The organism is Staphylococcus sp. GDY8P67P, assembly GCF_017892545.1.
GTDB classification, from domain to species: domain Bacteria; phylum Bacillota; class Bacilli; order Staphylococcales; family Staphylococcaceae; genus Staphylococcus; species Staphylococcus ureilyticus.
Genome location: NZ_JAESLH010000006.1, coordinates 57,423 through 114,410, shown reverse-complemented (window position 1 = coordinate 114,410; position 56,988 = coordinate 57,423). Strand labels below are relative to the sequence as shown.

Genomic DNA, 56,988 nt, shown 5'->3' with positions numbered 1-56,988 from the left:
ACTGCTGCTGATAAGATACACGACCAGATGTGGACATTAAAAGAAGATTACATGGACGCAAAACCATTAGAATTTGAAGACGTAAAAATTATAGATAGGGGTTATTGAGATGGTCAAAACAATTAGAGTACATGACGTAATATATGAAATCAAAGGCGAAAATTACGAGTTAGCAGAGAATTTGGATATATCAGATGGTTTATTAAGAGGTAGACTGTTGAAAGGTTGGTCGTTAGCAGAAGCTTGCCAAGTACCTAAAGGCATTGACCCTAAAGATTTAGTTTATATCAACTATGCCAAACAGTACGAGGCAGATAACACACAGGCGAAGATTAATTACAGAGAAGAAAAGCACAAGGAAGAACGTCCTTGGTTATACGATGGTACGCCACAAAACCATGACAGAGGTAAGTGGTGCCAGTATTTAATGAATACGAGTATCTTTCCTAAGGCGGTGCATTAGATGAAAATCAGCGATTTAAAAATAGGTAACTACGTTGTTGTGAATGACTTAGGTGCAGGTAAGTATAGCAGTGGCATGCGTGTGATAGGTAGAGTGGTTGAGATTGACGATAAAGGAAACTATGCAATTATCGAATCGCTACCTAAACACAGATATGAAATCACAGACTTCAACGACTTTGAGGTGTGGAGTAAGCAGATAGAAGATAAGACGGAGAGTATGGGATTGAAAAATCAATCCAACGACTTACAACAACGTAAGCGTAAGGATGAAGAAATAGGATTATTTAAAATTAAAGACTTAAAAGTCGGTTATAAAGTCAAAGTGTTGGGTGACAACATGACAGGTGAAGTTACTGAAATAGCTGATAACGGTAAATCTGCTGAAATACAAGTGGATGATGGTGTGTATAGAGTTATCAATGATAACTATGATTTCACAATAACAGAGTGGAACGCAACGCCACAGTACGCAGAAGATATGGTCAACAGTCCCTCACATTATAACTACGGTGAGATAGAAACAATTGATTTCATAGAACAGGTAACACAACACTACAATCCTAACGTAGCTTATCACATTGGCAATGCTATTAAATACCTTGCACGTTCCCCTCATAAGAATGGTAAAGAAGATATTGAAAAAGCTAGATGGTATATCGAGCGAGCATTCGAAGTATGGGATGTGAATTAGATGAACGTACATTATAGTAGTAAATCAAATGAATGGTCTACACCTCGATATTTATTTGATGAATTAGACAAAGAATTCAATTTCACATTAGACCCGTGTGCAACAGATAAAAATGCTAAATGTAATAAATACCACACAATTGAAGATGATGGATTAAAACAAGACTGGTCACACGATGTGGTGTTTATGAACCCACCTTATGGTCGTGGTATTAAACATTGGATAAAGAAAGCATATGAAGAATATATGAAAGGCGCTACAGTTGTTTGCTTAATTCCTGCTAGAACAGACACAACTTATTGGCATGACTATATTTTTGGAAAAGCAAGTGACATTCGTTTTTTAAGAGGGCGTTTGAAGTTTGGAGATAGTAAGAATAGCGCACCGTTTCCTAGTGCAGTTATTGTATACGAAAGTGAGACACGTTAATGCAGCTATCTGACACTATCAAAGTTAAGTACAAAATTGATACGAAAGGCAGAAACACTGTCGAAATGGCAAAGATACTAAGAGATTATGGAGTTAAGGGATTCTTATACTCTCTCAATCCACGTAGCATTGTCATGGCAGTGTTACCAGAGGACAAGAAACATAACAGGAAAGTAATGGAGGGGTTAAGGAATGGTAAAGATTAAGCAAAAGAAAACGATGAACTTACCACAGTTGATTGAGTATATTTGGGCTAATAATTTAAGGCACAAGTGGAAAGATTCTGATAATACAAGTGCTTATGTTCAGGTTTATGATGATGGTCAATTAGTAGTTGATAAATGTACTAAAGATTCTGTTTTCACAGTCGAAGTCGAGGAAGAAATTACGGAAGATACAAAAATATCTAAACTAGCACACTATTCAGTTTACGGTTTTAAAGGAACTAAAAATTGTACATCTATAAATGATGTGAAAGATGGTGATTCTATAGCTTTTTACATTATGAATGATGATAGAACAATGACACTTATCTGGACGATTGAGAAAGGGCTGGTGGAGTAGATGATACCGAAGTTTAGATGTTTCATCGATGGTATAGGAATAGTTGGAGTTAAAGCGATTTATTTTGACAGCGAGCAAATTATATTAGAACCGTTTAACGGTGTTGAAAATCAATACATTGCACTTGAAGAAGTCGAACTCCTCCAATCCACAGGGCTTAAAGATGTTAATGGAACGGAAATATTTGAGGGGGATGTAGTTAAACATAACCCTGTACCTAATCCGTTTTTTGAGAATACTAATTTTGAAATTGTTCAAGCTAGAACAGGAGAATGGCGTATAGACAGTATAAGAGGTGGTGCGGTATTAGCGTTCCATAACCACCAAATTAAAGTTATAGGAAGTAAATTTCAGCACCCACATTTACTAGAGGAGTGATGACAAGTGGATTTAATTAAACCCTGTCCCTTTTGTGGTGGTCGAGCGGATATGAGATACAACTTTGACAAAGCGTTTATTGAGTGTACAAACACCAAGTGTAAAATACAACCTTCTACATGGTTACACGTTAAAACAGATAGTGTAGATAAATTAGTTAAGATATGGAATACACGAAATTATAAGGAGTGTTAAATATGAATTCAGAAACGAAATTTCATGTCAGTGTTATGGACGCAAGATTGAAGAAAGTGAAAAAGCAATGTGACCAATACAAACAAGCGTATCAACACTGCGTAGATGACTTAATCGTCTTGCGTGCGAATAATAAACGGTTGGAACGACAAAACGCAGAACAACTCGCATTACTGAAACAGTTTAGAAAGCTTATAGATTATAAATTAACACTGCATCAAGGCAGTTCAATGTATAGAGAATATCGAAGTAAGTTAGATCAGTTGGGGGTTAAGTAGGATGAAAAAATTATCAGGAACATCTTTGTCAGGAACATCAAAAACTAGACAAAGAATAGAAAACGATTATTATGCAACGCCGGTTGAAAGTACACAAGCATTGTTAGCAAACGAAAACTTCTACGGGAATATATTCGAACCATGTTGTGGTGAAGGACACATATCAGAAGTATTAAAAAACGAAGGTTTCAAAGTTTATTCTAACGATTTGATTGACAGAGGTTACGGAGAAACTTTCAAAGATTTTTTGAATGATGATTTTGCAACTTATGACAATGTGATTACAAACCCACCATATAAATACGCTAAAGAATTCATTGAGAAGTCTTTAGAAATAACAACAGGTAAAGTAGCGATGTTTTGCAAAATACAATTGCTTGAAGGAGTACAAAGAAAAGACTTATTCGAAAATACTCCGTTAAAAACAGTTCATGTATTTACACGCAGACAAAGCCCACTACGGAATGGTTCGGAATTTGATGAAAACGGCAAAAAATGGGCTAGCACAATGTGTTTCGCATGGTTTGTTTGGGAACACGGCTACGAAGGTCAACCTAATATAAATTGGATTTAAAGAAGAGTGTAGACGATGAACGAAGTTAAAAACAATAGAAATGAGGATAAGGGAATGACTAACACAATTACAGTAGATCAGTTGAAAGAATTATTACAAATACAAAAGGATTTTGACAGTAGAATACCAACACTCAATTTACAGGATAGCAAAGTAGCATATGTGGTTGAGTTCTTTGAATGGTTCAATACATTAGAAACGTTTAAGAATTGGAAAAAGAAACCCGGTAAGCCATTAGATGTGCAGTTAGATGAATTGGCAGATTTGTTGGCATTTGGTTTGAGTATTGCTAATCAATTAGATATTTCCAATAAAGAAAGTGAAAATATAATTGGAATGATTGAAAATAGTTTTAATTCTTCAAAGAGTGCTAGATCATACATGGAGGATATTTGTTCTGACGTATATCATGATTGGTTGATGTTAGAGGATTATGTTTCTTTGCCAATAGGTTTAGGAAAACAATTTTACACTATTGACCAACTAATCACAGCATATAAACAGAAAATGGAAAGGAATCATGCAAGACAAGATGGAACAGCAGACACAGAAAAAGGATACATCTGATAAAGACATCGTTGAACGTGTACGAATAACCTTAGGCAAGGAGTGACGATATGCCGAGAAAAACAATAACGGTAGATGTAGATGAAAATCTATTAATAACTGCTAATAGAGAAATAACAAATTTATTATATGATTTTAATGATGAACTGTCCTCTGTTGATGACGATACTGATGAGAGCGATATTGAAGAACAAAGAGATGCGATGGAACATGCAGCAAAAATTATTAACAAATTGATATGGGAGTGACGCAATGCAATTTCTAGTACGCAAAACACACCACACAACAGGTGAAGTGTTCTTTGATGTAACCAGAGCTAAGGAGAATGAAGAATTTGTTGTAGTGGATGCAGAGAATAAGGAAGATGCGAAAGAGAAAGTTAAGAAACCTAAAGGATTATTGGAAGTAGTGCCATCTAGTTTTAATAACGGTCCTATTAGTAGAGCGTTAAAAGCTGGTATGTATAGAAAGGACAGTGACCAATGAAACAAATACTCAAATTATTATTAACACTTGCACTCTATGAACTAAGTAAAGAGATCACTTACGAAATTATTTGCCGTATGCAAGCGAAAGATATGGTCCCTAAAGATTATGAGGAGGATAAACGATGTGGATAATAACAATCGTGTTAGGTTGTATTGCGATACTCACGCTTATATACAATGCCATCAAAGACGCAAAGATAAAAGCGTTAGAGTATGAGGTCGGTTATCTGTTATACACAATATTTGAAAAGGATTTGCCTAAGAGAGAGTTGGACGATGAAGATATACGCAAGATTAAAGATGAGTTAGATAAACGTATGAAGTAGGTGTGTAAGTATGAGTGAAACTAAATCAGTAAAAAATAATGATTTTTCTGAAGTTGCAGGGGTTCTTTTAAAACTTCGTAGATACGAAGCGTTACAGTGGGTTTGTCCCAATTGTGATAAAACACTATCTAGTCTTGACTTAGATTTACCTAAAGTTAAATATCCTGTTGAACACAAAGACAATAAACTTGTAATTGAAGGGTACTATCTTAAATGTCATAACTGCCATTATAGGATAGATTATGAAAAACCTATTGCAATAGGCACAGATGGATACAATGAATTGCCAACAATTATTAAGGGGTTTCGAACAGAAAGAAAACTGACTGACGAAGAAAAGGTGAAAGCATACAATAACGTAATCAATTCAATAATGTAACTGGGAGGTATCGCATGTATACACGTGAAGATATAAGAGAAATGATAGACAATTATAAGTGGATGAACAATATTGTAACGTCGCAAGTTTATGATGCAGATAGTACTTCGGTTGCACAATACGGTATTGAATCTACTATGCCTAAAGCTAAAGGACAAACAGGTGACAAAGTATTACTTAAGGTCATGAACAGAAACAAAGCGTGGAGAAGAAACATTAAACTGATAGAGAAGATAGAATTCATTGATAAGTATGAGGAACATATAACTAATGAAATGAACTACCACATTCTACAAATGATTAAATTAGGCACACAACATAAAACTGTCATGGACCTTATGGAGATTAAAAGCAAGTCAACATTTTATGGATGTCTGAATGAGATAGTGAATGTATACATGGACGCACAACAAGGTCATTTCGATTAGTGTACGAAACGAACACATCGAACCAATCGAACACATCGAACGATGATAGGCGTTTGATATTAATACGTTATATAATATATGCATAGGAAATCTGGATGGTAGCTTTAGAGGTGAAGTTATTATTCAGTAGGTATGTAAACTTAATACTATATTATATGAGGCACGTTACTTTTGTAGCGTGTCTTTTTGTATGCACCTAATCTTAATGACCCACACAATAAGGACACACATATTAAAGGACACTACTTATTAAGGTGGGGATTAAAGGTCATACTAATTAAGGTCACATACTTTAAGGTCATTACTTATCCGTTGAGTGTGTGACAGACAGAACAATGAACATTCATTTATATATATTAAAAGGTTTCATTAGTTCAAAAGATTAATTGAAACATTAAATCATAATTAGAATATAAAGTTTGTTTGTTGTTTAACAATTGAATATTAAAAGAATTGTTTTATTGATCATAAACTTTATTAGATTAATTTGCATTTGATTGATGAAACAATTTCTAAAGTTAAAGACAAAATGATTTGAGATTATTATTTCTTATTTCGTTTTGTCTTTTATTATTTCTAAAACTAAATTACAAAATGAAATTAATAAAACAAAATTAAATAAATAAAATTCAAATGAAAGAAGTTGATTCATTTGTTTGTTCAACCAAAGGTTCGACTTGGTAATAAGTCATATACTCAAACCGAGTTGCAAAGGTATAGGAAAGCCAATACCAAAAGGTATAACCAAGAGGTTAGGCAGAATAGACGTAATAAGGAGTATACAGCGTTCTATAACAGTACACAGTGGCGTAAGCTACGTCAACAGGTGTTAATACGTGATAACTACTTATGTCAACACTGTTTAGCTGATGGCGTTGTGAATGACAAAGATTTAATTGTCCATCACAAGATTGAATTGAAACGGGATTGGTCGAAAAGACTGGATATGGAAAATTTAGAGGCGGTGTGTGTTTCATGCCACAACAAAATTCATGGGAAATAATTTGTTGAGATTTTATTTTTTGAAAATAATTTTTGGTAGGCTTTGAAAAACCCGGTGCCGGTCTGACGGCGTTCGAAAACGAGCACAACATTCGATTTAATGAAATTCTAAATAAAAAGTTAAATTTTCGTAAAGTAAAAATGCTTTACATATAAATATTAGAGAGGAGGGGTGGAACATGCCACCAAAAAAATTGTTATCACAACAAAAAGGTAATCTAACAGTTGAACAACAAGAAAATATGCAGTCAGCAGAGGAAAACATGGCTAAATTAACTGATATAGATGAAACTCCTCCTGAATGGCTGGATAAAGATGCAGTAGAAGAATGGAATCGTATACTTCCGTTAATCAAAGAGTTACCAATTGCTGCTTTAGATATGGGGTTGCTCGCTACCTATTGCCAAACATTGAGTAATTACAAAAATGCAACACTGAAAATTAAAGATGAAGGTCTAATTGTTGAAACTGAACGTGGTACTAAGCTCTCAAGTTACTACACCGTACAGCGTGACAGTGTAAACACTATGAATTCCATTTGTCCTAAATTAGGATTAACTGTTGAATCACGTTTAAAAATACTAGCACCTAGCAATGATAAGGAAAAAATAGACCCGTTCGAGGAACTTATGGATGACAAGTAAAGATTATGTTACAGAGTATGCGCAAAAAGTAGTTAACGGTGAAATTTTAGCTAGTAATAAAAACGTGAAAGTGTGTCAAAGACATTTAGATGATTTGAATAATAAAGATTTGCCTTACGATTTTTACGTAGATAAAGCAAATCATGTTATTAAATTCCTTGAAATGTTACCTGACCCAAAAACAAGTAAAAAAATGGAACTTGCAGGATTTCAAAAGTTCATTGTAGGTAGTTTATATGGTTGGCAAGATGAACAAGGTTATAAAAGATTTACTAAAGCGTATATAAGCATGAGCAGAAAAAATGGTAAGACGATTGCTGTATCAGGTTTAGCATTATATGAAATGTTAATGGGTGATGATCCAGTGAACGAACGTCTTGTTGGACTTAGCGCTAACAGTCGTGACCAAGCAGGTATTGCATACGACATGACATACGCACAATTAAGCGCAATAAGACGAATATCTCCTAAGATGAAGCAATTAACTAAGATAACGCCAAGTGCTAAAGAAATATTGAACACAAATGACCGAAGTAAGATTAAAGCTGTTTCAAATGAAGCTGCTAACCTTGAAGGTCACCAGTTCAGTTACGCAATCATTGACGAATATCACGAAGCTAAGGATAAAAAGATATATGAAACGTTAAGACGTGGGCAAGTGCTACTGCACAACCCTAGCTTAATCATCATATCGACTGCTGGTACAAATATGAATGGTCCGATGTACGAAGAATATCAGTATATAGATAAAGTGCTAGATGGTATTTCACCTAACGAGAATTATTTCATCTATTGTGCTGAACAAGATAGTGAAGATGAAGTATATGACCCAGAAACATGGATTAAATCTAATCCGTTGATGGAATTACCAGAACTCAAAAAGTTATTAACTAAAAACATTCAACCAGAAGTCAGAACTGCATTAGATAGTGGAAGCGGACTGAACGGTATATTGATAAAGAACTTTAATATGTGGCGTGCTGCTTCAGAAGAAAGTTATTTAGAATTTTCAGACTGGAAAAAGAACGAAACTGATTTTGACATTAACTATTCCAAAGTGTATATCGGATTAGACTTATCACGCGCTGATGATTTAACGGCAATTTCATTCATACACCTAGATGAAACGAATAAACAATACTATATAACGTCACATTCGTTTGTAGGCACAAAGGGTGGCTTACAAGGCAAGATAGAGCGTGACCTTATTGACTATCGTCAATTGTCAGAAGATGGTTTCTGCACCATCACAGACTTGTCTAGCGGGATTATTAATACTAACCAAGTGCTAGATTACATTGAAACGTATGTAAACAGACACAACCTAGATGTTCAAGCTATATGCTATGACCCGTATATTATAAGCAGTGTTCTTGCCGACATGGAAAAAAGAGAATGGTATTACGATTTATATGAAATACGACAAGGACCTGCAACTTTATCTAGTCCTATTTTGGATTTTAAATTAAAAACAATAAACGGTGAAATCAAACATGAAAAAAATCCATTGTTAGATATAGCAGTGAAGAATGCAATGGCTAAAAATACTAATGATTCAATCATGATAGAGAAGAAAAAGAATCGAGAGAAGATAGATCCGCTCATGAGTTCAATATTTGCTTATGTTATAGCTTGTGAACACGACTGGGATGCCAACACTATCATGCCATTGTTCATATAGGGAGTGATTGTTCGATGGAAGAAGAAAAATGGAAATGGATTGAAGGATATGAAGGGTTGTATCAAATTAGTAGTTTGGGAAGAGTGAAAAGTTTTTACAGAGGAGAGAATGTTTTAAGTGAAAGACTTGGAGCTAGTGGTTATTATCATATGGAGCTTTACAAAAATGGGAAGTGCAAGATACGTGGAACTCATAGGTTAGTAGCTGAAGCATTTATAGATAATCCTTTAAATTATCCTCAAGTTAATCATATAGATGAAGATCCTAGTAACAACAAACTAGAAAATTTAGAGTGGGTGTCTCGTAAACAAAATATGCAACACGGAACTTGTATCAAAAGAATGAAAGAGACTAAACGAAAAAGACAAGGGCATCCTATTTATATTATAGATAAAGATGGTTCAGATTATTTCTTTGGTTCAATAGCTGAAGCGTGTGAAGAATTTGGTTTAGAATATGGGAATGTCAAGCTTTGCTTACGAGGTAATCGCAAAAGACATCATGGTTATACATTTGAATCTTGCAAATAAAGGGAGGTGCAACATGAAAAAAATATTATACGCATTAGTAGTTTTTCTACTATTCGTTGTGGGCTTAATAGGGCTGTTCTACGGCTTGTTTATACTTTGGGAACCATTAGCTTATATTATTGGTGGACTGCTGCTCATAGGCCTCTCAGGTGTTTTAAATCAAGCGTATGACAATACCTCGATAAGTCAGAAAGGGGGTGACAGTTAAAGATGCCATTACTTGATTTAGGATTTACAAATAAACAAGAAAAAATGAACAGAGATTTAGAACGATTGTTGTATTGGCAAGAACACGGTACACACGCAAGTTATATTGGTATTAATGCTTTGAAGAATAGTGATGTGTTCACTGCGACACGTATTATATCTGCAGACATAGCAAGTACTAAGTTAAAGGTTAAAGGTCATGAAACAAATACGGTTATGAATGATGTGTTAGATCTGTTCAATAATAATCCACATTCTGACTTACCAGGTTGGCATTTCAAATTCATAATCATTGCGAATATGTTACTTAATGGACAATCTTTTGTTGAAATCATACGTGATAAAAACAATTTCCCAGTTGGTTTCCACTTCTTACATAACGATTTAGTAGGAATAGAGGAGAAAGACGGAGAGATTGTTTATAACGTTAGTGAAGATGTGGAAGGTAATGCTGCAAAGATAACCAGTGAAGATGTATTGCACTTTAGATATATTACGTTAGATGGATATGTTGGCTATAGTCCTTTATATGCACTAGCACATGAGATTGGTATATCACAAGGCTCAAAGAGTTTCTTACGCAACTTCTTTGATAACGGTGGTACATCAACATCTGTGTTGCAATACAAAAAAGGTCAAATTAACGCAGAACAATTGAGGGATTTGAAACAAAACTTTGCAGAAAGCCAGTTAAAAAATAATGGTGGATTAGTTGCTATTGACGACACAATGGACTTTAAACGATTGCAAATTCCTACTGAAGTTTTAAACTTCTTAAACAGTTATAAGTTCAGTACTTCACAAGTTGCTAAAGCGTTTGGATTGCCTGTCTCAAAGTTAGGTATTGAAACAGTCAATACATCTATCACACAAGCAAACCTTGAGTATTTGCAAAGTACATTAGATCCAATATTTAAGATGATGATTTCAGAATTAGAAACCAAGATATTTAAGTTTATCGATTCTGGTTATGAATTAGAGTTTGATTCATCACGTCTGATAGACATTGACCCAGAGCTACAATTGCAACGTATCACAGAATTGCATGGTAAAGGTATTATATCTACAGATGAGGCGAGAAGTGTATTTGGTTACCAACCTATCGAACACGGTGAGCAACCACTTGTGGACCTTAACAGAGCACCACTTTCTACTTTACGGAACTATCAAGAATCTAAGATAGACAAAGAAGTCGAAAAGAACTCCATTAAAGGGGGTGATGAGTATGACGAACAGTAACGTTGACACTGGACAACAAGACATGGTTGTTGAAGGTTACGCAATTATCTTTAATTCAACGAGCGATGACTTGGGTGGGTTCAGAGAAATAGTAGCACCAAATGCCTTAGACGGTGTAGATGTAAGCGATGTGAAATGTTTAATTAACCACGATTTCAGTTATGTTATAGGCCGAACACAAGCAGGAACGCTTGAGTTGCAAGTGGATGAAAAAGGATTGTATTTCAAATGCCACTTACCTAACACATCTTACGCTAGAGATATTTATGAAAATATTAAAGCAGGCAATGTAAACCAGTGTAGTTTCTTCTACACATTACCACCTAATGACTCAACAGCTCGCACATGGCAAAACATTGATAATGAGTATGTTCAAACCATAAATAAAATCGATGAACTTATTGAAGTCAGTATTGTTACAATACCTGCCTACAAAGACACATCGGTTGAAGTCGGTCAACGTGCAAAAGATTTAAAGAAATTCAAACAGTTGGAACAAATGAAAATCGCGCTAGACATAGAAAGCCTTCGTTTTGAAACGTGAGGCTATTTTTTATGCACAAATTTAATAAGGAGTGATATTGCATGGCCAATTTAGATGAGCGCAAAAAAGAAATCGCTAGTTTGATTTCTAAAGCGCAAGAAGCAGTCGAAAAGGGCGACCTTGAAACTGCGCGTAATTTGAAAGCTGATATTGATGCACAGAAAAAAGAATTTGAAGAACTTGAACAGCTTTCACAAGAAATTGAAGCATCGGCACCTAAGTTAGAAGAAACGCCGCCTCAAAGTGAAGGTGCAGAAGTCGAAGATAACAAAGGTGATGACACTGGAGAAGGGTCAGAAAGTAAACCATCTGACGACAAAGAGGAGAAACCGTCAGATGAAGAAAAATCTGATGATAAACCAAAACCAGATGGCCCACCTGAATCTGAAGAAAAACCAGAAGGACCTGCTATCGAGAAAGTAGAAGAACCTACTGAAGAAGAATTAGAAGAAGAAAAAGACAAAAAGAAAAAAGAAGGAGCGAAACGTTCTATGGCGAAATTAAATCAAAATCCAGAAGAAAGCTTAGAAGTACAAGGCTTTGAACAATACATGAAATCAAAAGGGGCTAAACGTGACAACGTTAAATCAGACGATGTTGGCGTAACTATCCCAGAGGATATTAAATATATTCCTGAAAAAGAAGTAAACACAGTACAAGACTTATCAGAATTGGTACAAAAAACATCAGTATCAACTGCAAGTGGTAAATACCCAATCTTAAAACGTGCTAACGCTAAATTCAACACTGTTGCTGAATTAGAGAAAAACCCAGAGTTAGCTCGTCCAGAATTCGAAACGATTGCTTGGGAAGTAGACACTTATCGTGGATCTATTCCAATTTCACAAGAAGCATTAGACGATTCAGTTGCTAACTTAACTGCTATTGTGTCTGAAAACATTAATGAACAAAAAATCAATACTTTAAACGAACGTATTGGTGAAGTGTTGAAATCGTTTAATCCATCTTCAATCTCTGATGTGGACGACTTAAAAGCAATCATTAACGTTAAATTAGATCCTGGTTATGACCGTCAAATCATCTGTACACAAAGTTTCTACCAAAAACTAGATACTTTGAAAGATGGTAACGGACGTTATTTATTACAAGATAGCATTATTAACACTGCAGGTAACACTGTATTAGGTATGAACGTAACGGTAGTTCGTGACGACCTATTAGGTGCTAACGGTGATGCTAAAGCCTTCATTGGTGATGTAAAACGTGGCGTTCTATTTGCAGACCGTACAGACGTGTCAGTGCAATGGATTGAAAACGAAATCTACGGTAAATACTTGATGGGTGCTTTCCGTTTCGATGTAAAACAAGCTGATAAAAATGCTGGTTTCTTCGTAACATTTGAAGATGCAGCAGAACCTAGTGATGGTTTAGGAGCATAAGTAAAGTAGGTGACTTCAATGTTTAAAATAGACAACGTTGAATCAATTAAGAAGTCTATTAGAGTGGACTATGACATAGATGACGATGAAATTATGCACGTCTTTCTACCAAACGCTATAGACAGCGTAAAAACAGCCGTTTCTTTAAATGAAAGTGATGAACCTTTTTTCAAAGACAATCCCACTTTCAATAGATTGGTGTTAATTACTATTGCTCATATGCAGGATAATCGTTCTCTAACTTCAAATGAGCAAATCTTTGATAACCCATCATACCTATCTGGAATACAAACATTAAGAGCTAAATTAGCTAAATGGCGTAGAGATAACATCGAGGTGATAGCCGATGAATCTTAACCAATTAGATTACAGAGTTACGTTTTACGAAAATACTAATGACGGTCCAGAAGCTGGTATGAACGAACGAAACGAATTATACAGTTGTTTTGCTGGAATGTATGAGCCTACACAAAAAGACGTTCAGTTAGGAAACTTAGAACTTAGCAAAAGGTCAGTCACATTAAATATTAGAGATGGACAACCTCAATTTATACCTAATGTAAATCAAGTATTTGAGATACAGAACGGTATGTATGCAGGGTTGTTTTTTAATGTCAAAAATGTGGCACCTGCTAAGTCACCTAACTACGTCAAAGTCGTAGGTGAAGAACAATGACGGTAACAGTTAAAGGTGATAAAGAAATAATCGCTTATTTAGAAAAGAAATACGGTAAATCTGCTACAAAGCGCATAACAGACTTTGCACTAACTAAAGGTGGACAGAAGGTTGCTCAAATAATCAAAAACAACATGAAGTCATTCAAAGATACCGGCGAATCCGTCGAAGAAACGACAGTATCAAAACCTATGACGATAAATGGCGTACGCACAGTGAAAATCCATTGGCGTGGACCTAAACAACGTTATAGGATTATCCACTTAAATGAATATGGTCACTTTGACCGTGCTGGCAAGTGGGTTAATACAGCTGGTAAAGGTGTTATCGAAAACGCTATGCGTGAAGGCAGAGAAACGTATTTTAGAACAGTTAAAGAAGAAATAAGAAGGAGGGTGTAACTTATTGGACGACATCACAATGAAGATATACCAAGCGATTATAGATAACAAAGAAATTATGGAACATGTTCCTAAGAACAATATAAAATTCTTCGATTATCCCAACGCACAAGAAATCAAAGATGTAGTGATTGTCATAGATCCATTGGATACACCTAAACCTTCTGACTATGGCGATAACGATAATTTAACTTATGAATACTTTTATCAAATAGATGTATTTGTAAAACAAAAGCAAGGCGTAAACGGACGAGTTCTATCAGATAGGCTCGTTTTTTTATTGCAAAGAATGATGTGGGAAGTATTGGGATTTGGCGAAGCATCTTCCATGAAACCCGAATATATCAAGGAGTTCAATATCTACCGACAAGCTAAACGGTTTGAAGGTAAACAATATTTTAATTTATAGGAGTGTTTTAATATGGCAGAGAAAAACTACCGTTCATTTACAGGTTTAACTGAATTTTATTACAAAGTACATGGTGAAGATGTACAACAAGTTACAGACCCAGAACGTATTAAATATTTACAAGAAATTTCAGTATCAAAAGACCAAGACATTGAAAAAGCATACGGTGATAACCAAGTAGCAGAAATGGCTGTTGCTAACGGTACTATCGAAGTAGAAGCTGGTTTCCACAAACTACCTTTAGAGGACAGAGTGGCTTTATTTGGCTTAGAAAAATCAGAAGAAGGTATTGTATCAGTTGGTAACGATACGCCTCCATATGTAGCTGTTATGTTCGCTAAAACTATGGAAGATGGTTCTCGTGAATATGTAGGATTACCTAAAGGTTTATTCACATTCCCTGAAGTTGAAGGTAATACGAAAGAAGATGGCGTTGAATTCAGTTCAGACTCTACTACTGCAGAATTCATGCAAGCTAAAGTTAAAGGCTTCGAAGAAGAAAAAGCGATGTTGTTAGGTCATGATGCTAAAGGCACAACGGTTATGAAAGATGCTATCTGGGAAGCTATCTTTGGTGAATCTGCAGAAAGCAGTAATCCAAGTGATGGCACAGCAGAATCAGAATTAGGCGCATAACTTACAGGAGGTTTGATTATGGCTAAGAAAAAATATGAAGTCTTACACAAGTTCATAGACTTAGAGGATAAGAACAAAGTATATAACGCTGGGGATACTTATCCTAAACCAGCAAACAAAAAAGTGTCTCACGATCGCATATTAGACCTTTCTACAAGCGATAACAAACGTGGTAAGGTATTAATCAAAGAAATAGAAGAATAACTAATACGAGGGCTTTATGCCCTCTTTTTATTTGCAAATAAAAACCAAAATTAAAGGAGAAATTAAATATGACAAAACGTAATTTTATTAAATTAATTCAAATAGATAAAAAAGGTAACGCAGTAACAGATTCAGAAGGCAATGCTAAATACGACACATTCATTACTCCTACACATATTCCATTTAGAAAAATTTATGACGCAGCTGATTTAATGGATGAATCTTCCAATGAAGAAAATTCAGCTCAAGAAAATATCGACCAAATGTTAGATATGGTTGTCGATATCTACAATAACCAATTTACAAAAGACAGTTTGCTTGACCGTCTTAACGCACCCGATGCAGTAGAAGAATTACAACAACAAATTCAATTTATAGCGCAAGGAGAGATGGATGAACAACGACAAAAAAAGTTAGCTCAAATGATATAAATCCACTAACATGGGCTGAACACAAAAAGAATATGAAAAAAATCATGCTAGAAATGATGAAAGAAGGTGGAAAGGATATCAATGAAGTTTTGGATATGCCTTTCGCTTTCTTCATGGAGTTAGTTGACGAAAGTAATAAGAAAAACGTCAAGAAAACGGACAGCATGCTAGATGCATTCATGTAATACATCTCACAAGTAAGGAGGTGGAGTAATGGCAGAAAGAATAAAAGGGTTACAGATTGACCTATCCATGCGTGACATGGGAGTTAGTAAAACACTAGCTGGTATTAAGCGTGAGTTTAGGTCTTTGAACTCTAGTTTGAAATTATCTAGTAACAACTTTAAATATGGTGAAAAGAGCGCATCTTCATATAAAGCAAGAATGAATGATCTCGACAAATCTATTAAAGTTGGCACATCAAATTTAGGTGAACTAGAAAAGCAATATAATCAAGTAGCACAATCGCAAGGTGCAAACAGTGCTAAAGCGGTAAGATTGCAAACAGAGTATAACAAGCAAGCTAACGCTATAAATGCTATGCAAGACGAATACGGTCGTCTAAATCAGTATTATAGAGAAAACTTTTCTATGGCTGGACGATTAAGTAATTCATTTAAAAGTATAGGCTCTAGCATGCAAAATGTAGGTGGCCAAGCTCAAAATATGGGCCGTTCACTAACAAGCAGTATTACTAAACCTGCATTAGTCGCTGGTACTGCTATGGCAGGTATCACAGCTAAATTAGGTTTTGACAGATTAGTTGGTTTAGACAGTGCAAAGGCTAAACTCGAAGGACTAGGCTATTCAACGAAAGAAGTTGGCTCAATTACTGGTCAGGTAACTAAAGCTATTGAAGGTGGTATGACCACAATGGCGGAAGGTACCGATATTGCAGCAGGTGCATTGGCAGCAGGTGTAAAAGAAGGTAAAGATTTAGAAAAATACATCAAGCTTGTTGGTGATGCCGCTGTGGCATCCGAAAGACCAGTCGGAGATATGGCTATGATATTCAACCGTGTACAAGGTCAAGGTAAGCTTATGACCCAAGAACTCAACATGATTGAGGAAGGTATGCCTGGATTTGCAGAAAAAATGGCTAAACAATTAGGCGTATCTCAAGAAGAATTTAGGAAAATGGTAACAAACGGTGAAGTGTCATCCGAAGAATTCTTGAAAGCAGTTGAAGGTCATGCTGGCGGTATGGCAGAAGCTTATGCTAAATCTTGGAAAGGTATGGCCCAAAACAGCAAAGCCTATATAGCTATACTTGGTGAAAGTATGCTTAAAGGTGTATTTCCTAAAGCTAAAGAATCACTCTATGAGTTTACACAACTTATGAAATCTGATAAAGCTAAAAAATGGGCAGAAGATGTAGGTAAAAGCTTATCGGGTGCTTTCGATATTATAGCAAACGCTATTAGCGGCGCAATAAAATGGTGGCAAAGTTTAGACGGTTCCACTCAAAAGACATTAGGTGGAATGGCCAAATGGCTAGGTATTATTTTAGTTACTATGGGTCCAGTACTGACAATAAGTGGAAAAATGATTTCAACAATTGGTGGCATGTTTAAAGGGTTTTCTGATTTGACAAAAGGTATTATGAAAACAACCGAATGGATGAAAAAACACGAGGTAATAACTAAAGCGTCAAAAGCAGCTCAATCTGTATGGAATGGTGTTACTACTGCAGCAAAGGGTATAGCAGAAGGTTATAGATTTGCGGTAGCAAAATTAACCACTTCTCAAACAATACAAGCGATTAAATCTAAAATTGCAGCAACTGCCATGACTATTTGGACTGGCGTTACTAAAGCGGCCACGTTAGCAACTAAAGGATTAGGCTTAGCAATAAGATTTATGACTGGACCAATTGGAATTGTTATCACTGTAATTACTGCGCTAGTAGGTGCTATCATTTACCTTTGGAAAACGAATAGCACATTCAGAAATGCTGTAATAACTGCGTGGAATGCAATTAAAAACGCAGCAATATCTATCTTTGGATTTATCAAACCTTACATCATTAATATTTGGAATGCCATTAAAAATTCCACAATTGCTATATGGAATGGCATTAAAACAAGCGCTGTAACAATATGGAATGGCATTAAAACAAGCGCTGTAACAATATGGAATGGCATTAAATTTGCTGTTCAACATCCTATACAAGCACTAAAAAACGTATTATCTACTTTATGGAATGGAATGAAAGCTGCAGCTATTAAAATATGGACTTTACTTAAAAACGGCGTTTTAGCAATAATTAGAGCTTATGTAGCACAAGTTAGAACTAATTTTAACTTAGTGAAAAGAATTGTGCTGACTATATTCAATGCTATTAAGTCATTCTCCATAAGAGTTTGGAACGCAATTAAAAATGGCATATTAAATATTGTTAGAATTTTAAGAAATGGTATTGCTAATATATTTAAAGGAATAAAAAATACCGTAACAACTATATTTAATGCTGTTAAGAATTTCTCTATTAAAGTTTGGAACGCTATTAAAAACAGTGTTATAAATCGAGCTAAAGGACTTTGGAATGGTGTTCGAAACACATTTAACACTCTTAAAAATGGTACAATCTCGATATTCAATGCAGTTAAAAACTTTGCACTAAAAGTATGGACTAGCATTAAAAATAGCGTTGTTTCAAGAGCTAAGGCATTATGGTCTGGTGTAAGAAATACCTGGAACAATCTTAAAAAAGGTACAACCAATTTATTCAACTCAGTTGGTAGTTTCATGAGTTCTAAATGGAATAGCATCAAATCTGGAACAGTTAATAAAGCTAAGTCACTTTGGTCTGGTGTCAAAGGTGCTTGGGGTTCTTTATCTAAAGGAACACGTAACACAATGAATTCCGTTGGCGGTTTCATGTCTAAAAAATGGAAGGACATCAAGAGTGGAACAGTTGATCTAGTTACTGGAATGAAAGATAAAATCACTGGTGTCATGAACAAAATGGGTGACGTCATCAAGTCGGTAACTGGTGATATTAAAGGTTTCTTCTCTGGAATGATAGACAAAGTTAAAGGCGGATTAAACAAGCTTATCGATGGTGTGAACTGGGTTGGCGGAAAACTTGGTATGGATAAACTACCTAAAATCAAGCTACACACTGGAACAGAACACACTAATACGACTACAAATGTAGTTAAGAACGGTAAGATTGCACGTGACACATTTGCCACTGTGGGAGATAAAGGACGTGGAAATGGTCCTAATGGTTTCAGACACGAAGCTATTCGTTATCCAAACGGTAAAATGGCACTTACACCTAACAGAGATACAACAGCGTTCCTACCTAAAGGCTCATCTGTTATGAATGGTGTGCAGACGCATTCTATGTTAAGTGGATTGCCTAAGTTTTCTAATGGTTCATTATCTAATAAAAAACCTAAGAAAAAGAAAAAAGGCGATAACTTCTTTGGCGACGTTTGGGAAGGCACAAAAGCTGGAACAAAAGCAGCGACAGGTAAAGTTGTAGACAGTGGTAAAGCAGTGGTTAATAAAACACTGGAAACTGCAGCTAAAGGCAAGAAATGGCTTGGGGAAAAAATTGGCGATGTTATGGATTGGATAGACAAGCCTAAAAAGTTATTGGATAAAGTTCTTGAAGGGTTTGGTGTAAATCTAGACGGATTTGGTATTTCTAAAGCTGCAGAGTTACCTTACGATATGATGAAAGGAATGTTTGGTAAACTCAAAAAGGCGGCTGTTGATACATTCACATCTTGGTTTGAAGAACAAGGTGGTGGCGATGGCGGATATATCGACCTTTCTAAAGGTATTAACTTCCCATTTAGTCCGCATGGTAGAGCGCCAGGCTATCCATTCCCTTATCCACACATGGGAATTGATCTTGGATATGTATATGACAAATTGTATTCAGTTGCATCGGGTACAGCAACCGCTAAAACTACAGCAGGCGGTTTTGGTAAACATATGTGGATTAAAAGTGGTAATATGGACTACATTTATGGACATATGAGTAAACACGCTTTTAGTGGTAGCAAGAAAGTAAAACCAGGTGATTATTTAGGTGTTTCTGGTAATACCGGAATGTCATCTGGACCACATTTACATTTTGAAGTAAGAAAAAATGGCAAGGCTATTGACCCATTAAAATGGTTAAAAGCTAATGATGGCGGTGGCAAAGCCGGCGGTAAATATGGCAGTACAATTAAAAAAGCTTTAGGTATGGCTGGATTGCCACAAACTAGCAAATACATTAAAGCATGGCAAAGTCAAGCTAAGACAGAGTCTACATTTAATCCAAAAGCTAAAAACCCTAGTGGTGCGTCTGGATTGGTGCAAGTTAAGCCAGGAACGTTCAATCAATATAAATTACCTGGTCACGGTAATATTTGGAATCCTTTAGACAACTTGATTGCAGGTATGAGATATGCTAAAGCAACTTACGGACCTAAGAAAATGCTTAATAGAATCGGTCATGGTCTACCATACGCTACAGGAGGCTTAATTAATTCATCCGGATTATATAACTTGGCAGAAGAAGGTCATCCGGAGTTTGTAATACCTACAGACCCAAGTAGACAATCAGACGCAATGAAGTTACTCGCTATTGCCACTCAAAAAATAGAAGGTAATAAGAAAAACAAACGCCCTAATCAAATGCGTACGCCTTCTACTACCAACACTAACGACAATGAAATGATGAATGTTATGGCTAGACAGTTAGAAGCTACGCAAAGACAAGTTGAATTGCTAACGCAACTTGTATCTAGTAGCCAACGTTTAGAGCAGAAGCCTACAGGTGTGAGTGAGAAACAACTTAGTCAACAACAAGCTAAAAGGTTAGGTTTAGAATCTTATAGTTTAGGAGGGAGTTTTTAATTGAAAAAAAGAGTGCGAATATTTGATGACGATAAAAGTTTTTATCTAGATGAAGTTATCCCACACATTAGGTTTTTAGAGGCTAGAGAAGAAGATGTGGAAACAATTGTAAATTCCCAAGAAATCAGGGGGACAGATGGTGTAATGATTGGACCGAGTAACTTCGGTCCTTTTAAATTGATTTTGCGATTTTCTTATTTAGCAGAAGATATAACGGATTATAAGTTAATGAAGTCAAAATTAAGAAGTGTATTATATCAACGAAAACCATATTACGTCCTTCATTCAGATATGCCAGGTAAGAAATATGCAGTATATTGTGAATCTAATGCTATAGAAGATTTAACAAGTAAATTCGGAACATTTGAAGTAACTTTCCAAGTTTATAAAGGATATTCTGAATCGCTGTATAAGACGGATCAATTCTCTTTGTTGTCTGATAAATGGCAGTTTGAAAGTGGAATAATGCCAGATAGAGAAATAAGTTATACACACACCAGACAAAAGTTTTCTATTTACAACGGAAGTAGTGACACAATCAACCCACGCATGCGACATGATTTGCAAATATGGATTAGGTTAAACACTACCACTGGTTTTAGGTTAGTGAATAAAACAACTGGTGATATTTTTGAATACAAGGGTAAGTTGCAAACCAATCAAAGTTTTTTAATTGATGGTGCATACCCTTACATTGAAAACAAAAGGTGTGGGAGATTAACCAACAAGGCAATCGTCACATTAGCTCCTGGTTATAACGATTTTGAAATTTGGGGAAGTGTAAGTCGTGTTAATTTACAATTCATCTTCCCTTTTATTTATAGGTAGGTGATGAAGTTGAGTTCAGATATTATAGTTACCGATATTAAAGAGAGTATGTCCGAATTATTGTTAGATTTTGCATATGACACTTTCAAATATGAATATGAACGTAATAACACTCGTCAAATTTCATTCATCGCTTATAAAACAAGTAAAAATGAAGATGTGTATAATTTACTTCAAAACGAATCGTTTATTGACTATCAAGGACAAAGGTATGTAATTAAAAGTGCTTCTCCATCATTCGATGGTGTTATCCATACTAAAGAAGTGACTGCTACTCATATTATGTTTGAATTTCAAAATCATTATGTGAGTAAAGATGTAGACAGCGAAACGATAAACGAAGATTCAAACGAAGAAAAAAAGGTTTCAATGACGCTCAAACAATATTTAGATTATGGTTTCAAAGGTAATAAACAAGGCTATTCTTATGAAATTAAAGGTACGTTCAATTCGAAAGTATCGTTAGAAGAATTGGGGTCTAAGAACGGACTTGAATATCTTGTTGAAGGCGCTGAATTGTTTGGCTATATTTATTATGCTGATAACAAAAAAATATATATTTATGATGATAAAGCGTTTTATATTCAAACAGAAAAAATAATTAGATACAAATATAACAATAGCGAAGTTAAAGCAAGCATTGATACTAAAGATTTAAAAACTGTTATTCGTGGTTATGGTAAGAAACTAACCACATCTGATACAAAGAACTATTCACCAGCTAAACCTGGTGATCTAACATATAGTGGAAAATTTATAAAAGAAGGAACGTGGCGCACCGAAGAAGTCGGAGCGTCTTTTTCATATACTTTAAATTGCAAATACGGTAATGAAACTGTGGTATTCAATCTTAAACGTATGAGCAAAGGCGGATTATTAGACCTTTATTATGATAACAAAAAAATCGGTGAATATAGTTGTTATAGCAAATCGGCTAATACACAAAAAATCACATTAGACAAAGAAGCGAGCAAAGGCAAGCATATAATCAAAGCAATATTCAAAGGAAAGAAATCAGGTGTCGATTACAAAAAATCTAATCCATGTATGTATGTAGGAACATCTAAAGCGATTGTGATTAACACTACAGCAAAATTAAAAGGAAAAGATTTGTACAGTTCATATGTTGAGTATAAATCGCCAAATTATTCAATTTTCGGTCATAGAGAAGCACCTGATTATTTTGACGAACAAGAAACAGAGTATAACAAAATTAAAAAAAAAATAAAAACCGAATTAAAAGATGAACCAGACATTGAACTGGATATTAATTACATTGGCAACGAAGATATAGGAGAACGTGATGCAATTTGGTTCATACATGAAATTATGGGCTATAACACAGATTTAAAGGTTGTATCACTTAATAAAACACATCCATTAAATCCAGAACCGGATGAAATCGGATTTAGTAACAACAAAAAAGACATCGTCCAAATTAGTAATGTGTTAAATAACAAAATAAAAAATGTAAATGCTGCACTAAGTAAATCGAAACTTAACAACATTTATTCTGGATCAAGTGGTATCAACGGTTCAATAGTAGGGAGCGTGTTAATAGATGAATAAAGAAATACCAATTGTACGTTTTGAGTTTGGCGGTGAAGATGCTTTTCCACAGACACATACCGAAGGTGTTATAGGTTTAGAAGATTTAATCGAATCTATTGTTGCGCAATATTTAAGAGGCGACACAACAATCATTGCACCGACTGGTCAAAGATTCAAACTAACTGTCGATGACAAAGGCGTGTTAGGTACAGAAAGGGTGGATGGATAAAATGTTAAGACTACAAACGAACATGAGCGGTCAGTTAGACCAACGTTGGCGTAATGAAACAATAAGTAATTTCAAAAAGACACAAAAGTTTTCTAACGATTATGAAAGCTATATGATTTACCATCAATACGATCAGTTGAAAGCGCATGATAGTAAACAAATTACTCATGCAAATACTACACTAGATAAGATGATTGTTTATTTGGTGAATGAAGTTAAAAATCTAGTTGTAGGTGTGGATGGTGATGGTGTCAAAGAAGTGACGGATGCACGTGTCGGTCAAGATGGTACACAACATGGCATCTTATCTCAAAGACTGTTTACAGATTTTGCAGATGTGTATACAGACATCAATCGTGTGGAAGAAAAAATCAGTTCTATAAATATTGATGAGTATCACCCAGATAAAACTGGTAAGACAGATGTATCTGATTATATTCAAGATGCTTTGGACAGAATTCATAATAATGGTTCAGGTACGCTTTATATCCCTGCTGGTAAATATTTAATAGGTAAAAGACTTATTATTTATGAGAATACAACAGTGAAAATGGATAACAATGCAATTCTTCTTCGTGGTTGGGGTGGCGGTTTCTTCATGAATGGACCAAGTGAAGATGCGTTTTACGGTTATGAAGGTCGAGGGAATATTCATTTTGAAGGTGGTACGTTAGATTCAAACTATGAACAAATCGACAAGTTTAAAACGACCGCTATTGATATGGTGATATTAAAACATGCAGAGAACATCACCTTTAATAACGTGAAATTCAGAAACTTAATTAGTTACCACTGTGTAGATGCAAACGGTATTAGAAATTTAACGTTTGATAACTGTACATTTGAAGGATTTATAAATCTAACAGGTAGCAATTATAAAGAAGCTATACAAATAGGTGAATATACTGCTGAAGGTATCGGTGGTGCAGGTTATTTTGATGGGACACCATGTAAAGAAGTTTCAGTAAAAAATTGTACATTTAGAAAGTCAGATATATTAGGTAGTTTTGATGTTGCAATTGGTAATCACTATAGTGTGCATAATATCTATCAAGAAGACATTAAAATTGTAGGAAATACATTCGAGGACATCAAACAAGCAGCAGTTCGACCATATAAGTGGGTGAATACGAAAATAACAGAGAATTCATTCAGACGTTGCTATGAAGGTGTACGCATTTCATCCGTTGGTGGTGAAGATAAGAGTGCTAGCGATGTAAATGGAATTCCTTCTGGAACGCCACAAGCAGGGCGATTATTTGCTATCAATAACAATTCATTTGAAGAATACAAGAAAACAGGTGTTTCAGTATTTGGACAACAATACAATGGTATAAACGCACCCGTGCAAAACATCAAAGTTACCAATAATTTCTTTGTATCTGATAACAACGATGTAGGTGAAGCAATTGTTATGACCATGTGTGATGACATGCACATTAAAGACAATACAATATCATATGCTTATCGTGGCGTTAGATATAAAGGATGTGTCAATGTGTTTATTGAGAAGAACTATATTAATAACATCAAAACAGAAGGTGTGTATAATGAAGTATCACCATACACAGGATATTACGCACAAAATAAATACATTAACATTTTGAACAACCTAGTTAATACTACAGGTAAAAATGGGATGTATGTTCAACATGCATCGTACTCCTTTGTTAGATCTAATACAGTATCAAATCCCAATACCGATAACATTGATGGTAACGAACGTGGTGGTATTTACTTAAATAACTTTGACACTGGTGAAGTCGCACATAATCACGCCTATGGTTCAGATAAGTCATTTGCTATACGTGGTGTTAATATGAAAAACACTACTATATTCAATAACGGTGGTTCTGGTGGCATATTTATAGATGGTGACGCTAATACGAAAATTGGTTATTGGAACGTATCGGACTATAACAACATTATAAAAACGAATACGAAAGGTGTGTATTGATAATGACTATGGATAAACAGACAAATATCCCTTTAGAAACAACTGCAAAATACCAACCGTTGTCTAATTTAGACGTTAATTTTTACACGAGAGATATTCAAACATCTATATTAAATTTTATTGTAACTAGAAATCACAAACCGTTGTTATTGGGTGAAAGTAATGTGGTTACAAATATAAGTTTAGAATTTGAGGATGGATCTATAGTGAGAGATGATTTAACGATAAAGGATGGTATAAATGGTATTTTATCGTATACATTATCAGATGAAATGTTACGCCACACAGGTAAAGTAACAGGACAAGTTGATATAGCAATTAAAGGGAAAGAGGACACTGTTGTTGAGCGGTTGTTCTCTTTTAATATATCTAAAACTTTAATTGATAGTATAGATGCTGAAACAAAATTAATACACATCAAACGCTTTTCAGATTTAGAGAAGAACATCACTGAAAGATACGAACGAATGGAAGAAACTTTTGCTAACGGTGAGAGTTTAGCACAAGCTGTATTAGATGCATCAACAAAAGGATTAGACGAACTTACTTCGGCGAAAACTAAAAGTCTGAATGAGATTAAAACGTCTAAAGATAGTACCTTAAAAGAAATCACAAATACAGGTAGTGACTATACGAACCAATTAAACACTGTTTATAACACAATAGATGAGAAGATTAATAAATTTAACACAGATGTTCAAGCTGGGGGCTATGTTAAATCCTCAATTACGGATAATTGGCAAAAATATAAATTAACAAACAATGACGGTTCATCGAAAGAATTAATGAAAGCGGATTTGTTAAATAATGAATATCTAAATGGATTAGAGCCTGGAAGTTACTTTGCGTCTGAATCAGTTAGTACTCCTTCTGGTACTGATGGCTTTGTAAATGTTCAAAAAAGAAATGTTATTAAGATTGTATACTTTCAACCTCAAAATTCAGATAAATTATATATCAATCGCTTTAATAATGTTTGGTCTAACTGGTATGATCCTTTAAACGATAAAGAATCCATATCAGGATCACAAGCTAAAGCGGATAAGGCTTTGTCAGACGCGAAAGTATATGTAGATAAAAATATTTCTGATACAGGTTGGCAAGAACTACCGTTAATGAGTGGCGTTGAAGCCGATACAGATTTAGGTCCTTCGGTTTATAGAGTGAAAAACGGAGTTTGCAATATCATATTTAACGTTAGAATGACAGCCGCTAAAGCTGAAACATCATTCTTAACTTTACCGTCAAATGTGTTACCTAAATATGCATTTAGTTTTTTAGCAAGAACGGACGGTAATTCGGGTAAAAATCCAGTTAAATGCAGTTATGATGTAATAAACAAAGTGTTTAAGATATGGCAAAATAATGATAATACAATTAATACAGGTGATTTTGTCTACGGACAATTAACTTATATTGTGGGGTGATTGAATGTATAAGCAAGTATTTGATTATAACGGAAATCCTTATTTAGTATTAACTAATGAAGATGGAAGTTTATCAGAAAAAGATTTAAAAGAACAAGGTGTGTATCAGTATACAGAAATCATGCCACCTAGCAATCTTTATCCACCACGTAAATTTGATGGGGAAAAGTGGTATGGTGCTACAGCAAATGACGACAATGTCAACTTGCTTAAACCCGACCCTTTAGAACTCATAGTTTCACAATTACAAATGCAAATTGCTAAAGGAAATGTACAATTAAGAGAAACTCAAGAAGAACTAGCAAACGCTATGCTTGAGATTTCTAAACTTAAAGGAAGTGTTGAATAATGTGGCCAACATTTGAAAGTATTAAATATTTTTACGACATTAATTGTTATACAAATGAAGATATACAAACCTACGTCGAATTAGGATGTTTAACTAAAGAGGATTACACAAGAATCACTAATGAAGAATATCAAGATGATAAAGAAGATGGAATACCAGAAGGTCACTATTAATTTAGTGACCTTTTATTTTATAGAAAGTGGGTGAATGCATGAACGAAAATTTTACAATACGTGATAAACTAGCCACATTATCTTTATTTGGATTAGGCACGTTTGTAGATGCACGCGGTCTCTACTGGTTCGTAAGTCCCGAAAATGTAACTAAAGAGAGTGCTTTTTATCAAGCGTTAAATGACGTTATGCCTATTTGGATTTGGGGTTTGTTACTACTTATATTCGGTACTTGTCTGATTTTATCAAGTTTGTTTTTCGGCAAACGATCTGTAAAAAATACTTCGAATTACTTTATGTTAATAGGTGGGTTAGGAAGTGCCATCATACACTTCTTAATGTCATCGGCAGCTGTGTATAATGCGCTTAATTGGCTAACGCCGGCGCAAATGCTTATCATGACGGCATGGTTAGGATTTGTCGGATTTTTAGGTGGTTTGGGTATTTATGGACGAAGATAAATATGTATTGAGACACGAATGGGAGAAATCAAGGGGCAAGATACACGAACGCATAAACGAAGTAGATAACAAACACACAGACAATTTTAACAGTTTGTTGAATAAAGTAGATAGACAGACATTATTGCAAGAGAAAGCATTTGAATCACAATCTAGGTCAGAGAAACACTTAGAAAAAATGAGTGAATCATTATCAACAGTAGGGACTAGGGTAACTGATTTAGAATATGAAACAAAAAGTCATGAGAAAGAAATTAAAACTTTGCAAGGAACTGTAGAGGCAGAAGCAAAAGGTAACAGAGAAGTAATTGGCTACTGGTTGGGATTTGCAGGGGTTGTATTGGTCCCGCTTATCTCTTTGGTAGCAAACATCTTCTTTAAATAAGTCGGCGCTCATGTGTCGGCTTTTTATTATACAAGGGAGTGTTTAAATGGCTATATTTAAAAATAAAGATGTACAAGCTAACATTAATGAAAGAACTGTAGAATTAGGTAATATCAACGCTAATTTCTACACAGAAGATGAACAAACAGCATCCATACGAATTTTTGTTAAATGGAATAACCACCCTATTAATTTGAATAAAATAAATATGGATCCCGTTTTAAGTTTGTTTATGCAAGACGGTTCGATATTCGAAGGTGAAAAAGTAGAGGTAGTTATACCAGAAAGTGGTGTAATTCAGTACAAGATACCAAGTAATGTAATTAAGCACGTAGGTAAAGTTAAAGCAAAATTTCTTTTAGAAAATGAAACAGAATCTATACATGTAGCTAATTTTAATTTCACAATTGTTGATAGCGGAACAGAAGAACCAATAAGAAAAGAATTGAGTTTTAATTTAGTTGATGAGTCCATTCGTAGAATAGTACAAGTAAGTGCAATTGAATTATTGGGTGATGATTTTGAAAACCGATTAAATGAAAATGTTATTAACCATTTAGATAGCAAGCCAGAATTATACAAAGGACCTAAAGGTGATACAGGCGAGCAAGGTGTTCAAGGTGAACGCGGACTTAAAGGAAACACTGGGGAACAAGGACCACAAGGTGTGCAAGGACCCAAAGGAGAAAAAGGTGAACAAGGGATTCAAGGACCTAAAGGTGATAAAGGTGAAAAAGGGACCACCGGAAAAGGCGTGGACGATATAGCCTTACAAAATGTTTTATATAATAGACTTTATGGTTCATTAAGCGAGTATAAAGTTCCCGAAATACTGAATATTAAACCGCCATTCAATATTATGACTGCTTTAAATGGTACCGCCAAAGTAGATTACAACGTTACAAATAGAAAAAATAAAGTTGTTAGTCGTTATTATGTTGATGTTATAAATGGCGATAATATGAATGATGGTTCTGAAAATAAACCGCTTAAAACACTAAATAGAGCATTTAGACTTGACCCTGTTGATGAAATCGTAATAAAAAGTGGTGTTTACGGTTGGAGTAATGGAGAAGGTGGAACATCTGTAAGGTGGGAAAATGCTTCTTTCAACCTTATAGGTGACGGAGAAGTTTATTTAGGCGCACATAGAGAAGGTCAACAATGGACTCCTGTGCCTGACAAGAACAATGTATACTCTACAGTAGCTTCTGCTGTAATAGAAATAATAGATTTAAATGATGGTTACGAATCACCAATATTTTACAAAAAAATGAATAGTATTGAAGACGTTGAAAAAAATAAATCTTCTTATTTTATTGGTAGCGGAAACACTATATATGTTAATCCTAAACATACTGGAACTCCAAATGAAAAAATATTATTAAATATGTGGAACAATGCATTGAAATTAAACGATAAAAACAAAGTATATTTAGAAAATATAAATTTCACCAACACTTTGTTATTTGAAAACTCAATTCCCGGAGAACTTTATGCGAAAGATTGTAATTTTGCTTATGGTACTAGCGATAATGCCGTTAGTATTAAAGGCGATGTTTACTTTGAACTACAAAATTGTAATTCAATGTGGGCAACAAGGGACGGGTTTAATTATCACAGCCATGATGGTAAGTTGCCTAAAGGAATAGAATTGAATTGTAAGTCATTTAATAATGGTAGAGATGGTGAAGATCAAAACAATGGTTCTACAATGCACGATGGTGGAAAGATTTTAAGAATAGGTGGAGAATATTGGAATAATGTAGGTCCTAATGTAATAGATGTTAATGAAGGTGCAGTGTCAGTGAATATAGGCGTTTACGCACACAATTCAAAAGCTACAAAACAAACTGTATCAAACTCAAATTTTAAAAACGGAAATTTAGGATCTTCTAAAATGTTTTTAGTGAATTGCATATCTAGTGGCAGTGATTATTCAGTTGTCACAGCTACAAGTCAAAATGCTGTTTCAACAATTGATAACTGCTTACTGATAGAGCCACAAGAAACAGTATAAATTAAGAAATAAAATATTAAATTATCAAGTCACTCCTAACGGGGTGGCTTTTTATTATGGAGGTAAACTATGAATTTTATATTAAGACTAAAAAATAAAGCAACACTTACAGCTATTGTGGGTGCGATTTTACTATTCATTAAGCAAATAACGGAAGCGTTTGGCATTGATTTATCTGCACAGATTGAACAAATTAGTGGCTTAGTGGGTGCAGTAATTACATTGTTAGTCGGTTTAGGTGTTGTTGTAGATCCTACAAGTAAGGGCGTAAAAGACAGCGGCATTGCAAAAACTTACGCTAAACCACGCGATGAAAATGAAAATCCAGTGGAGTATCAGAAAGTGGCTAGTGATGAAAAAGTCACACCAGAACGAAAAGAATTAACACCTACAGAATTTGATACATCTGAACCATTTACCGATGATACCGACGAAGTAGAATTTGATGTTGCAGATTATGAATATGATGAAGAATTGCCACGTGGCGCTAGTCGTTACCACGATGATGAAGTATTAAAGGAGAGTGAAGAAGATGGTCGCTAAATTAACAAAAAAAGAAGCTGTTGCTTATGTTAAATCACAAGAAGGAAAAGGGTACGATTTTGATAATTATGCAGGATGGCAATGTTTCGACAGTGTCAACTACTATTGGTATCAACTATTCGGTCACGGCTTAAAAGGTGCAGGTGCTGCAGACATACCGAATGTAAACGACTTTACCAATGAAGCTAAAGTTTATCAAAACACGCCATCGTTTTTAGCCAAACCTGGTGACGTTGTCGTTTGGAACCGTAACTATGGTGGAGGATACGGACATGTAGCAGTTGTTATTTCTGCCACATTAAACAGTTTTGTTGTAATCGAGCAGAATTGGCTAGGGGGTGGATTGAATAAAACTGAAGTAGCTACTAAAAGAACTAAAAGTTACGACAATCCTATGTGGTTTATCAGACCGTATTATAAATCAGAGAGCGCGAAAAAAGTTTCTGCACAATCTGCTACTAAAAATACTACTAAGAAGAAAACAACGGCTAAAAAGAAAATGAAGAAATTAACTTATATTCGAGATGAAGTGAAAGGTTATCGTTTACCTAATCGTGGATATAAACCAACTTCAATAACGTTACACAATGATGCAGGTAGCGTAGGAGCTACTGCAGAGGCATATCATCGTGGATTAGTTAATGCCCCTCTATCTCGTTTAGAGGCTGGTGTAGCGCATTCTTATATTAGTGGAAATACAGTATACCAAGCATTACCAGAAGGGCGTATAGCGTGGCATACAGCTAATCAGAACGGTAATAAAAATTCATATGGTATTGAAATATGTCAATCTATTGGTGCAAGTGATAAAGTATTTCTTGCCAATGAGCAGGCAGCGTTCCAAGAAGCTGCGAGATTATTAAACAAATGGGGATTAAAAGCTAATCGTAATACAGTGAGACTTCATATGGAATTTTCACAAACTAGCTGTCCACATCGATCTATGAAATTGCATACTGGATTTGATCCAGTAACACAAGGTGTGCCTTCACAAGCAATTAAACTTAAACTTAAAGACTATTTCATTAAGCAAATTAGAGCTTACCAAGCAGGCAAAGTACCTACAGCATCCGTTGCTAAAGGTACAAGTTCTGCAAGTAATACTAAGTCAACTGTAGCTGGTGCATGGAAACGTAACAGTTATGGTACATGGTATATGAGCGAGAAGGCAGTATTCACAAACGGTAACTCTCCAATCGCAGTTCGTACTGTTGGTCCATTTAGAAGTTGTCCGTATGCTTATGACTTTCAACCTGGAGGATATACTCCACCATACAAAGAAGTAATGCTGCAAGATGGCCATGTTTGGATTTCATATGATTGGAACGGTAAAACTTACTATCTTCCTATTAGAACGTGGAATGGTGTAGCTCCACCTAATCATGGTGTAGGTCCATTATGGGGAACAATTTCATAAAGTGTGGTATAATGTAGATACCACGTAATCATACTAGGGTAGGCATATAGCGGTGCTTGCCCTGTTTTTTATGTTATAATTTATTTACATGTATAATGCCTTTTCCAAATAGTTTTTATATCCACCACCCACACATGTCACTGGGTGGTTATTTTTTACATAAATAAACCCACCAATTAAGGTGGGTATTTTTAATTTATTGATACCACTTTTGATACCATTTTGTATTAATTTTTATGATTTTCAATATTTTTCAAATTTAAAATGGCTCTATATCAACCTTTTTGAGTTGCAATATTTCACTGATACCACCTTTACAATACCGATGGAAGACATGGCCTATACTAATATTGCGCATAGTGTATTAGGCCACTTTAAATAAATGCCGAGAACATGGCTTGTCTTTATAGTCAATGAAATCTTTGAATAAACGATTTATATTGGAATGAGTATATGAAATCAATGATTAAAGTTGATTTTCTAACTCATTCCTTTTTTTATTTTTTAAAATAATAAAAATTTTAGGTTTTCTATTGTACAAATTTTATAATCATTATATAATTCAATGGTAATGATAATCATTTTCAATGGAGGAGACTTATGAAAAAATTAATATTTCCAATAATTATAATGGTTCTAATATTAGCAGCTTGCGGCAAAAAATCTGAAAGCGGCTCAGATAGTAACAAAGAAGACACAAAAGCTTATACATTAGATAGCGGAAAGAAAATTGATATACCTAAAAATCCTGAACGTATTGCAGTTGTTGCACCTACATACGCAGGCGGAATAAAATATTTAGGAGGTAAAATTGTAGCTGTCAATGAGCAAGTCGATAACAGTCATATTTTAAAAGATAAATTTAAAGATGTTGAAAAAGTTGGAGAAAATGATGTTGAAAAAGTTGCAAAAACAAAACCAGATTTGATCGTAGCTTACTCTACAGATAAAAACATTAAAAAGTATAAGAAAATTGCACCGACTGTTGTTTACGATTATGGTAAACATAAATATTTAGATCAACAAAGACAATTAGGTAAACTACTTGGAAAAGAAGATAAAGTAAAAAAATGGGAAGAAAAATGGAAATCACAAACTGAAAAAGATGGTGAAGCAATCAAAGCGAAAATTGGTGAAGATACAACAGTGTCAATTTTTGATGAATTTGATAAAAAACTTTACACTTACGGACCTAACTGGGGACGTGGAGGAGAAGTTATGTACCAAGCATTTGGATTAAAGATGCCTAACAAACTCAATGAGTTAGTTAAAAAAGAAGGCTGGGCTGAAATTAAACAAGAAAAACTAGCGGATTATGCTGGCGATTATATCGTTTCCACGAGTGAGGGTAAATCAAAACCAGGTTATAAAAAAACTGATCTATGGAACAACTTATCTGCAGTTAAAAATAATCATGTTATAGAAGTGCAAGCAGAAACTTATTGGTACAACGACCCTTATACATTGGAGTATATGAGAAAAGATTTGAAAGAGAAATTTTTAAAAACGAATTCATAATCTATTATTTACAGTAGTATTTTAGAGATTTAAATAAATATCACTAAAATAAAACATGAGCGTGTGACAAAGCAAAGATGTCTCAAGCTCATGTTTTTTTGTTTAGAAAAAGATTATAAATTTAAATTGTAAACTTTTTATTTTTAACAGTTTACATTTGTGGTATAATTTTTTCATCGAAGGAGGTTTGATGATGTCAACGAAATATTTAGTTTATACTGCTTTAATGACTGCTATTATTGCAGTTTTAGGTTTTGTACCTGCAATACCATTACCCATAATGCCTGTACCAATTGTGTTACAAAATATCGGTATATTTCTAGCTGCCATTTTATTAGGTCGTAAATATGGCACATTGAGTGTCGTTGTTTTATTACTTTTAGTTGTTGCTGGATTACCATTGTTATCAGGTGGCCGTGGTGGTATTGGTGTTTTTGCAGGACCATCAGCAGGTTTTTTATTTATGTACCCTGTTATTACATATCTTATTGGTCTTGTAAGAGACTTATATTTGAAAAAGATCAACTTTATTGTATTATTAATAACAACTGTATTGATAGGTGTCGTTTTGTTAGATGTTGTGGGTACGATTATAATGGGACTTATTACAAATTTGCCAATTTCTAAATCAATCATGTTATCTTTTGTCTTTATGCCAGGAGATGTTATTAAAGCGCTAATTGCTAGTTTAATAGGCAATATCATGTTAAACCATAGTCGATTCAAGCAATTACTTAAGTAGAATTAATTGAGACAAAGAGGAGGAGAAATGATGGTGAACATAACTTTGAGTAATATTTTCCAACCTGGGAATGTTTACGTTGAAGATGCATATAAAACTATTTATTTAACTCCTCAAATGCCTTTAATATTTGATGCAAATAAATGGGTGTATAAACAAATGCCTTCAATTCAACAATGGAAAGCGGATATAGCTACACAAACTGATTTTCATAAGCAACAAAACTCTAATCATTTAACTTTTACTTTTCCGGAAAACGTAGCATTAGACCAACAATGGTTAGGATTAATTAGCCAAGAGCAATTTGAATTAGGACTCATGGAGTTATATGCGATTGAACCTCAAAAATTCAAAAAGTATATAGACTCTGAAGTAGAAGTTAAAGTAGTGGATGCGCATACTATAGATGATTATATTAGTGTTCATAGTCAATTTGCAGCACCATATGGTGAGGGGTATGTTAAAGAAAGTACAAATATGATTAAAAATCAATATATTAATGATGCTAAAACACGTCTTATAGCATATAGGCAGGGTGTTCCAGCTGGTATATTAGATTTGATCATAGATGAGACAACTGTGGAAATTGATGGATTTGGTGTTTTAACATGCCATCAAAGACAAGGCGTCGGTAGTGTGATGCAAAGTTTTGCTGCAGAATTAGCCATGCCCAAACCATTGATTTTGATCGCCGATGGAGAAGATAGTGCTAAAGATATGTACGTGAAGCAAGGTTATGTTTTTATCAGTTTTTGTTATCACATTGTAAAAGAAGATATTTGAAAAAGCCTCATTTTTACTTTAATTAAAAAATATGCTCGCAACGTGAGCGTACTATACTGTCGACAAAGCCATTAACTTTGTCGACATTTTTTTATGCATATTTTCTGAAGGTACTGTTTTATGGTGTAATATTTGGCTGATGTTTTTTGTAAGTAATAGCGTTAACCCACATCCAACATTAAATACATTATTAATTTTGAATGAGTGTAGATACTTTTATCAAAGCGCATCATTTAATAGATAAAAAAAACAAACCTCAGGTGAATCATCACTTAAGATTTGTCTTTAATTTGGTATTTTTATGATGTAAAGGGCGTTTAACACATTATGATATTATGCGCTCTGGATGGCTATAAACATTAAAATTACCATCCCGAATAAAACCAATTGCTGTAATATTTAAATCATTGGCAAGTGTTACAGCTAATGTGGTTGGTGCGGATTTAGATAAAATCACACCAACGCCAATTTTCGCAGCTTTAATAAGGATTTCGGAAGATATACGCCCACTAAATATTAATACTTTATCTCGCACAGGTATATGATGTTGTATGCAATAACCATAAAGTTTATCTAAGGCATTATGTCTACCTATATCTTGTCTATGTTCAAAAAATGCCTCTCCATCACTGATGGCAGCATTATGCAATCCACCAGTTTGTTTGAAAATTTTACTTGCACTTTGTAAACGTGTCATCATGTTAAGGACTTGGTGAGGGGTGAGTTTAATTTTAGACATTGATGTTTTAGCTATTGCAGCATCATTGTGGAAATAAAATTCACGACTCTTACCACAGCAAGATGCAATCATCCGTTTAGTAGAATATTCAAACCGGTCATTAAGTGATTTGGTTAATTCGACATGTGCAAAGCCTTTACTATCATCAATTTGGATTGATTTCAAATCATCACTTTTTAAAATAGCACCTTCTGAAGCTAAAAAACCTAGTACTAATTCTTTCATATGATTTGGACTGCAAATGACCGTTGCAAATTCTTCACCATTGACCATAATCGTCAGTGGGAATTCTGTGACATAGTGATCTGTTGTTTCAATAAGTTTACCTTCTTCATATCTAACAATATGTTGGTTTGTTAAAACATCTTCGTTCATAGTATTTATCCCCCAGTTCCTATTCACTATCTATTTTAGCGTATTTTTTGTTGCAAAAAAATAAATTGCATTTATATCCAAAAGCTTAACTGCAATATTTGTTTGATATATACCAAACTTAGAAGTAAACTTATAGTAAACACAATAGTGAGAGGTGATCCGGCAAATGGCTAGTATAAGAGATATTGCGAAAGAAGCAAGGGTGAGTCCAGGAACGGTTTCCCGCGTATTAAATAATGATCCCACCTTATCTGTCTCGGAAGAAACGAGAAAAAGAATATACGACATAGCAGAAAATTTTCAATATAAAAAAGCTGAAAGAAAAAATAAAAGCATACAAATTATTACTTATGCATCAAGAGCCAAAGAAATGTCTGATCCGTATTATCGTGAGATTAGATTAGCTATTGAAGCAGAAGTAAAACGTTTAAATCTATCATTAAAAAGAACACTTCGCATTGATGGAGAACATGATGCGATTGACTTTACTAAAATAGCCAAAGCTGGCGCAATTATTGTTGTAGGTAATTTTGCTGCAGAAGCTATTCTAGAATTGCAGAGTTACAATCAGAATATTGTGGTTATTAATAACCCTAACACGCCTAAATCAGTTGATGCAGTGTATTCGGATTTATATGATGCAATGACTCAACTATTAGATGATATAGATCATTCAGAATTAAACGATATTGTTTACGTAGGTGGTACTCATACAATAAAAAACCTTGCAGGCATGCCAACACTAAATAATCAAAATTTTGAAGATAAACGGTATATCGCATTCAATGATTGGTGTAATAAGCACCAAAGAAAAGGTAAAGTATTAATGAATGGTTGGCATAAAGAAGATGGTATAAATGCAGTAAACGAAGTATTACAAAATCAACATCTACCTCAAGTTTTTATCGCAGGTAACGATATGATCGCTTTAGGCATATTGCAACAACTACAACTAAAAAAATACACTTTACCTGATGATATCAAATTGATAAGTTTTAACGATTTGGAAGTGATTCAGTATGCGGTTCCTTCTATAAGTAGCGTACATATACCGATAGACGACTTCGGAAAAATAGCAGTAAGAATGGCAGAAGAGAGAATAAATAAAACAAGGAAAATTGCTATTCATGTAATTGCAGAAGCACAACTGAAAGAAAGGATGACTTTTAAAGTTAATAAGTGAAGTGTATTGACAAAACATTTAGTAAACAAGTAAACTTTATTTAAGTTTACTAAGGGGTTTGATTTTTGTGTATATCGATTTTTAAAGGAGTGGGACGTTATGTTAGAAGCTATGCGCGAGAAATTCGAAAGTTTATTTGACGTGAAGCCTGAAGTGAGTGCATTTGCACCAGGAAGAATTAACTTAATAGGAGAACATACTGATTATAATGGGGGATATGTGTTTCCAGCAGCAATTGAATTAGGTACGTATGGTTTAGCAGTTAAACGAAAAGATAAATTGGTTCGCCTATATTCTAATAATTTTGAAACGGTTGGTATGATTTCCTTCGACTTAGAACATTTAGATTTTCATAAAGAGCATGATTGGGCGAATTATCCGAAAGGTGTTATTAAATATTTAGTAGAAGCTTTTTCAGAAATTAATCAAGGCTTTGATATTTTGGTAGAAGGTAATATTCCAAACGGCGCGAGCCTTTCATCTTCTGCATCAATCGAATTACTAACTGGTTGGTTGGTAAAGCAGTTATTTAACTTGAATTTAGAGAGATTAGAACTTATTAAGATAGGGCAACGTACTGAAAATCAATTTATGGGTGTCAACTCAGGGATTATGGATCAATTCATTATAGGTATGGGGAAAGCAGAACATGCCATATTACTAGATACTGCAACGTTAGATTATGAATATGTACCTGCTAAGTTTGGAGACTATGTCATATCCATCATGAATACCAATAAACGTCGCTCATTAACTGAAAGTAAATATAATGAACGGAGAAGTGAATGTGAATCTGCACTGTCATCATTACAACAAAAATTAAATATTGAGTCTTTAGGTGAATTAACAAGTGAACAATTTGAAAAACATCAAATGCTTATTAAAGATGATGTGAAACGCAAAAGAGCAAAACACGCTGTTTCAGAAAATGAACGTACGAAACTTGCTTATCAAGCATTATCTGTTAATGATTTTGAAAAATTTGGCCATTTATTAAATGATTCGCACGCCTCATTAAAAGATGATTATGAAGTAACAGGTATTGAGCTTGATACATTGGCGGAAACTGCGCAACAAGTGGAAGGCGTACTCGGTGCAAGAATGACTGGTGCTGGCTTTGCAGGATGTGCAATTGCTTTAGTGCACAAAAATCAAATTCAAGCACTAGAAGATGAAGTCTCAAATAAATATATAGAAAAAATCGGCTATGAGCCATCGTTTTATCATGTGGGCATTAGTGATGGTGTAAAAACAATTTAAAATAAATTTGAAAAAGAAAGGATTTTTCCATGAGCGTATTAGTATTAGGTGGCGCAGGTTATATTGGAAGCCATGCCGTAGACCAATTAATTCATAGAGGCTATGATGTTGTAGTTGTAGATAATTTAGGCACTGGACATAAAGCAGCAATACACAATAAAGCGAAATTTTACGAAGGTGATATTCGTGATAAAGCATTTTTAGAAAATGTATTTAATAGTGAAAATATTGAAGGTGTATTTCATTTTTGCGCATACTCATTAGTTGGTGAATCTGTAGAGAAACCATTAACATATTTTAATAATAATGTTAATGGTCTACAAGTATTGTTAGAAATGATGTATGACCATGATGTCATGCATATTGTTTTCTCATCAACAGCAGCTGTATATGGTGAACCTGACTCTGTGCCAATTACAGAAAATGATTCTAAAACACCAACAAGTCCTTATGGTGAAAGTAAATTAATGATGGAAAAAATGATGCATTGGTGTCATGAAGCATATGGTGTGAATTTTGCTGCACTCCGATACTTTAATGTTGCAGGCGCTAAAGAACACGGCATAATAGGGGAAGATCATAGACCTGAAACACATTTAATCCCAATTGTATTACAAGTAGCGTTAGGGCAAAGAGATGAACTAACTGTTTTTGGTGATGATTATGATACGGAAGATGGCTCTTGCATACGAGATTATTTACATGTCGTTGATTTAATAGATGCGCATATTTTAGCGTTTCAACATTTAAAAAATGGTGGAGAATCAGGTGCGTTTAACTTAGGTAGTAGCCAAGGTTATTCAGTGTTTGAAATTTTAGAAGCAGCAAGAAAAGTCACAGGTAAAACAATAAACGCAGTTGTTGGTGAAAGAAGAGCTGGAGATCCTAGCAAATTAATTGCATCAAGTAATAAAGCACAGGAAGTATTAGGATGGAAACCTAAACATGATGATATACACGATATTATTGGTTCTGCTTGGCAATGGCATGAAAAGCACCCCAACGGGTATCAGGAGGTATAATGGATGTTATTGAATCACTACGCTGTCCAACTATTTGTATCTCACGCTATAGCACATGGAGATTATGAAGTGGAAGATGCCATTTATATTCAAAATAGATTGCTGAGTATTTTAAATGCTTCAGGCATAGAGGACACAACATCTTCCAAATTTAATTCTGAGACTACAGCGCTTGAGATAACGCAATATTGGATTCAAGAAGCAATCAATGCGAAATGTATAGATGACGCTTTATATAGCAAAGAAATCATTGAAGCACAAATATTAGATTTAATCACACCACGACCATCTGTACTGAACCATAAGTTTTATGAATTATATCAACAGAGTCCAAAGAAAGCGACAGACTATTTTTATAACATAACCAAACGCAATCATTATGTGAAAGAAGATGCAATTGCGCATAATATAAATTTCAACACAGCAAGTGAGTATGGTGATATGGAAATAACAATCAATTTATCCAAACCAGAAAAAGATGCTAAACAAATTGCCAAAGCGAAAGAAGCGCCTGCAACAGATTATCCTAAATGTGCACTATGCATGGAAAATGAAGGTTTTAAAGGGTCTGTAATACAAGCAGCGAGAACAAATCACCGTATCATCAGATTGAACTTAGGACAAGAACAATGGGGATTTCAATATTCTCCATATGCCTATTTCAAAGAACATAGTATTGTGTTATCTCAATCACATGTTCCTATGAAGATAGATAAGCAAACATTTGTACAACTGTTGGATTTTGTAGATAAATTTCCGCATTATTTTATTGGTTCAAATGCAGATATTCCGCTTGTTGGCGGTTCAATATTGACACACAATCATTATCAATCGGGTAGACACACATTTCCGATGGATAATGCTAAGGAAATGAACAATTTTAACTTAAAACAATTTTCAACAGTAACGGCTTCTACATTGTATTGGCCTATGAGTGTTATTCGTTTGAAAAGCGAAGATAAAAATGATTTGGTGGCAGCGGCAGAATTTATTAGAAAAGCATGGAATAGTTATTCAGATGAAACTGTAGATATAAGAGCATACAGTAAAAATGGTGAGCGTCATCATACTGTAACGCCGATTGCCCGTTATAGGGAACAACAATATGAACTTGATATTGTTTTAAGAGACAATCAAACATCGGAACAATATCCAGATGGTATATTTCATCCCCATCAAGACGTTCAACATATCAAGAAAGAAAACATTGGATTAATAGAAGTAATGGGGACTGCCATTTTGCCTGGTAGATTAAAACAAGAATTACAACAGGTTAAAGCATTTTTATTAGGTGAACAACAACAAGTGCCAAGCATACATCAACCATGGGCAGAAGACATGACACAACGATATGATATTCATGAGAAAAGCGTAAATGAAATTATTGAAAAAGAACTTGGTTTCAAATTCAAACGTGTACTTGAAGACGCAGGTGTATTTAAAAACACATCACAAGGCCAAAGTGCATTTAAAACATTTATAGCATCGTTACAATAAATATTTTGAAAATTGAGCTATACGAAGTACCTTTTACTTTTGTATACGCTCTTTTTTTTTGAAATAAATAGGCATATAATTATATGAAAAAGGAGACAATCAAATGAAAAACACTTGGAAATTTTTAATGATTGCAACGATTATGGCATGTATATTAATAACTGGATGCTCTAATAGCGATAAGAAGCAGAGCGAAAAAGATGCTAGCACTCAGGATGATCATAAGAAAGAAATACATATTTCAGCTGCAGCAAGTTTAACAGATGTCACTAAAGATTTAGAACGAGCATTTAACAAAAAACATAAAAATGCTAAAATCACCTTTAATTATGGTGGGTCAGGCGCATTGAGACAACAAATAGAAAAAGGGGCACCTGTAGATGTATTTATGTCTGCAAATACAAAAGATGTAGATGCTTTAGGTAAGCAAGCTCAAAATAAATATGAATACGCACAAAATGACTTAGTGCTTATAGGTGAAACTAATAGTACATATAAGAATGTGTCTGATTTAAAACAAGGTGAAAAATTAGCTATCGGCGAGACTAAATCTGTGCCTGCAGGGAAATATGCTGAGCAATACTTAAAAGATCATCAATTGTATGATGATGTTAAACCGCATTTAGTTTTTGCAAAAGACGTGCGACAAGTATTAAATTATGTTGAAAAAGGTAATGCTCAATTAGGTTATGTTTATAAAACAGATTTATATCAAAGTCAAAAAAATGGTGATAGTAACGTAAAAGAAATTCAAACCGCTAAATTAAAACAGCCAATCACATATAAGTCAGCGACAGTTTCAGATAAAAAATTAGCAACAGCGTGGATTGAATTTTTAAAAACAGATGAAGCGCAAGAAATTTTAAAAAAATATAAATTTAAAGTATAGGGGGTAGCAGAAATGCCAGATGTCACGCCGTTTTGGATATCATTAAGGGTTGCAATTATCAGTACGATTATCGTTACGATACTAGGTGTTTTTATATCAAGATGGTTGTATAAGCGTCGTGGCTTTATAACGAGACTTTTAGAAAGTTTCATTGTCTTACCAATTGTGTTACCACCGACAGTGATGGGTTTTATTTTACTGATTGTATTTTCACCACATAGTGTGGTTGGAAGATTTTTTAGCGATGTATTACATTTGCCAGTTGTATTTACTTTAACTGGTGCCATAATAGCCTCCATCATTGTCAGCTTTCCACTGATGTATCAGCATACTGTACAAGGATTTAGGAGTATAGATCCTAAAATGTTGAATACTGCAAGAACGATGGGTGCAAGTGAAAATAAAATTTTTATGAAATTAGTTTTACCGTTATCTAAGCGCTCAATACTTGCTGGTGTAATGATGAGTTTTGCACGGGCAATTGGAGAATTTGGTGCTACGTTAATGGTAGCAGGTTATATTCCTAATAAAACCAACACGTTACCTTTAGAAATATATTTTTTAGTAGAGCAGGGAAAAGAGAATCAAGCATGGTTATGGGTGATTGTATTAGTTGCATTTGCTATCACTGTAATTGGTACAATCAATCTATTGAATAAAGATGGTTATCGGGAGGATCGTTAATGCTTAATATATCTTTGAATCATCTTTTAAATAGTACACAATTACATGTAAAAATAGATGATACTACACCTAAAATTTATGCCATTAAAGGACCTTCAGGTATAGGTAAAACAACAATTTTAAATATGCTTGCTGGTCTACAGCAACCAGATCAAGCGTATATACAGATTAACGACCATATATTGACAGATACTACTTCAAATGTTGATGTAAAAATTCAAAAACGCAATATCGGTTATTTATTTCAAGATTATCAATTATTTCCAAATATGACTGTGTTTCAAAACATCACTTTTATGACACAGTATTCACAGCATATAGACAATTTGATGAATCAATTAAACATTGTTCACTTAAAGGATAAATTTCCAATACGCTTATCTGGTGGTGAATCCCAACGTGTTGCATTAGCTAGAACATTAAGTACTAAACCAGACTTGATGTTACTAGATGAGCCGTTTTCTAGTTTAGATGATACAACAAAAGCAGAAAGTATTTTGTTAGTAAAACGAATCTTTAAATTATGGAATATACCTATTATTTTTGTTACTCATTCTCAATATGAAGCAGAAGTCCTGGCACATGAAATTATTAATATTGGGTGATATGCAACTATAATTTATGAGAGGTTGCGTAAGATTTATAATCACATTTATAAATAAGTAGGGGGTGATCCAATGATAATCGAATGTTTAGGAACTTCTGGGGGTGTACCAACACTTTATCAATCAGTTTCACAGCATAAAGATGCACAAAAACGAACAGGGCCTGGTATCTTCATTCATGATTTACAATTACTAATCGACACTTCGGAAGATATATTTCAACAACTAAGACAATCAAAAATTTATGATATAAAATATGGCATTTATTCTCATTGGCATCCAGATCACACGATGGGGATGAGGATATGGGAAACACTCAATTTTGATTTTATTCACAAAGTACCTAAGTCCAAAACGACAACGGTTTATATTACAACTCAAGAAGTGGAAGATTTTAAAGCATATTTTGCGCGTTGGGAATATGTTCAATATTTAGAATCATTAGGCGTAATTAACCTAGTAATTGTTGACAATGATGCAGAAATTAGTTTTGAAGACACAACGGTAGAGTGGATTCAATTAGCAGAGCAATTCGCGTTTGGTTTTTATTTAACTACAAATACCAAACGTATACTTATTATTCCAGATGAAATTAAAGGCTTTCGACCAACGGAGAAGTTGAAAAATGTTGATGTTGCTATTTTACCTTTTGGTAGCAATGAAGTTAATCCTATAACTCATGAACGTATTCATCCAGAAGGTATGTTAAATGCTTTAGGAGAGGTTACATTTGATGAATGTGTGACTATTGCTAAAACTATTAATGCTAAGCATACATATTTTACTCATATTGAAGCTACTGAAAGTTTAACGAAGGCACAAATTAAACAATTAGAAGAGCGATTAGAAGAAGATGGCTTAAAATCAACCATTGCATTTGATGGATTGAAAATTCAAATTTAAATAATGATTAGTGATTTTAATACCAAAAATCAAAGTATCAGTAATCACCATAAATGTATCATTATATCTTTTGAAACTGTTTTGCGATAAAGAGTAGGACTATGAAATCAATATCTAGTTTTGATTTTGTACCTACTCTTTTATTTTGCCTTTTAGGTAATATGAATAAAAGTGGTGTACATGATTTTTGATTAATGAATTCAAACCGTTGTTACAGAGAACGCCAAGATTTATAATGAAAATAATGACGCAAAGTGAGGGATTTCATAGTGAATGAAGAACGTTATTCAAGGCAAATGCTATTTAAGCATATAGGCACATCTGGGCAAGAGAAAATTATGAATGCACATGTGCTAATTATAGGTATGGGTGCTTTAGGAACACACCTTGCGGAAGGACTTGTGAGAGCTGGTGTAGGTGAGTTGACGATTGTCGATAGAGACTATATTGAATTTAGTAACTTGCAGCGCCAGACGATGTATACAGAAATGGATGCAGTAGATAAGTTACCTAAAGTAATCGCAGCAGAACGAAATCTAATGGCAATACGTCAAAATCTGAACTTGCACATACACATTGCACATGTTGATCGATTATTCCTAGAAACATATGCGCAAGATGTTGAACTTATACTAGATGCTACAGATAATTTTGAAACAAGACAATTGATTAATGATTTTGCTTATAAAAATACCATACCATGGATTTACGGTGGCGTCGTACAGAGTACTTATGTGGAAGCAACATTTATACCTAAACAAACACCATGTTTTAACTGTTTAGTTCCACAGTTACCTGCAATTAATATGACTTGTGATACAGTAGGTGTTATTCAGCCAGCAGTCACTATGACGACCAGTTTACAATTAAGAGATGCATTAAAAATATTAACTGGCGCAACAATAGCGACTAAAGTTACTTACGGTGATATTTGGGAAGGTACACACTTTACATTTGGCTTTAGTAAACTGCATGATAGTGCTTGTACAACTTGTGGTACACAACCGACATATCCTTATCTCAATACAACACAAAGACAATTTGCAAGTTTATGTGGCAGAGATACTGTTCAATATGAAAACCCAGAAATTTCCCAGGAAATGTTAGAAGCATTTTTACAACAACAAGAAATACCATATCAACGTAATCCTTACATGTTACATTTTGAATACAAAAAACATAGAATTGTTAGCTTTAAAGGCGGGAGATTATTAATTCATGGGATGACTCATCCACAACAAGCGATAACGTTGATCAACCAATTATTCGGCTAAGGAGGTTTAATATGCATACAAATGTAAAGCTTGATAGAAATATTAGATGTGCAGTATTAACTGTTTCTGATACAAGAGATTATGAAACCGATAAAGGTGGTAAATTAGTTAAAGAGTTACTTTCAACATTAAACGTTACGATTACAGAATCACATTATAAAATTGTTAAAGATGAACAAACTGTAATTACTGAGCAATTAAAGCATTGGCTAGCAGAGGATATTGATGTCATTATCACCACAGGAGGTACTGGTATAGCACAAAGAGATGTAACGATAGAAGCTGTTTCCAGTTTGATTACGAAGGAAATTGAAGGATTTGGAGAATTATTTAGATATCTAAGTTATACAGAAGATGTTGGGACTCGTGCGTTGTTATCTCGAGCAATTGCTGGCACGGTAAATAATAAATTGATTTTCAGTATACCAGGCTCTACTGGTGCAGTTAAATTAGCATTAAATAAGCTCATTAAACCAGAATTGAATCATTTAGTGCAAGAGATTACAAAATAAATTAGAGCCCAACATTTTAAGTTTGTTGGACTCTATTTCTTACATATTAATATTTATGACAACTATCTTTGATAGTCACCAGATTTACCGCCTGTTTTAGAGAGTAGATAAGTTTCTCCAATGACCATGCCTTTATCTAACGCTTTTGTCATATCATAAACTGTAAGTGCTACAGCTGAAGCGGCAGTGAGCGCTTCCATCTCCACACCAGTTTTTCCAGTTGTAGAGACCGTTGCCTGTATATTTAAAGTGTATGCTTGTGTTTTTTCTTGCCAATCAAATGTAATATCTATACCAGTTAAAGGTAATGGATGACACATTGGTATAATATCAGATGTGTTTTTTGCAGCCATAATACCAGCAATTTGAGCAGTATTAAGCACATTCCCTTTTTGGTTAGTATGATCAACGATTTGTTTATAAATCGCTGGATTTACCGTAATACTAGAATGCGCAGTAGCTGAGCGTTTTGTTGTGTTTTTGTCAGAGACGTCTACCATTTTCGCATTTCCTTGTTTGTTTATATGGGTGAATTCAGTCAAAGTATCCCTCCTAATCGTGTTCTAGTATATCATGAAATTATTAATTATAAGGAGTAGATTTACGATGCCTGTAGAGAAAAGAAATCCGATTCCAGTGAATGAAGCAATTCAACGTGTGGTAAAGCAAAATATTTTTACGAATAGAATCACTTTACCTTTAGCAGAAAGTTTAAACTATATTTTAGCTGAAGACATTGTAGCAACTCATGAGATACCAAGGTTTGATAAATCACCATATGATGGTTTTGCATTAAGAAGTATTGATACAAAAGAGGCGAGCGGTGACAATCGCATTAAATTTAAAGTCATTGACCACATTGGAGCGGGATCAGTTTCAACTAAAAAAGTTGGAGCATTTGAAGCTGTAAGAATTATGACAGGTGCACAAATACCTGAAGGCGCCGATGCTGTAGTTATGCTTGAACAAACTGTCGAAGGTGAACATGATTTTACAATAAGAAAAACTTTTAGCGAAAATGAGAATGTTTCGTTAAAGGGTGAAGAAACCAAAGTTGACGATATTGTATTAGAAAAAGGACAAAGTGTTAATCCAGGTGCAATCGCTGTTTTGGCAACATATGGCTATACAGAAGTTCCAGTTTTTGAAAAACCTAGCGTGGCTGTGATTGCTACAGGAAGTGAATTGTTGGATGTTAGCGACGATTTAGAACCGGGAAAAATTCGTAATTCAAATGGTCCTATGATAACTGCATTAGCAAAAAAGCATCAGTTAGATGTCAATGCATATAAAATTCAACAAGATGATTTAAATAGTAGTATTCAAGTGATGCGTGAAGCAATGGTTGAGCATGATATTGTCATTACAACTGGAGGTGTGTCAGTAGGCGATTTCGATTATTTGCCTCAAATTTATGAAGCGGTCAACGCTAAAGTCTTATTTAATAAAATCGCCATGCGTCCAGGAAGTGTCACTACGGTAGCTATTGCAAATAACAAATATTTATTTGGATTATCAGGTAACCCCTCTGCTTGTTTCACCGGGTTTGAACTCTATGTCAAACCTGCAATACAGCATATGATGGGCGCTAAAGCGATATATCCACAAATTGTGCAGGCCACACTCATGGAAGATTTTAAAAAGCCAAATCCATTTACTAGATTTATTCGAGCAACAGTGACTTTTAATGGTAAAGAGATGACGGTTGTGCCATCAGGATTTAATAAGTCCGGTGCAGTAGTAGCGATTGCGCATAGTAATGCAATGATTGTATTACCTAGTGGTACAAGAGGATATCAAAAAGGCCACACAGTTGATGTCATTTTAACTGAATCACAAGCATATGAAATGGATACGACGCTATGATATTACAAATCGTAGGTTATAAAAACTCGGGAAAAACCACTTTGATGACGCACGCAGTGAAATTTTTAAAATCACATGGCTTTTGTGTAGCAACGGTTAAACACCACGGCCAACATGACTTAAACTTGTCAGATATTGAACTGCAGGCAAATACTGTTGATCACATGAAACATTTTAATGCAGGTGCAGATCAAAGTATTGTTCAAGGACATCATCTGCAACAAACAGTTACACGAACTGAAAAACAAAGGTTGGATGAAATCATTGATAAATCTGTTACAATAGACAGTGACATCATTTTAGTAGAAGGTTTTAAAGAGGCAAATTATGATAAAGTGCTTATATATCGTGATGATGCTGATTACCAAAAGTTAAATAAATTAACAAATATTCAGTATTATATTAACATTGGGCAACCATTAGCATTTCAAAAATTTGAGCAATGGTTATTATCTTTCGTTAACGAAAAGGGAATGGATTAAATGAAACAATTCGAAATTACAAATAAGCCAATAGAAACCGAACAATATCGCCAATATGTGCTCAATGAACATCAAGGTGCTGTTGTTGTTTTCACTGGTCATGTACGTGAGTGGACAAAAGGAGTTAAAACAGAGTATTTAGAGTATGAAGCGTATATACCTATGGCAGAGAAAAAGTTGGCACAAATAGGTGATGAGATTTCAAACAAATGGCCAGGGACAAAAACGGCCATTGTCCATAGAATTGGACCGTTAGCTATTTCTGATATAGCGGTATTGATAAGTGTATCATCGCCACATAGAAAAGATGCTTATCGTGCTAATGAATATGCAATTGAGCGTATTAAAGAGGTAGTGCCCATTTGGAAAAAAGAAATTTGGGAAGATGGTGCTGAATGGCAAGGTCATCAACATGGTAACCATGAGGATGCAGTTGGAGGGAAAAAGTTATGAAAGTTTTATACTTTGCGGAAATAAAAGAAGTTTTGGATAAAAGTTCAGAAGATATTGACTTAAGTTATGATATTACCGTCGATGAATTTGTATCAGATTTGTTTGAGCGTTATCCTAGTATTAATAGCAAAAAGTTTCAAATTGCGATTAATGAAGAATTTGTCAAAGGTGATGATATCGTAAAACCTAATGATACTGTAGCGTTGATACCACCAGTTAGTGGAGGGTAATGGAAATATGAAAGCAATCATACTTGCTGGTGGACAATCAGAAAGATTTGGAAAACCAAAAGCATTTGCAAAGATTCATTCACAAATGTTTTATCAACGTATCATTGAAGTTTTAGAAGCTACAAATATGTTTAATGAAATAATTATTAGCACAAATGAAATATTAGCGCATGAATTTGATTATGATAATATTGTTATCGATCATGCTAAAAACAAAGGTAAAGGCCCGCTGGCTGGTATTTACTCTGTCATGAAACAACATACTGACGAAACGCTTTTCTTTGTGATTTCTGTAGATACACCGATGATTACACAAAAAGCAATAAGTAAATTGTATCAATTTATGGTTGAACATTTAATAGAAGATCAACTAGATATCGCCGGTTTCCAAGAAGATGGCATGCCCATTCCAACGATGGCTTTTTATAGTCCACATACGCTTTCTTTTATAGAGGTAGCATTGGAATCAGGTGATTACAGCCTTAAGAATGTCTATTCAAAAGTCAAAAGTGATTGGTTAGATGTGCACGAAATTGGTTCATCTGATTATTGGTACAAAAATATTAATTATCAACAAGACTTAATAGATTTACATCACGACATTAAGAATAGATAGGGGGCTGATCAGATGGTAGAGCAAATAACTGATAAACTTGGGCGTCCAATTCGAGATTTAAGATTGTCAGTTACAGATCGTTGCAATTTTCGTTGTGACTATTGTATGCCAAAAGAAATATTTGGTGATGACTTTGTTTTCCTACCCAAAGATGAATTACTTACTTTTGATGAAATGGTCCGTATTGCTAAAGTTTATACGCGATTAGGAGTCAAAAAAATACGTATTACCGGTGGAGAGCCTCTACTCCGAAGAGATTTATATAAATTAATATACGAGTTGAATCAACTTGATGGTATAGAGGATATTGGTTTAACTACCAACGGTTTATTATTAAAAAAACATGGTCAAAGATTATATGATGCTGGTTTAAGACGTATTAATGTAAGTTTAGATGCGATTGATGACAAAGTGTTCCAAGCTATAAACAACCGGAATATCAAAGCTTCCACAATTTTACAGCAAATAGATTATGCGGTCTCAATTGGTTTTCATGTAAAAGTAAATGTAGTTGTTCAAAAAGGTGTGAACGATGATCAAATTTTACCTATGATTCAATATTTCAAAGATAAGGATATTGAAATACGCTTTATTGAATTTATGGATGTAGGCAATGATAATGGTTGGGACTTCAGTAAAGTAGTAACAAAAGATGAAATGTTAAAAATGATTGAGTCATCATTTGATATAGAACCTGTAAAATCTAAATATTTTGGTGAAGTAGCTAAATATTATCGACATAAAGATAATGGTGCTAAGTTTGGTCTTATCACAAGTGTATCTGAATCATTCTGTTCAACATGTACACGTGCAAGATTATCATCAGATGGTAAGTTTTATGGTTGTCTATTTAGTACCGTAGATGGATTTAATGTAAAGTCATTTATGCGATCAGGCGTGTCAGATGAAGCTCTGTTTGAACAATTTAAAGCTTTATGGAATATTAGAGATGATAGATATTCAGATGAACGTACTGCACAAACAGTAGCTAATAGAAAACGTAAAAAAATCAATATGAACTATATTGGTGGCTGACTTATCAAATACAATCGTTTATGGAGATTGCACTTTTATCACAACATTCATAGCTATTATATTTTTAAGAAGTTCAAATAACTAATAATACGAAAATTATATTCATTTATGAAGTTATTCTAAAATATATTAAGAGTAGGAGATAATTCAAATTTCAATTGAATTATCTCCTACTCATTTTTTTTATAATTTGAACTCATATCTTATGTGAAATGATTTCAAAAATGAGGAAAGATATTTTTATATGAAAATGTATTATACATAAGTAATTTTTTAACGATTAAAGATAATGAACAATAGAAAAAGATTACCATAATCAATTGTAGCTATATAAAAACTTTACAATAGTAAAATTTATTTATCTGTTTCTTTTAAAATAATAGATTTAATGAAGAAAGTGTTATATAATATTTTAAAAGCTTATTCATTATATAAAGCCAATACTAACAATGAAAGTAAATCATGAGGAGGCCAAATTTATGGAAAGTAAAGCATCATTTTATATTACGTCTGAGAGGGCTTTAAGTCAGTTGAAACATTGGTTGAAGTCAGCTCACCGTTTATCTATCGAAGAGTTTGTAGTTCTGTTTAAGGTTTATGAAGCTAATAAAATTAGCGGAAAAGAATTAAGAGATACCTTACATTTTGAAATGTTATGGGACACTAGTAAAATAGATGTTATTATAAGAAAGATTTATAAAAAAGAATTGATTTCAAAAGTTCGATCAGAAACAGATGAAAGACAAGTGTTCTATTATTACACAGATGATCAGTTAAAAGTAATAGATGATATTATAACAGAAATCGAAAACATAAAAGTCGCTTAATCATTAAGGTTACAATCAGATAATAATCATTAACAACAATATAAATTTGAAATAAGCCAAGTGCTAAAATAGCATTTGGTTTTTTTATATATTTGAAAAATAGAATAAACCTAATTCAGTAATAACTATAATATAAATAAACAAATTTCAATTTTAAATATTGTAAAATGTAGACGAATTGATGCTTCAGCCATAAAGTATGTAAAAAAACTGCCAACAATACTTTTGTTGACAGCTAAAAACAATGTTTTTCAGGATATTTAGTTTATTGTTTAATGAAAAGATTAGATATTCATGTGTTTTACTTTTCTACCATGAACAAAGTAATAAATAACTCCAGTAATTAAAACCAGTACACCCATAATAGCGTATAATTGAGCGAATGAAACTGCAGAGGTTACAAATCCTAATATATATGGACCAAAGCCTAGTCCTAAGTCTAAACCAATGAAGTAAGTTGAGGTAGCTATTCCATATTTTGCCGGTGGAGATACTTTGATTGCAATTGCTTGCATACAAGAAGAAATATTTCCGTAACCAGCACCAAGGAGTAATCCCGCAAGAATTAATAACCAACTGTTATTTGTAATACTTAACGTTAAAAAGGTAAGTATTAAAAAGATGAAAGCAGGATAAGCGATGACGTTTTCATTTTTGAGATCCATCATTCTACCAGCGATTGGTCTTGTAATGAGTGATGCAATAGCATAAAAAATAAAGAAATAACTAGATATTGTAACTAAATTAATTTCTTGTGCAAAAAATTGTAAAAATGTCAGAATAGACGAATAAGATAACCCGGCAAGGAGCATAATGATTGCCACAGGTAATGCTTCTTTGGCGATGTAGTTATTAATATTAAATTTTTTACTTTCAGTAGTTTGAGGTTTTATGATATCACGCGTTGTATCGATATTTAACTTAATGAAAAATGAAATGATAAAACTAATGATACCGCACATTAAACAAAGTAAAAATAACAATTGAATTGGGAATGTATTAATAAGTAAAAGGCCAAAAAATGGACCGATTGCAGCGCCGATAACTAAGCTTAAAGAGAATAAACTAATACCTTCACTTTTTCTCTCCTGAGGCGTTGCATATGCAGCAATTGTTCCTGTCGCTGTTGTAGTAACCCCAGTAGCAATACCATTAACTAATCTTGTGAACATTAAAATAGCTAAGGCACCTTCTATAAAATAGAACAATTGTGTGATGATTAATAAGATTAAACCAATGATTAAAATCCGTTTAGGACCTATTTTATTAACGTACTTTCCAGTGATAAATCGTCCGATTAAAGAACCGATAATAAATAATCCGGATACAAGTCCTGCCATACTGTCTGAGGCATGATATTCAGATTTTGTATAACTTGCTATGATAACGATAAGTAAATACATGCATAAGTAGACTAAAAAATTAGTTATGAAATTAATATTAAAATTCTTTGTCCAAATTGGTGTCTTCATCGATGCTGATTGATTCATGTTAAAACTCCTCTTTCTCTAAAATTTTCGCGTGAATAAGTTGTATTGATTGTGTGATATGCTCCAGTTCTGAATCTGACAAACCTGTATTTTTAATGATTTCATCTTGCACTTTATCTACGCGAGTACTAATGCTTTTATAAAGATTTTCTCCTTTTTGAGAAAGTGAAAGCCATTTTTCTCGTTTATCGGTACCTGTTTCTACCGTTAATAAATATTTTTCAGAAAGCACTTTTAATATTTTTCTTGTGGTCGGTTTTTCAATAGAGCGTCGTTTTGAAATTTGTACTAAAGTGGTTGGGGCATTATAGGAAATATCTTTTAAAACGAGCCATTGTGCAGGATAGAGATCAAATGATTCAAAGATGGGTTGGAATAGTTTTGTATATGGTCTATAAATTGCAATGATATTATCAAAGACAAATTTATTTTGCATGAATGCACACCTCCGAAAATAGTTAGCAAAGCTAACTTAATTTTTAAACAAGTTATATTTTAGTCTATTCTGCCAAGGAAATCAATAGCTATTTTTTTAAATATGATTTTTAATCACTATATAAATATGATTTCACAAAAGTAAATTAAATCGTAATCATAGGTTATCAGAAGTAAACGCTTAAACAATTTGTTAGAATAAATATAAAGAAAAAGTAGGGGGATCAAGGTATGCAAGATTTAAAATTAGATCATATCGTTCATTATGTACAACAATTAGATAATTTCAAATTCCCAGGCCATTTATTTACACTATATCAAGGTGGTAAGCATGATAAATTAGGCACATATAATCGTTTAGCGTACTTAAATAATGCTTACATTGAATTACTGGATATTTATAAACCAGAAAAATTGCAAAAAATTGTCAAAAGTGAAGAAGGTCGAGTCTCATTTCCTTCAAAAATCGTTCAAGATCAGTATAAACAAGGACTGAAAACAATAGCATTTCAAACGCAAGATATTACCAAACTAAAAGAAAAACTTGAAGCACAAAATATAGATGTTATAGGTCCTGTAGAAATGGAAAGGGAAAATACTAAAGGAGAAAAGACTACATGGCGCTTGTTATATATAGCTGATCCAGATTATAGAGTTAAACCGCCATTTTTTATTCAATGGAATGAAAATATTGAAACAAGAGAAGAAAAGCTAACATCATTACGGCAAAACGCCTTTAGTATCAAGGGGATTGAAATTAATAGTACAGAAAGAACACATACGGTTGAAAAATGGCAACAGTGGTTTGGGATGGAAATCGTGAATGATACAGAAACGTTCACGACATTAAAGTTGAAAAACGATGATATTGTATATCGTATATACGATGGTGAGTATTCAGGTTATAAAGCGGTTACTTTGAAAGACGATCATACAACTTCACCGTACACTTTAATCATTAGAGGGCTTAAGTACAAAGTTGAAGCGGATTAGTAAATGTAAACATACATACTATGTGCAATAACGACGATGTGTATCACAGAAGTGATTAGTGTTAAAATAGTTAAGTAAGTTCCCCATTTATTTTTATTAGATAAAAGTAGTAAATACACTGTTGCTACAAATGTAAAAACAGCGAGAATGATTCTTAAACTTAGATATGAAACATTAAACGTTGTACTAAATGTTTGGATTACAAAAATTAAATTGATTAAAAAGAGTAATGACAATATAATGATACGCACTAGAACACCTCATTTCGTATCATATTATAGCAAATAATAGGAAATGATGTGAAAGAATGTGTGAAGCAATGTATAATAACAAAGTATGTAATGGTAAAAGGAGATATCAGTTTTTATGGAAAAGATGAATATAACAAATCAAGCTCATGATGCATTTGTTAAAGCGCATCCGCAAGGTGATCTATTACAATTAACAAAATGGGCAGAAACAAAGCGATTGACTGGCTGGTACTCAAAGCGTATCGCAGTAGGTGAAGATGGTGAGATTTTAGGAGTGGCCCAGTTATTATTTAAAAAGGTTCCTAAATTGCCTTATACGTTATGCTATATTTCAAGAGGTTTTGTAACAGATTATAGTAATAAACTCGCATTAGAAACATTACTAGAATACGCAATTCAGATAGCAAAAGAAGAAAAAGCTTATGCAATAAAAATCGACCCTGATGTTGAAGTAGATAATGGTGCTGATGCACTTACACATCTAAGAGCATTAGGTTTTAGACATAAAGGGTTTAAAGAAGGACTTTCGAAAGATTATATCCAACCAAGAATGACAATGATAACACCGATTGATAAGACCGATGACGCTTTAATTCAAAGTTTTGAAAGACGTAATCGTTCAAAAGTTAGATTGGCATTAAAACGTGGTACGAAAGTAGAACGTTCTGATAGAGAAGGTTTGAAAACATTTGCCGAATTAATGAAAATTACGGGTGAAAGAGATGGCTTTTTAACGAGAGATATTAGCTATTTCCAAAATATATATGATGCTTTACATCCCGATGGAGATGCAGAATTATTCTTAGTGAAATTAGAGCCTAAACCCGTGCTTAAGGATTTACGCCAAGATTTAGCGCAGTTAGAAAAGGAAAAAGAAAAGCTAGCTGAAAAAAAACAAGATAAAAAGACATTAAATAAAATAAACGATGCTGACAATAAAATGAAAAAAACGCAAGAACTTATCAATGAGATGGAAGCTTTAGAAGCTAAGCACCCAGAAGGATTATATTTATCAGGTGCATTGCTTGTGTTTGCTGGAAATAAATCTTATTATCTGTATGGCGCGTCATCAAATGATTATCGAGACTTCTTGCCAAATCATCACATGCAATTTGCAATGATGCAATACGCTCGAGCACATGGTGCAAAAACATATGATTTTGGTGGCACAGATAATGATCCCGATAAGGAATCAGACCATTATGGATTGTGGGCATTTAAGAAAGTATGGGGAACTTATTTAAGTGAAAAAATAGGTGAATTTGATTATGTGTTAAATAAACCATTATATCAAGTTATTGAAATTGTTAAACCTAAATTGACTAAAGCTAAAATAAAACTTTCACGTAAATTAAAACGTTAGTAGTTTTGTTTGTGATTTTGTAAAAAAGTAGACACGTTATAAAGTTTTAATATGCAACTTAAACTTTATAACGTGCATTTTTTATGAATTTAGAAAATACATATATAATTAAGCGTAATGAAATTAAATGAAGTATCGCATTAAAATGCTAGTTGAGAGGAGAAAAGATATGATTAAAAAACTATTACAGTTTTCACTTGGAAATAAATTTGCAATTTTTCTTATGGTATTGCTGGTCATTTTAGGTGGTGTGTATTCAAGTGCAAAAATGAAACTTGAATTATTACCTGATGTTGAGCCACCAGTGATTACAGTACAAACAACCATGGCTGGTGCTACACCAGAAACGGTGAAGGAAGAAATTAGTGATAAAATTGATGACCAAATAAGGTCAATGGCAAGTGTGAAAAATGTTAATGCACAATCTATTCAAAATGCTTCTATGGTTTCTGTTGAATATGAAAATGGCACAGATATGGATAAGGCAGAAAACGATTTAAAAAAAGAACTTGATAAAATTAAGTTTGATGATGGTGTGGAAGACCCCGACTTAACAAGGAATTCAATGAATGCTTTTCCAATTGTGGCTTATTCTTTTACCACAAAGGATAATAATTTAAAAGATACAACAAAAAAAGTTAACAATCAGTTACTACCTAAACTTCAAACAATCGATGGTGTACAAAATGCACAATTGAATGGACAAACATCTAGAGAAGTTTCAATTAAATTTGATCAAGAAAAATTACAAGACAGAGGATTGACTGTAGATAGTGTGGAACAATTCTTAAAGGGTGCCACAAGTGAAACCCCGTTAGGTTTATTCCAGTTCGGTAAAACTGAAAAGTCAGTAGTGGTTGATGGCCAATTTACTTCAATAGATGCATTGGAAAACCTTGAGATTCCATTATCAGCTTCAAGTATGAGCACTCAAGGTAACAACAATGAAAATGCAAGTCAAAGTACGAGTGACCAAAGTTCATCACAAGGGG

72 protein-coding genes (2 of these 72 running past the window's edge) are annotated in these 56,988 nt (G+C 33.9%); 68 read left to right on the top strand and 4 right to left on the bottom strand.

All coding sequences use genetic code 11. The annotated features are described in order from the left end of the window. The 48 genes from KA833_RS03025 to KA833_RS02795 form a co-directional block, all read left to right on the top strand. Positions 1-108, top strand: partial view of a hypothetical protein gene (locus KA833_RS03025; RefSeq protein WP_210139501.1) — the 3' portion only. 81 nt of this gene lie to the left of the window's left edge; 108 of the gene's 189 nt are visible here — the last part of the coding sequence; its start codon lies off the left edge, out of view; it ends in the stop codon at positions 106-108. Between the two features lies 1 nt (position 109). Beyond that, positions 110-463, top strand: a complete 354-nt coding sequence (locus tag KA833_RS03020) for an SA1788 family PVL leukocidin-associated protein (protein ID WP_210139500.1) — start codon at positions 110-112, stop codon at positions 461-463. After that, positions 464-1,156, top strand: a complete 693-nt coding sequence (locus tag KA833_RS13835; RefSeq protein WP_245336259.1) for a DUF3310 domain-containing protein — start codon at positions 464-466, stop codon at positions 1,154-1,156. It begins immediately after the preceding gene. After that, positions 1,157-1,585, top strand: a complete 429-nt coding sequence (locus KA833_RS03010) for a DNA N-6-adenine-methyltransferase (RefSeq protein ID WP_210139499.1) — start codon at positions 1,157-1,159, stop codon at positions 1,583-1,585. It abuts the gene before it with no gap. Positions 1,586-1,777: 192 nt separating this feature from the next. Next, positions 1,778-2,149, top strand: a complete 372-nt coding sequence (locus KA833_RS03005; RefSeq protein ID WP_210139498.1) for a hypothetical protein — start codon at positions 1,778-1,780, stop codon at positions 2,147-2,149. After that, positions 2,150-2,527 (top strand): YopX family protein, encoded by a 378-nt coding sequence (locus KA833_RS03000; RefSeq protein WP_210139497.1) that lies wholly within the window; start codon positions 2,150-2,152, stop codon positions 2,525-2,527. A 6-nt stretch (positions 2,528-2,533) separates the two neighbouring features. Next, on the top strand, positions 2,534-2,722 hold the full coding sequence (locus tag KA833_RS02995) for a Lar family restriction alleviation protein (RefSeq protein ID WP_348634168.1): 189 nt from the start codon (positions 2,534-2,536) through the stop codon (positions 2,720-2,722). Between the two features lie 2 nt (positions 2,723-2,724). Beyond that, a complete protein-coding gene (locus KA833_RS02990) occupies positions 2,725-3,000 on the top strand; it encodes a hypothetical protein (protein WP_210139495.1) in 276 nt (91 codons plus the stop codon). 1 nt (position 3,001) lies between these two features. After that, the gene (locus KA833_RS02985; RefSeq protein ID WP_210139493.1) at positions 3,002-3,574 is read left to right on the top strand and encodes an NAD(P)-dependent oxidoreductase; all 573 of its coding nucleotides are present in this window, start codon (positions 3,002-3,004) and stop codon (positions 3,572-3,574) included. Between the two features lie 54 nt (positions 3,575-3,628). Next, positions 3,629-4,141 carry a dUTP diphosphatase gene (locus tag KA833_RS02980; RefSeq protein ID WP_210139491.1) on the top strand — a complete coding sequence of 171 codons (513 nt, stop codon included), beginning with the start codon at positions 3,629-3,631 and terminating at the stop codon, positions 4,139-4,141. A 50-nt stretch (positions 4,142-4,191) separates the two neighbouring features. Next, the gene (locus KA833_RS02975) at positions 4,192-4,389 is read left to right on the top strand and encodes a hypothetical protein (RefSeq protein ID WP_210123986.1); all 198 of its coding nucleotides are present in this window, start codon (positions 4,192-4,194) and stop codon (positions 4,387-4,389) included. Between the two features lie 4 nt (positions 4,390-4,393). After that, the gene (locus tag KA833_RS02970; RefSeq protein WP_210139489.1) at positions 4,394-4,627 is read left to right on the top strand and encodes a DUF1381 domain-containing protein; all 234 of its coding nucleotides are present in this window, start codon (positions 4,394-4,396) and stop codon (positions 4,625-4,627) included. Beyond that, positions 4,624-4,761 (top strand): transcriptional activator RinB, encoded by a 138-nt coding sequence (rinB, locus tag KA833_RS02965; RefSeq protein ID WP_210139487.1) that lies wholly within the window; start codon positions 4,624-4,626, stop codon positions 4,759-4,761. Before KA833_RS02970 ends, rinB begins: the two co-directional genes overlap by 4 nt. Further along, positions 4,752-4,955: a hypothetical protein gene (locus KA833_RS02960; protein WP_210139485.1), complete on the top strand. Its 204-nt coding sequence runs from the start codon at positions 4,752-4,754 to the stop codon at positions 4,953-4,955. The genes rinB and KA833_RS02960 overlap by 10 nt, the downstream gene beginning before the upstream one ends. Before the next feature lie 10 nt (positions 4,956-4,965). After that, positions 4,966-5,334, top strand: coding sequence for a hypothetical protein (locus KA833_RS02955; RefSeq protein WP_210139484.1), 369 nt, complete (start codon positions 4,966-4,968; stop codon positions 5,332-5,334). A 14-nt stretch (positions 5,335-5,348) separates the two neighbouring features. Continuing rightward, a complete protein-coding gene (locus tag KA833_RS02950) occupies positions 5,349-5,762 on the top strand; it encodes a hypothetical protein (RefSeq protein WP_210139481.1) in 414 nt (137 codons plus the stop codon). 652 nt (positions 5,763-6,414) lie between these two features. Further along, complete coding sequence (locus KA833_RS02945) at positions 6,415-6,765, top strand: HNH endonuclease (protein WP_210139480.1); 351 nt, start codon at positions 6,415-6,417, stop codon at positions 6,763-6,765. A gap of 178 nt (positions 6,766-6,943) precedes the next feature. Next, positions 6,944-7,408 carry a phage terminase small subunit P27 family gene (locus KA833_RS02940; protein ID WP_210139479.1) on the top strand — a complete coding sequence of 155 codons (465 nt, stop codon included), beginning with the start codon at positions 6,944-6,946 and terminating at the stop codon, positions 7,406-7,408. Next, positions 7,398-9,089, top strand: a complete 1,692-nt coding sequence (locus tag KA833_RS02935; RefSeq protein ID WP_210139478.1) for a terminase large subunit — start codon at positions 7,398-7,400, stop codon at positions 9,087-9,089. The genes KA833_RS02940 and KA833_RS02935 overlap by 11 nt, the downstream gene beginning before the upstream one ends. A gap of 14 nt (positions 9,090-9,103) precedes the next feature. Next, positions 9,104-9,619 (top strand): NUMOD4 domain-containing protein, encoded by a 516-nt coding sequence (locus KA833_RS02930; RefSeq protein ID WP_210139477.1) that lies wholly within the window; start codon positions 9,104-9,106, stop codon positions 9,617-9,619. A gap of 13 nt (positions 9,620-9,632) precedes the next feature. Beyond that, entirely contained in the window at positions 9,633-9,827 is a 195-nt protein-coding gene (locus KA833_RS02925; protein ID WP_210139476.1) for a hypothetical protein, read from the top strand. A 2-nt stretch (positions 9,828-9,829) separates the two neighbouring features. Continuing rightward, a complete protein-coding gene (locus KA833_RS02920; protein WP_210139475.1) occupies positions 9,830-11,065 on the top strand; it encodes a phage portal protein in 1,236 nt (411 codons plus the stop codon). After that, entirely contained in the window at positions 11,052-11,609 is a 558-nt protein-coding gene (locus KA833_RS02915) for an HK97 family phage prohead protease (RefSeq protein ID WP_019469714.1), read from the top strand. The genes KA833_RS02920 and KA833_RS02915 overlap by 14 nt, the downstream gene beginning before the upstream one ends. 41 nt (positions 11,610-11,650) lie before the next feature. Further along, a complete protein-coding gene (locus KA833_RS02910; protein WP_210139472.1) occupies positions 11,651-13,009 on the top strand; it encodes a phage major capsid protein in 1,359 nt (452 codons plus the stop codon). An 18-nt stretch (positions 13,010-13,027) separates the two neighbouring features. Continuing rightward, positions 13,028-13,366 carry a head-tail connector protein gene (locus KA833_RS02905; RefSeq protein WP_210138608.1) on the top strand — a complete coding sequence of 113 codons (339 nt, stop codon included), beginning with the start codon at positions 13,028-13,030 and terminating at the stop codon, positions 13,364-13,366. Next, positions 13,356-13,685: a hypothetical protein gene (locus KA833_RS02900; protein ID WP_210139470.1), complete on the top strand. Its 330-nt coding sequence runs from the start codon at positions 13,356-13,358 to the stop codon at positions 13,683-13,685. The genes KA833_RS02905 and KA833_RS02900 overlap by 11 nt, the downstream gene beginning before the upstream one ends. Further along, positions 13,682-14,086: an HK97-gp10 family putative phage morphogenesis protein gene (locus tag KA833_RS02895; RefSeq protein WP_123144229.1), complete on the top strand. Its 405-nt coding sequence runs from the start codon at positions 13,682-13,684 to the stop codon at positions 14,084-14,086. The genes KA833_RS02900 and KA833_RS02895 overlap by 4 nt, the downstream gene beginning before the upstream one ends. Positions 14,087-14,090: 4 nt before the next feature. Next, the gene (locus tag KA833_RS02890) at positions 14,091-14,495 is read left to right on the top strand and encodes a hypothetical protein (protein WP_204190019.1); all 405 of its coding nucleotides are present in this window, start codon (positions 14,091-14,093) and stop codon (positions 14,493-14,495) included. Positions 14,496-14,507: 12 nt separating this feature from the next. After that, positions 14,508-15,131: a major tail protein gene (locus KA833_RS02885; protein WP_210139468.1), complete on the top strand. Its 624-nt coding sequence runs from the start codon at positions 14,508-14,510 to the stop codon at positions 15,129-15,131. Between the two features lie 18 nt (positions 15,132-15,149). Further along, entirely contained in the window at positions 15,150-15,335 is a 186-nt protein-coding gene (locus tag KA833_RS02880) for a hypothetical protein (RefSeq protein ID WP_049367138.1), read from the top strand. 68 nt (positions 15,336-15,403) lie between these two features. Then, positions 15,404-15,766, top strand: coding sequence for a phage tail assembly chaperone G (gene gpG / locus KA833_RS02875; protein WP_210139466.1), 363 nt, complete (start codon positions 15,404-15,406; stop codon positions 15,764-15,766). Positions 15,767-15,798: 32 nt separating this feature from the next. Next, positions 15,799-15,951, top strand: coding sequence for a phage tail assembly chaperone GT (gene gpGT, locus KA833_RS14060; protein WP_481906375.1), 153 nt, complete (start codon positions 15,799-15,801; stop codon positions 15,949-15,951). A gap of 28 nt (positions 15,952-15,979) precedes the next feature. After that, positions 15,980-20,629, top strand: a complete 4,650-nt coding sequence (locus KA833_RS02870) for a peptidoglycan DD-metalloendopeptidase family protein (protein WP_210139464.1) — start codon at positions 15,980-15,982, stop codon at positions 20,627-20,629. Then, complete coding sequence (locus KA833_RS02865; protein WP_210139462.1) at positions 20,630-21,457, top strand: phage tail domain-containing protein; 828 nt, start codon at positions 20,630-20,632, stop codon at positions 21,455-21,457. A 9-nt stretch (positions 21,458-21,466) separates the two neighbouring features. After that, a complete protein-coding gene (locus KA833_RS02860; protein ID WP_210139460.1) occupies positions 21,467-23,026 on the top strand; it encodes a prophage endopeptidase tail family protein in 1,560 nt (519 codons plus the stop codon). Then, positions 23,019-23,237, top strand: coding sequence for a hypothetical protein (locus KA833_RS02855; protein ID WP_210139114.1), 219 nt, complete (start codon positions 23,019-23,021; stop codon positions 23,235-23,237). Before KA833_RS02860 ends, KA833_RS02855 begins: the two co-directional genes overlap by 8 nt. 1 nt (position 23,238) lies before the next feature. Further along, positions 23,239-25,194: a right-handed parallel beta-helix repeat-containing protein gene (locus KA833_RS02850; RefSeq protein ID WP_210139458.1), complete on the top strand. Its 1,956-nt coding sequence runs from the start codon at positions 23,239-23,241 to the stop codon at positions 25,192-25,194. A gap of 2 nt (positions 25,195-25,196) precedes the next feature. Beyond that, positions 25,197-26,621, top strand: a complete 1,425-nt coding sequence (locus tag KA833_RS02845; protein ID WP_210139456.1) for a BppU family phage baseplate upper protein — start codon at positions 25,197-25,199, stop codon at positions 26,619-26,621. Between the two features lie 4 nt (positions 26,622-26,625). Further along, the gene (locus KA833_RS02840) at positions 26,626-26,970 is read left to right on the top strand and encodes a hypothetical protein (RefSeq protein WP_210139455.1); all 345 of its coding nucleotides are present in this window, start codon (positions 26,626-26,628) and stop codon (positions 26,968-26,970) included. Beyond that, positions 26,970-27,143 (top strand): XkdX family protein, encoded by a 174-nt coding sequence (locus KA833_RS02835; RefSeq protein ID WP_210139454.1) that lies wholly within the window; start codon positions 26,970-26,972, stop codon positions 27,141-27,143. Before KA833_RS02840 ends, KA833_RS02835 begins: the two co-directional genes overlap by 1 nt. A gap of 38 nt (positions 27,144-27,181) precedes the next feature. Next, a complete protein-coding gene (locus KA833_RS02830) occupies positions 27,182-27,604 on the top strand; it encodes a hypothetical protein (protein ID WP_210139453.1) in 423 nt (140 codons plus the stop codon). Further along, a complete protein-coding gene (locus tag KA833_RS02825) occupies positions 27,591-27,989 on the top strand; it encodes a hypothetical protein (protein WP_210139452.1) in 399 nt (132 codons plus the stop codon). The genes KA833_RS02830 and KA833_RS02825 overlap by 14 nt, the downstream gene beginning before the upstream one ends. Positions 27,990-28,035: 46 nt before the next feature. Then, positions 28,036-30,009 (top strand): BppU family phage baseplate upper protein, encoded by a 1,974-nt coding sequence (locus KA833_RS13980; protein ID WP_210139451.1) that lies wholly within the window; start codon positions 28,036-28,038, stop codon positions 30,007-30,009. Between the two features lie 69 nt (positions 30,010-30,078). Beyond that, a complete protein-coding gene (locus KA833_RS02815) occupies positions 30,079-30,552 on the top strand; it encodes a phage holin (RefSeq protein ID WP_210139450.1) in 474 nt (157 codons plus the stop codon). Further along, positions 30,542-31,969 carry an SH3 domain-containing protein gene (locus tag KA833_RS02810; protein WP_210139448.1) on the top strand — a complete coding sequence of 476 codons (1,428 nt, stop codon included), beginning with the start codon at positions 30,542-30,544 and terminating at the stop codon, positions 31,967-31,969. Before KA833_RS02815 ends, KA833_RS02810 begins: the two co-directional genes overlap by 11 nt. Before the next feature lie 600 nt (positions 31,970-32,569). Beyond that, the gene (locus tag KA833_RS02805; protein ID WP_046208460.1) at positions 32,570-33,487 is read left to right on the top strand and encodes an ABC transporter substrate-binding protein; all 918 of its coding nucleotides are present in this window, start codon (positions 32,570-32,572) and stop codon (positions 33,485-33,487) included. Between the two features lie 193 nt (positions 33,488-33,680). Next, entirely contained in the window at positions 33,681-34,229 is a 549-nt protein-coding gene (locus KA833_RS02800; protein WP_046208459.1) for a biotin transporter BioY, read from the top strand. A gap of 30 nt (positions 34,230-34,259) precedes the next feature. After that, positions 34,260-35,012: a GNAT family N-acetyltransferase gene (locus tag KA833_RS02795; protein ID WP_046208458.1), complete on the top strand. Its 753-nt coding sequence runs from the start codon at positions 34,260-34,262 to the stop codon at positions 35,010-35,012. 325 nt (positions 35,013-35,337) lie between these two features. Here the strand turns inward: KA833_RS02795 and fdhD are convergent, their stop codons facing one another. Beyond that, positions 35,338-36,126 carry a formate dehydrogenase accessory sulfurtransferase FdhD gene (fdhD, locus tag KA833_RS02790; protein ID WP_046208457.1) on the bottom strand — a complete coding sequence of 263 codons (789 nt, stop codon included), beginning with the start codon at positions 36,124-36,126 and terminating at the stop codon, positions 35,338-35,340. A 166-nt stretch (positions 36,127-36,292) separates the two neighbouring features. On the opposite strand from fdhD, the gene KA833_RS02785 reads away from it, so the two are divergent. The 10 genes from KA833_RS02785 (at position 36,293) to KA833_RS02740 (ending at position 45,955) form a co-directional block, all read left to right on the top strand. Next, on the top strand, positions 36,293-37,309 hold the full coding sequence (locus KA833_RS02785; protein ID WP_210128026.1) for a LacI family DNA-binding transcriptional regulator: 1,017 nt from the start codon (positions 36,293-36,295) through the stop codon (positions 37,307-37,309). A 99-nt stretch (positions 37,310-37,408) separates the two neighbouring features. Then, complete coding sequence (locus KA833_RS02780) at positions 37,409-38,569, top strand: galactokinase (RefSeq protein ID WP_210128029.1); 1,161 nt, start codon at positions 37,409-37,411, stop codon at positions 38,567-38,569. Positions 38,570-38,598: 29 nt separating this feature from the next. Then, the gene (gene galE / locus KA833_RS02775; RefSeq protein ID WP_210128031.1) at positions 38,599-39,591 is read left to right on the top strand and encodes a UDP-glucose 4-epimerase GalE; all 993 of its coding nucleotides are present in this window, start codon (positions 38,599-38,601) and stop codon (positions 39,589-39,591) included. A gap of 3 nt (positions 39,592-39,594) precedes the next feature. Further along, positions 39,595-41,088 carry a UDP-glucose--hexose-1-phosphate uridylyltransferase gene (gene galT / locus KA833_RS02770; protein WP_210128033.1) on the top strand — a complete coding sequence of 498 codons (1,494 nt, stop codon included), beginning with the start codon at positions 39,595-39,597 and terminating at the stop codon, positions 41,086-41,088. Positions 41,089-41,191: 103 nt separating this feature from the next. Further along, positions 41,192-41,977 carry a molybdate ABC transporter substrate-binding protein gene (gene modA, locus KA833_RS02765; RefSeq protein ID WP_070657888.1) on the top strand — a complete coding sequence of 262 codons (786 nt, stop codon included), beginning with the start codon at positions 41,192-41,194 and terminating at the stop codon, positions 41,975-41,977. Between the two features lie 12 nt (positions 41,978-41,989). Continuing rightward, on the top strand, positions 41,990-42,661 hold the full coding sequence (gene modB, locus KA833_RS02760) for a molybdate ABC transporter permease subunit (RefSeq protein WP_210128035.1): 672 nt from the start codon (positions 41,990-41,992) through the stop codon (positions 42,659-42,661). Further along, positions 42,661-43,266 carry an ATP-binding cassette domain-containing protein gene (locus KA833_RS02755; RefSeq protein WP_046208450.1) on the top strand — a complete coding sequence of 202 codons (606 nt, stop codon included), beginning with the start codon at positions 42,661-42,663 and terminating at the stop codon, positions 43,264-43,266. The genes modB and KA833_RS02755 overlap by 1 nt, the downstream gene beginning before the upstream one ends. Before the next feature lie 72 nt (positions 43,267-43,338). Then, entirely contained in the window at positions 43,339-44,169 is an 831-nt protein-coding gene (locus KA833_RS02750) for an MBL fold metallo-hydrolase (protein ID WP_107365250.1), read from the top strand. A 269-nt stretch (positions 44,170-44,438) separates the two neighbouring features. After that, a complete protein-coding gene (locus KA833_RS02745) occupies positions 44,439-45,443 on the top strand; it encodes a ThiF family adenylyltransferase (protein WP_210128037.1) in 1,005 nt (334 codons plus the stop codon). A gap of 11 nt (positions 45,444-45,454) precedes the next feature. Further along, positions 45,455-45,955, top strand: coding sequence for a MogA/MoaB family molybdenum cofactor biosynthesis protein (locus KA833_RS02740; protein ID WP_064209372.1), 501 nt, complete (start codon positions 45,455-45,457; stop codon positions 45,953-45,955). Positions 45,956-46,017: 62 nt separating this feature from the next. Here KA833_RS02740 and moaC read toward each other — a convergent pair whose 3' ends face one another. Further along, positions 46,018-46,497 (bottom strand): cyclic pyranopterin monophosphate synthase MoaC, encoded by a 480-nt coding sequence (gene moaC, locus KA833_RS02735; protein ID WP_046208446.1) that lies wholly within the window; start codon positions 46,495-46,497, stop codon positions 46,018-46,020. Positions 46,498-46,561: 64 nt separating this feature from the next. On the opposite strand from moaC, the gene KA833_RS02730 reads away from it, so the two are divergent. From KA833_RS02730 to KA833_RS02700, 7 genes are all read left to right on the top strand, one after another. After that, positions 46,562-47,821: a molybdopterin molybdotransferase MoeA gene (locus tag KA833_RS02730; RefSeq protein ID WP_210128039.1), complete on the top strand. Its 1,260-nt coding sequence runs from the start codon at positions 46,562-46,564 to the stop codon at positions 47,819-47,821. Next, positions 47,818-48,303, top strand: coding sequence for a molybdopterin-guanine dinucleotide biosynthesis protein B (gene mobB / locus KA833_RS02725; RefSeq protein ID WP_070037647.1), 486 nt, complete (start codon positions 47,818-47,820; stop codon positions 48,301-48,303). The genes KA833_RS02730 and mobB overlap by 4 nt, the downstream gene beginning before the upstream one ends. Continuing rightward, a complete protein-coding gene (locus KA833_RS02720) occupies positions 48,304-48,756 on the top strand; it encodes a molybdenum cofactor biosynthesis protein MoaE (RefSeq protein ID WP_064209375.1) in 453 nt (150 codons plus the stop codon). Beyond that, positions 48,753-48,986 (top strand): molybdopterin converting factor subunit 1, encoded by a 234-nt coding sequence (gene moaD, locus KA833_RS02715; RefSeq protein WP_046208442.1) that lies wholly within the window; start codon positions 48,753-48,755, stop codon positions 48,984-48,986. The genes KA833_RS02720 and moaD overlap by 4 nt, the downstream gene beginning before the upstream one ends. A 7-nt stretch (positions 48,987-48,993) precedes the next feature. Continuing rightward, positions 48,994-49,602 carry a molybdenum cofactor guanylyltransferase MobA gene (gene mobA, locus KA833_RS02710; protein ID WP_210128041.1) on the top strand — a complete coding sequence of 203 codons (609 nt, stop codon included), beginning with the start codon at positions 48,994-48,996 and terminating at the stop codon, positions 49,600-49,602. 12 nt (positions 49,603-49,614) lie between these two features. Continuing rightward, positions 49,615-50,637, top strand: coding sequence for a GTP 3',8-cyclase MoaA (gene moaA / locus KA833_RS02705; protein ID WP_210128043.1), 1,023 nt, complete (start codon positions 49,615-49,617; stop codon positions 50,635-50,637). Positions 50,638-51,116: 479 nt separating this feature from the next. Next, positions 51,117-51,464, top strand: coding sequence for a SarA family transcriptional regulator (locus KA833_RS02700; RefSeq protein WP_046208439.1), 348 nt, complete (start codon positions 51,117-51,119; stop codon positions 51,462-51,464). Positions 51,465-51,748: 284 nt separating this feature from the next. Here the strand turns inward: KA833_RS02700 and KA833_RS02695 are convergent, their stop codons facing one another. After that, complete coding sequence (locus tag KA833_RS02695) at positions 51,749-52,954, bottom strand: MFS transporter (protein ID WP_064209377.1); 1,206 nt, start codon at positions 52,952-52,954, stop codon at positions 51,749-51,751. Between the two features lies 1 nt (position 52,955). Next, the gene (locus KA833_RS02690; protein ID WP_145381656.1) at positions 52,956-53,390 is read right to left on the bottom strand and encodes a MarR family winged helix-turn-helix transcriptional regulator; all 435 of its coding nucleotides are present in this window, start codon (positions 53,388-53,390) and stop codon (positions 52,956-52,958) included. A gap of 230 nt (positions 53,391-53,620) precedes the next feature. Here KA833_RS02690 and KA833_RS02685 point away from each other — a divergent pair, with 230 nt between their 5' ends. From KA833_RS02685 to KA833_RS02675, 3 genes are all read left to right on the top strand, one after another. Next, positions 53,621-54,382, top strand: a complete 762-nt coding sequence (locus KA833_RS02685; RefSeq protein WP_046208436.1) for a VOC family protein — start codon at positions 53,621-53,623, stop codon at positions 54,380-54,382. A 366-nt stretch (positions 54,383-54,748) separates the two neighbouring features. Continuing rightward, positions 54,749-55,996 (top strand): lipid II:glycine glycyltransferase FemX, encoded by a 1,248-nt coding sequence (locus tag KA833_RS02680; RefSeq protein ID WP_210128045.1) that lies wholly within the window; start codon positions 54,749-54,751, stop codon positions 55,994-55,996. A 169-nt stretch (positions 55,997-56,165) separates the two neighbouring features. Further along, on the top strand, positions 56,166-56,988 hold the beginning of the coding sequence (locus KA833_RS02675) for an efflux RND transporter permease subunit (protein WP_210128047.1). It continues 2,348 nt past the right edge of the window; the window shows 823 of its 3,171 coding nt (coding positions 1-823); it begins with the start codon at positions 56,166-56,168; its stop codon lies beyond the right edge, outside the window.

What these genes read in the sequence shown, in the direction of transcription:
- KA833_RS02835 (WP_210139454.1), top strand. Translation starts at nt 26,970, where the DNA reads ATGTGGCCAACATTTGAAAGTATTAAATATTTTTACGACATTAATTGT.
- KA833_RS02940 (WP_210139479.1), top strand. Translation starts at nt 6,944, where the DNA reads ATGCCACCAAAAAAATTGTTATCACAACAAAAAGGTAATCTAACAGTT.
- KA833_RS02680 (WP_210128045.1), top strand. Translation starts at nt 54,749, where the DNA reads ATGGAAAAGATGAATATAACAAATCAAGCTCATGATGCATTTGTTAAA.
- KA833_RS02685 (WP_046208436.1), top strand. Translation starts at nt 53,621, where the DNA reads ATGCAAGATTTAAAATTAGATCATATCGTTCATTATGTACAACAATTA.
- KA833_RS02850 (WP_210139458.1), top strand. Translation starts at nt 23,239, where the DNA reads ATGTTAAGACTACAAACGAACATGAGCGGTCAGTTAGACCAACGTTGG.
- KA833_RS02895 (WP_123144229.1), top strand. Translation starts at nt 13,682, where the DNA reads ATGACGGTAACAGTTAAAGGTGATAAAGAAATAATCGCTTATTTAGAA.
- KA833_RS02730 (WP_210128039.1), top strand. Translation starts at nt 46,562, where the DNA reads ATGCCTGTAGAGAAAAGAAATCCGATTCCAGTGAATGAAGCAATTCAA.
- KA833_RS02700 (WP_046208439.1), top strand. Translation starts at nt 51,117, where the DNA reads ATGGAAAGTAAAGCATCATTTTATATTACGTCTGAGAGGGCTTTAAGT.
- KA833_RS02785 (WP_210128026.1), top strand. Translation starts at nt 36,293, where the DNA reads ATGGCTAGTATAAGAGATATTGCGAAAGAAGCAAGGGTGAGTCCAGGA.
- KA833_RS02930 (WP_210139477.1), top strand. Translation starts at nt 9,104, where the DNA reads ATGGAAGAAGAAAAATGGAAATGGATTGAAGGATATGAAGGGTTGTAT.
- gpGT (WP_481906375.1), top strand. Translation starts at nt 15,799, where the DNA reads ATGAAAAAAATCATGCTAGAAATGATGAAAGAAGGTGGAAAGGATATC.
- KA833_RS02885 (WP_210139468.1), top strand. Translation starts at nt 14,508, where the DNA reads ATGGCAGAGAAAAACTACCGTTCATTTACAGGTTTAACTGAATTTTAT.
- KA833_RS02905 (WP_210138608.1), top strand. Translation starts at nt 13,028, where the DNA reads ATGTTTAAAATAGACAACGTTGAATCAATTAAGAAGTCTATTAGAGTG.
- fdhD (WP_046208457.1), bottom strand. Translation starts at nt 36,126, where the DNA reads ATGAACGAAGATGTTTTAACAAACCAACATATTGTTAGATATGAAGAA.
- KA833_RS02915 (WP_019469714.1), top strand. Translation starts at nt 11,052, where the DNA reads ATGACGAACAGTAACGTTGACACTGGACAACAAGACATGGTTGTTGAA.
- KA833_RS03005 (WP_210139498.1), top strand. Translation starts at nt 1,778, where the DNA reads ATGGTAAAGATTAAGCAAAAGAAAACGATGAACTTACCACAGTTGATT.
- KA833_RS02825 (WP_210139452.1), top strand. Translation starts at nt 27,591, where the DNA reads ATGGACGAAGATAAATATGTATTGAGACACGAATGGGAGAAATCAAGG.
- KA833_RS03020 (WP_210139500.1), top strand. Translation starts at nt 110, where the DNA reads ATGGTCAAAACAATTAGAGTACATGACGTAATATATGAAATCAAAGGC.
- KA833_RS02960 (WP_210139485.1), top strand. Translation starts at nt 4,752, where the DNA reads ATGTGGATAATAACAATCGTGTTAGGTTGTATTGCGATACTCACGCTT.
- KA833_RS02840 (WP_210139455.1), top strand. Translation starts at nt 26,626, where the DNA reads ATGTATAAGCAAGTATTTGATTATAACGGAAATCCTTATTTAGTATTA.
- KA833_RS02900 (WP_210139470.1), top strand. Translation starts at nt 13,356, where the DNA reads ATGAATCTTAACCAATTAGATTACAGAGTTACGTTTTACGAAAATACT.
- modA (WP_070657888.1), top strand. Translation starts at nt 41,192, where the DNA reads ATGAAAAACACTTGGAAATTTTTAATGATTGCAACGATTATGGCATGT.
- KA833_RS02870 (WP_210139464.1), top strand. Translation starts at nt 15,980, where the DNA reads ATGGCAGAAAGAATAAAAGGGTTACAGATTGACCTATCCATGCGTGAC.
- moaD (WP_046208442.1), top strand. Translation starts at nt 48,753, where the DNA reads ATGAAAGTTTTATACTTTGCGGAAATAAAAGAAGTTTTGGATAAAAGT.
- KA833_RS02880 (WP_049367138.1), top strand. Translation starts at nt 15,150, where the DNA reads ATGGCTAAGAAAAAATATGAAGTCTTACACAAGTTCATAGACTTAGAG.
- KA833_RS03010 (WP_210139499.1), top strand. Translation starts at nt 1,157, where the DNA reads ATGAACGTACATTATAGTAGTAAATCAAATGAATGGTCTACACCTCGA.
- KA833_RS02810 (WP_210139448.1), top strand. Translation starts at nt 30,542, where the DNA reads ATGGTCGCTAAATTAACAAAAAAAGAAGCTGTTGCTTATGTTAAATCA.
- moaA (WP_210128043.1), top strand. Translation starts at nt 49,615, where the DNA reads ATGGTAGAGCAAATAACTGATAAACTTGGGCGTCCAATTCGAGATTTA.
- KA833_RS02695 (WP_064209377.1), bottom strand. Translation starts at nt 52,954, where the DNA reads ATGAATCAATCAGCATCGATGAAGACACCAATTTGGACAAAGAATTTT.
- KA833_RS02970 (WP_210139489.1), top strand. Translation starts at nt 4,394, where the DNA reads ATGCAATTTCTAGTACGCAAAACACACCACACAACAGGTGAAGTGTTC.
- KA833_RS02975 (WP_210123986.1), top strand. Translation starts at nt 4,192, where the DNA reads ATGCCGAGAAAAACAATAACGGTAGATGTAGATGAAAATCTATTAATA.
- KA833_RS02845 (WP_210139456.1), top strand. Translation starts at nt 25,197, where the DNA reads ATGACTATGGATAAACAGACAAATATCCCTTTAGAAACAACTGCAAAA.
- gpG (WP_210139466.1), top strand. Translation starts at nt 15,404, where the DNA reads ATGACAAAACGTAATTTTATTAAATTAATTCAAATAGATAAAAAAGGT.
- KA833_RS02830 (WP_210139453.1), top strand. Translation starts at nt 27,182, where the DNA reads ATGAACGAAAATTTTACAATACGTGATAAACTAGCCACATTATCTTTA.
- KA833_RS02990 (WP_210139495.1), top strand. Translation starts at nt 2,725, where the DNA reads ATGAATTCAGAAACGAAATTTCATGTCAGTGTTATGGACGCAAGATTG.
- galE (WP_210128031.1), top strand. Translation starts at nt 38,599, where the DNA reads ATGAGCGTATTAGTATTAGGTGGCGCAGGTTATATTGGAAGCCATGCC.
- KA833_RS02780 (WP_210128029.1), top strand. Translation starts at nt 37,409, where the DNA reads ATGTTAGAAGCTATGCGCGAGAAATTCGAAAGTTTATTTGACGTGAAG.
- KA833_RS02755 (WP_046208450.1), top strand. Translation starts at nt 42,661, where the DNA reads ATGCTTAATATATCTTTGAATCATCTTTTAAATAGTACACAATTACAT.
- KA833_RS02980 (WP_210139491.1), top strand. Translation starts at nt 3,629, where the DNA reads ATGACTAACACAATTACAGTAGATCAGTTGAAAGAATTATTACAAATA.
- KA833_RS02925 (WP_210139476.1), top strand. Translation starts at nt 9,633, where the DNA reads ATGAAAAAAATATTATACGCATTAGTAGTTTTTCTACTATTCGTTGTG.
- KA833_RS02720 (WP_064209375.1), top strand. Translation starts at nt 48,304, where the DNA reads ATGAAACAATTCGAAATTACAAATAAGCCAATAGAAACCGAACAATAT.
- KA833_RS03000 (WP_210139497.1), top strand. Translation starts at nt 2,150, where the DNA reads ATGATACCGAAGTTTAGATGTTTCATCGATGGTATAGGAATAGTTGGA.
- modB (WP_210128035.1), top strand. Translation starts at nt 41,990, where the DNA reads ATGCCAGATGTCACGCCGTTTTGGATATCATTAAGGGTTGCAATTATC.
- KA833_RS02955 (WP_210139484.1), top strand. Translation starts at nt 4,966, where the DNA reads ATGAGTGAAACTAAATCAGTAAAAAATAATGATTTTTCTGAAGTTGCA.
- rinB (WP_210139487.1), top strand. Translation starts at nt 4,624, where the DNA reads ATGAAACAAATACTCAAATTATTATTAACACTTGCACTCTATGAACTA.
- KA833_RS02910 (WP_210139472.1), top strand. Translation starts at nt 11,651, where the DNA reads ATGGCCAATTTAGATGAGCGCAAAAAAGAAATCGCTAGTTTGATTTCT.
- KA833_RS02805 (WP_046208460.1), top strand. Translation starts at nt 32,570, where the DNA reads ATGAAAAAATTAATATTTCCAATAATTATAATGGTTCTAATATTAGCA.
- KA833_RS13980 (WP_210139451.1), top strand. Translation starts at nt 28,036, where the DNA reads ATGGCTATATTTAAAAATAAAGATGTACAAGCTAACATTAATGAAAGA.
- KA833_RS02855 (WP_210139114.1), top strand. Translation starts at nt 23,019, where the DNA reads ATGAATAAAGAAATACCAATTGTACGTTTTGAGTTTGGCGGTGAAGAT.
- KA833_RS02985 (WP_210139493.1), top strand. Translation starts at nt 3,002, where the DNA reads ATGAAAAAATTATCAGGAACATCTTTGTCAGGAACATCAAAAACTAGA.
- KA833_RS02795 (WP_046208458.1), top strand. Translation starts at nt 34,260, where the DNA reads ATGGTGAACATAACTTTGAGTAATATTTTCCAACCTGGGAATGTTTAC.
- KA833_RS02800 (WP_046208459.1), top strand. Translation starts at nt 33,681, where the DNA reads ATGTCAACGAAATATTTAGTTTATACTGCTTTAATGACTGCTATTATT.
- KA833_RS02920 (WP_210139475.1), top strand. Translation starts at nt 9,830, where the DNA reads ATGCCATTACTTGATTTAGGATTTACAAATAAACAAGAAAAAATGAAC.
- KA833_RS02750 (WP_107365250.1), top strand. Translation starts at nt 43,339, where the DNA reads ATGATAATCGAATGTTTAGGAACTTCTGGGGGTGTACCAACACTTTAT.
- KA833_RS13835 (WP_245336259.1), top strand. Translation starts at nt 464, where the DNA reads ATGAAAATCAGCGATTTAAAAATAGGTAACTACGTTGTTGTGAATGAC.
- KA833_RS02950 (WP_210139481.1), top strand. Translation starts at nt 5,349, where the DNA reads ATGTATACACGTGAAGATATAAGAGAAATGATAGACAATTATAAGTGG.
- KA833_RS02815 (WP_210139450.1), top strand. Translation starts at nt 30,079, where the DNA reads ATGAATTTTATATTAAGACTAAAAAATAAAGCAACACTTACAGCTATT.
- galT (WP_210128033.1), top strand. Translation starts at nt 39,595, where the DNA reads ATGTTATTGAATCACTACGCTGTCCAACTATTTGTATCTCACGCTATA.
- KA833_RS02690 (WP_145381656.1), bottom strand. Translation starts at nt 53,390, where the DNA reads ATGCAAAATAAATTTGTCTTTGATAATATCATTGCAATTTATAGACCA.
- KA833_RS02935 (WP_210139478.1), top strand. Translation starts at nt 7,398, where the DNA reads ATGACAAGTAAAGATTATGTTACAGAGTATGCGCAAAAAGTAGTTAAC.
- mobA (WP_210128041.1), top strand. Translation starts at nt 48,994, where the DNA reads ATGAAAGCAATCATACTTGCTGGTGGACAATCAGAAAGATTTGGAAAA.
- mobB (WP_070037647.1), top strand. Translation starts at nt 47,818, where the DNA reads ATGATATTACAAATCGTAGGTTATAAAAACTCGGGAAAAACCACTTTG.
- KA833_RS02740 (WP_064209372.1), top strand. Translation starts at nt 45,455, where the DNA reads ATGCATACAAATGTAAAGCTTGATAGAAATATTAGATGTGCAGTATTA.